The 57,671-nt window shown below is 38.7% G+C and carries 50 protein-coding genes and 1 pseudogene (2 of these 51 running past the window's edge); 28 read left to right on the forward strand and 23 right to left on the reverse strand.

The genetic code is table 11. From position 1 onward, the window contains the following. Positions 1 to 905, reverse strand: the 5' portion of a protein-coding gene (locus F580_RS0101585; protein ID WP_019025942.1) for a GGDEF domain-containing protein. The gene continues 703 nt to the left of window position 1, outside the view; the window shows 905 of its 1,608 coding nt (coding positions 1-905); it begins with the start codon at positions 903 to 905; the stop codon falls past the left edge of the window. Between the two features lie 273 nt (positions 906 to 1,178). Here F580_RS0101585 and F580_RS0101590 point away from each other — a divergent pair, with 273 nt between their 5' ends. Next, a complete protein-coding gene (locus F580_RS0101590; RefSeq protein ID WP_019025943.1) occupies positions 1,179 to 2,999 on the forward strand; it encodes a M61 family metallopeptidase in 1,821 nt (606 codons plus the stop codon). A 94-nt stretch (positions 3,000 to 3,093) separates the two neighbouring features. Here the strand turns inward: F580_RS0101590 and queF are convergent, their stop codons facing one another. Then, positions 3,094 to 3,954: an NADPH-dependent 7-cyano-7-deazaguanine reductase QueF gene (queF, locus tag F580_RS0101595; RefSeq protein WP_019025944.1), complete on the reverse strand. Its 861-nt coding sequence runs from the start codon at positions 3,952 to 3,954 to the stop codon at positions 3,094 to 3,096. Between the two features lie 54 nt (positions 3,955 to 4,008). Here queF and syd point away from each other — a divergent pair, with 54 nt between their 5' ends. Then, positions 4,009 to 4,608 carry a SecY-interacting protein gene (gene syd / locus F580_RS0101600; protein WP_019025945.1) on the forward strand — a complete coding sequence of 200 codons (600 nt, stop codon included), beginning with the start codon at positions 4,009 to 4,011 and terminating at the stop codon, positions 4,606 to 4,608. Positions 4,609 to 4,633: 25 nt separating this feature from the next. Here syd and F580_RS0101605 read toward each other — a convergent pair whose 3' ends face one another. After that, entirely contained in the window at positions 4,634 to 5,005 is a 372-nt protein-coding gene (locus F580_RS0101605; protein WP_019025946.1) for a hypothetical protein, read from the reverse strand. A 188-nt stretch (positions 5,006 to 5,193) separates the two neighbouring features. On the opposite strand from F580_RS0101605, the gene F580_RS0101610 reads away from it, so the two are divergent. The 3 genes from F580_RS0101610 (at position 5,194) to F580_RS0101620 (ending at position 8,552) form a co-directional block, all read left to right on the forward strand. Then, positions 5,194 to 5,586: a DUF3192 domain-containing protein gene (locus F580_RS0101610; RefSeq protein ID WP_019025947.1), complete on the forward strand. Its 393-nt coding sequence runs from the start codon at positions 5,194 to 5,196 to the stop codon at positions 5,584 to 5,586. A gap of 221 nt (positions 5,587 to 5,807) precedes the next feature. Beyond that, positions 5,808 to 6,479, forward strand: a complete 672-nt coding sequence (locus F580_RS0101615; protein ID WP_019025948.1) for a GNAT family N-acetyltransferase — start codon at positions 5,808 to 5,810, stop codon at positions 6,477 to 6,479. Positions 6,480 to 8,195: 1,716 nt separating this feature from the next. After that, positions 8,196 to 8,552, forward strand: a complete 357-nt coding sequence (locus F580_RS0101620; RefSeq protein WP_019025949.1) for a hypothetical protein — start codon at positions 8,196 to 8,198, stop codon at positions 8,550 to 8,552. A gap of 96 nt (positions 8,553 to 8,648) precedes the next feature. Here F580_RS0101620 and trpA read toward each other — a convergent pair whose 3' ends face one another. From trpA to F580_RS23725, 6 genes and pseudogenes are all read right to left on the reverse strand, one after another. Continuing rightward, a complete protein-coding gene (gene trpA, locus F580_RS0101625; protein ID WP_019025950.1) occupies positions 8,649 to 9,512 on the reverse strand; it encodes a tryptophan synthase subunit alpha in 864 nt (287 codons plus the stop codon). After that, positions 9,512 to 10,771 carry a tryptophan synthase subunit beta gene (gene trpB, locus F580_RS0101630; RefSeq protein WP_019025951.1) on the reverse strand — a complete coding sequence of 420 codons (1,260 nt, stop codon included), beginning with the start codon at positions 10,769 to 10,771 and terminating at the stop codon, positions 9,512 to 9,514. The genes trpA and trpB overlap by 1 nt, the downstream gene beginning before the upstream one ends. A gap of 1 nt (position 10,772) precedes the next feature. Next, positions 10,773 to 12,215, reverse strand: coding sequence for a bifunctional indole-3-glycerol-phosphate synthase TrpC/phosphoribosylanthranilate isomerase TrpF (gene trpCF / locus F580_RS0101635; RefSeq protein WP_019025952.1), 1,443 nt, complete (start codon positions 12,213 to 12,215; stop codon positions 10,773 to 10,775). A 1-nt stretch (position 12,216) separates the two neighbouring features. After that, complete coding sequence (gene trpD, locus F580_RS0101640) at positions 12,217 to 13,395, reverse strand: anthranilate phosphoribosyltransferase (protein WP_019025953.1); 1,179 nt, start codon at positions 13,393 to 13,395, stop codon at positions 12,217 to 12,219. Between the two features lies 1 nt (position 13,396). Continuing rightward, positions 13,397 to 14,026, reverse strand: a complete 630-nt coding sequence (locus F580_RS0101645; RefSeq protein ID WP_019025954.1) for an aminodeoxychorismate/anthranilate synthase component II — start codon at positions 14,024 to 14,026, stop codon at positions 13,397 to 13,399. Beyond that, a pseudogene (locus F580_RS23725) lies at positions 14,019 to 15,700 on the reverse strand (anthranilate synthase component 1). Before F580_RS23725 ends, F580_RS0101645 begins: the two are co-directional and overlap by 8 nt. A gap of 418 nt (positions 15,701 to 16,118) precedes the next feature. Between F580_RS23725 and F580_RS0101655 the strand changes: the two are divergent. The 8 genes from F580_RS0101655 to F580_RS0101690 all read left to right on the forward strand — a co-directional run bounded on the left by F580_RS0101655 (position 16,119) and on the right by F580_RS0101690 (position 23,025). After that, complete coding sequence (locus F580_RS0101655; RefSeq protein WP_019025956.1) at positions 16,119 to 17,024, forward strand: PHP domain-containing protein; 906 nt, start codon at positions 16,119 to 16,121, stop codon at positions 17,022 to 17,024. A 98-nt stretch (positions 17,025 to 17,122) separates the two neighbouring features. Then, positions 17,123 to 17,743, forward strand: coding sequence for an L-threonylcarbamoyladenylate synthase (locus F580_RS0101660; RefSeq protein ID WP_019025957.1), 621 nt, complete (start codon positions 17,123 to 17,125; stop codon positions 17,741 to 17,743). 111 nt (positions 17,744 to 17,854) lie between these two features. Further along, on the forward strand, positions 17,855 to 18,922 hold the full coding sequence (gene rluB / locus F580_RS0101665) for a 23S rRNA pseudouridine(2605) synthase RluB (RefSeq protein WP_019025958.1): 1,068 nt from the start codon (positions 17,855 to 17,857) through the stop codon (positions 18,920 to 18,922). Positions 18,923 to 18,949: 27 nt separating this feature from the next. Continuing rightward, on the forward strand, positions 18,950 to 20,089 hold the full coding sequence (gene rnd / locus F580_RS0101670; protein ID WP_019025959.1) for a ribonuclease D: 1,140 nt from the start codon (positions 18,950 to 18,952) through the stop codon (positions 20,087 to 20,089). A gap of 111 nt (positions 20,090 to 20,200) precedes the next feature. Continuing rightward, positions 20,201 to 20,494: a YcgL domain-containing protein gene (locus F580_RS0101675; protein ID WP_019025960.1), complete on the forward strand. Its 294-nt coding sequence runs from the start codon at positions 20,201 to 20,203 to the stop codon at positions 20,492 to 20,494. Further along, on the forward strand, positions 20,494 to 21,537 hold the full coding sequence (locus F580_RS0101680; RefSeq protein ID WP_019025961.1) for a lytic murein transglycosylase: 1,044 nt from the start codon (positions 20,494 to 20,496) through the stop codon (positions 21,535 to 21,537). The genes F580_RS0101675 and F580_RS0101680 overlap by 1 nt, the downstream gene beginning before the upstream one ends. A 51-nt stretch (positions 21,538 to 21,588) precedes the next feature. Continuing rightward, positions 21,589 to 22,110 (forward strand): YcgN family cysteine cluster protein, encoded by a 522-nt coding sequence (locus tag F580_RS0101685; protein ID WP_019025962.1) that lies wholly within the window; start codon positions 21,589 to 21,591, stop codon positions 22,108 to 22,110. A 24-nt stretch (positions 22,111 to 22,134) separates the two neighbouring features. Next, complete coding sequence (locus F580_RS0101690) at positions 22,135 to 23,025, forward strand: DMT family transporter (protein ID WP_019025963.1); 891 nt, start codon at positions 22,135 to 22,137, stop codon at positions 23,023 to 23,025. Positions 23,026 to 23,467: 442 nt separating this feature from the next. Here F580_RS0101690 and dsbB read toward each other — a convergent pair whose 3' ends face one another. Both dsbB and nhaD read right to left on the reverse strand, forming a co-directional pair. Beyond that, on the reverse strand, positions 23,468 to 23,986 hold the full coding sequence (gene dsbB, locus F580_RS0101695) for a disulfide bond formation protein DsbB (RefSeq protein ID WP_019025964.1): 519 nt from the start codon (positions 23,984 to 23,986) through the stop codon (positions 23,468 to 23,470). A gap of 167 nt (positions 23,987 to 24,153) precedes the next feature. After that, positions 24,154 to 25,557, reverse strand: coding sequence for a sodium:proton antiporter NhaD (nhaD, locus tag F580_RS0101700; RefSeq protein ID WP_019025965.1), 1,404 nt, complete (start codon positions 25,555 to 25,557; stop codon positions 24,154 to 24,156). A 270-nt stretch (positions 25,558 to 25,827) separates the two neighbouring features. On the opposite strand from nhaD, the gene fadR reads away from it, so the two are divergent. Continuing rightward, a complete protein-coding gene (gene fadR, locus F580_RS0101705) occupies positions 25,828 to 26,541 on the forward strand; it encodes a fatty acid metabolism transcriptional regulator FadR (RefSeq protein ID WP_019025966.1) in 714 nt (237 codons plus the stop codon). Positions 26,542 to 26,580: 39 nt separating this feature from the next. Here fadR and F580_RS0101710 read toward each other — a convergent pair whose 3' ends face one another. The 3 genes from F580_RS0101710 to F580_RS0101720 are packed head-to-tail and all read right to left on the reverse strand — an operon-like array spanning position 26,581 to position 31,405. Next, positions 26,581 to 28,119, reverse strand: coding sequence for a SpoVR family protein (locus tag F580_RS0101710; protein ID WP_019025967.1), 1,539 nt, complete (start codon positions 28,117 to 28,119; stop codon positions 26,581 to 26,583). 19 nt (positions 28,120 to 28,138) lie between these two features. Next, positions 28,139 to 29,416, reverse strand: a complete 1,278-nt coding sequence (locus F580_RS0101715) for a YeaH/YhbH family protein (protein ID WP_019025968.1) — start codon at positions 29,414 to 29,416, stop codon at positions 28,139 to 28,141. A gap of 54 nt (positions 29,417 to 29,470) precedes the next feature. After that, the gene (locus tag F580_RS0101720; protein ID WP_019025969.1) at positions 29,471 to 31,405 is read right to left on the reverse strand and encodes a PrkA family serine protein kinase; all 1,935 of its coding nucleotides are present in this window, start codon (positions 31,403 to 31,405) and stop codon (positions 29,471 to 29,473) included. A 519-nt stretch (positions 31,406 to 31,924) separates the two neighbouring features. Here F580_RS0101720 and hppD point away from each other — a divergent pair. Further along, positions 31,925 to 32,980, forward strand: coding sequence for a 4-hydroxyphenylpyruvate dioxygenase (gene hppD / locus F580_RS0101725; protein WP_019025970.1), 1,056 nt, complete (start codon positions 31,925 to 31,927; stop codon positions 32,978 to 32,980). Positions 32,981 to 33,108: 128 nt separating this feature from the next. Here the strand turns inward: hppD and can are convergent, their stop codons facing one another. Continuing rightward, the gene (can, locus tag F580_RS0101730; protein ID WP_019025971.1) at positions 33,109 to 33,723 is read right to left on the reverse strand and encodes a carbonate dehydratase; all 615 of its coding nucleotides are present in this window, start codon (positions 33,721 to 33,723) and stop codon (positions 33,109 to 33,111) included. A gap of 133 nt (positions 33,724 to 33,856) precedes the next feature. Here can and F580_RS0101735 point away from each other — a divergent pair, with 133 nt between their 5' ends. After that, positions 33,857 to 34,135 carry a peptidylprolyl isomerase gene (locus F580_RS0101735; protein ID WP_019025972.1) on the forward strand — a complete coding sequence of 93 codons (279 nt, stop codon included), beginning with the start codon at positions 33,857 to 33,859 and terminating at the stop codon, positions 34,133 to 34,135. A 20-nt stretch (positions 34,136 to 34,155) separates the two neighbouring features. Here F580_RS0101735 and F580_RS25830 read toward each other — a convergent pair whose 3' ends face one another. Together F580_RS25830 and F580_RS0101745 are read right to left on the reverse strand one after the other, a co-directional pair. After that, the gene (locus F580_RS25830) at positions 34,156 to 34,323 is read right to left on the reverse strand and encodes a DUF2897 family protein (protein ID WP_019025973.1); all 168 of its coding nucleotides are present in this window, start codon (positions 34,321 to 34,323) and stop codon (positions 34,156 to 34,158) included. A 217-nt stretch (positions 34,324 to 34,540) separates the two neighbouring features. Then, a complete protein-coding gene (locus F580_RS0101745; RefSeq protein WP_026301183.1) occupies positions 34,541 to 35,140 on the reverse strand; it encodes a PilZ domain-containing protein in 600 nt (199 codons plus the stop codon). Between the two features lie 453 nt (positions 35,141 to 35,593). On the opposite strand from F580_RS0101745, the gene F580_RS0101750 reads away from it, so the two are divergent. The 3 genes from F580_RS0101750 (at position 35,594) to lolE (ending at position 39,069) form a co-directional block, all read left to right on the forward strand. Beyond that, positions 35,594 to 36,874 carry a lipoprotein-releasing ABC transporter permease subunit gene (locus F580_RS0101750; protein WP_019025975.1) on the forward strand — a complete coding sequence of 427 codons (1,281 nt, stop codon included), beginning with the start codon at positions 35,594 to 35,596 and terminating at the stop codon, positions 36,872 to 36,874. 172 nt (positions 36,875 to 37,046) lie between these two features. After that, positions 37,047 to 37,808: a lipoprotein-releasing ABC transporter ATP-binding protein LolD gene (gene lolD, locus F580_RS0101755; RefSeq protein WP_019025976.1), complete on the forward strand. Its 762-nt coding sequence runs from the start codon at positions 37,047 to 37,049 to the stop codon at positions 37,806 to 37,808. Continuing rightward, positions 37,801 to 39,069 (forward strand): lipoprotein-releasing ABC transporter permease subunit LolE, encoded by a 1,269-nt coding sequence (lolE, locus tag F580_RS0101760; RefSeq protein ID WP_019025977.1) that lies wholly within the window; start codon positions 37,801 to 37,803, stop codon positions 39,067 to 39,069. The genes lolD and lolE overlap by 8 nt, the downstream gene beginning before the upstream one ends. A 929-nt stretch (positions 39,070 to 39,998) precedes the next feature. On the opposite strand, the gene F580_RS0101765 is transcribed toward lolE, so the two are convergent. Next, a complete protein-coding gene (locus tag F580_RS0101765) occupies positions 39,999 to 40,580 on the reverse strand; it encodes a Fe-Mn family superoxide dismutase (protein WP_019025978.1) in 582 nt (193 codons plus the stop codon). Between the two features lie 297 nt (positions 40,581 to 40,877). Between F580_RS0101765 and grxD the strand changes: the two genes are divergently transcribed. Both grxD and F580_RS0101775 read left to right on the forward strand, forming a co-directional pair. Continuing rightward, positions 40,878 to 41,243 carry a Grx4 family monothiol glutaredoxin gene (grxD, locus tag F580_RS0101770; protein ID WP_019025979.1) on the forward strand — a complete coding sequence of 122 codons (366 nt, stop codon included), beginning with the start codon at positions 40,878 to 40,880 and terminating at the stop codon, positions 41,241 to 41,243. A gap of 87 nt (positions 41,244 to 41,330) precedes the next feature. Beyond that, complete coding sequence (locus tag F580_RS0101775; protein ID WP_019025980.1) at positions 41,331 to 41,936, forward strand: peroxiredoxin; 606 nt, start codon at positions 41,331 to 41,333, stop codon at positions 41,934 to 41,936. Between the two features lie 107 nt (positions 41,937 to 42,043). On the opposite strand, the gene rnt is transcribed toward F580_RS0101775, so the two are convergent. After that, positions 42,044 to 42,754: a ribonuclease T gene (gene rnt, locus F580_RS0101780; protein ID WP_019025981.1), complete on the reverse strand. Its 711-nt coding sequence runs from the start codon at positions 42,752 to 42,754 to the stop codon at positions 42,044 to 42,046. 230 nt (positions 42,755 to 42,984) lie between these two features. Here rnt and F580_RS0101785 point away from each other — a divergent pair, with 230 nt between their 5' ends. Both F580_RS0101785 and F580_RS0101790 read left to right on the forward strand, forming a co-directional pair. Then, on the forward strand, positions 42,985 to 43,881 hold the full coding sequence (locus F580_RS0101785) for a flagellar protein MotY (protein ID WP_019025982.1): 897 nt from the start codon (positions 42,985 to 42,987) through the stop codon (positions 43,879 to 43,881). 176 nt (positions 43,882 to 44,057) lie between these two features. Continuing rightward, positions 44,058 to 45,947, forward strand: a complete 1,890-nt coding sequence (locus tag F580_RS0101790) for a M1 family metallopeptidase (RefSeq protein ID WP_019025983.1) — start codon at positions 44,058 to 44,060, stop codon at positions 45,945 to 45,947. A gap of 126 nt (positions 45,948 to 46,073) precedes the next feature. Here the strand turns inward: F580_RS0101790 and F580_RS0101795 are convergent, their stop codons facing one another. Continuing rightward, positions 46,074 to 46,538, reverse strand: coding sequence for a hypothetical protein (locus F580_RS0101795; protein ID WP_019025984.1), 465 nt, complete (start codon positions 46,536 to 46,538; stop codon positions 46,074 to 46,076). 257 nt (positions 46,539 to 46,795) lie between these two features. Then, on the reverse strand, positions 46,796 to 47,545 hold the full coding sequence (gene cysZ / locus F580_RS0101800) for a sulfate transporter CysZ (protein WP_019025985.1): 750 nt from the start codon (positions 47,543 to 47,545) through the stop codon (positions 46,796 to 46,798). 644 nt (positions 47,546 to 48,189) lie between these two features. Between cysZ and zipA the strand changes: the two genes are divergently transcribed. Further along, complete coding sequence (zipA, locus tag F580_RS0101805; RefSeq protein ID WP_019025986.1) at positions 48,190 to 49,359, forward strand: cell division protein ZipA; 1,170 nt, start codon at positions 48,190 to 48,192, stop codon at positions 49,357 to 49,359. 178 nt (positions 49,360 to 49,537) lie between these two features. Beyond that, positions 49,538 to 51,607: an NAD-dependent DNA ligase LigA gene (ligA, locus tag F580_RS0101810; protein WP_019025987.1), complete on the forward strand. Its 2,070-nt coding sequence runs from the start codon at positions 49,538 to 49,540 to the stop codon at positions 51,605 to 51,607. A 264-nt stretch (positions 51,608 to 51,871) separates the two neighbouring features. Here ligA and F580_RS0101815 read toward each other — a convergent pair whose 3' ends face one another. Next, positions 51,872 to 53,203, reverse strand: a complete 1,332-nt coding sequence (locus tag F580_RS0101815; RefSeq protein ID WP_019025988.1) for a Na+/H+ antiporter NhaC family protein — start codon at positions 53,201 to 53,203, stop codon at positions 51,872 to 51,874. 190 nt (positions 53,204 to 53,393) lie between these two features. Beyond that, positions 53,394 to 54,614, reverse strand: a complete 1,221-nt coding sequence (locus F580_RS0101820; protein WP_019025989.1) for an EAL and HDOD domain-containing protein — start codon at positions 54,612 to 54,614, stop codon at positions 53,394 to 53,396. Positions 54,615 to 54,874: 260 nt separating this feature from the next. Between F580_RS0101820 and putP the strand changes: the two genes are divergently transcribed. From putP to F580_RS0101835, 3 genes are all read left to right on the forward strand, one after another. Then, positions 54,875 to 56,362, forward strand: a complete 1,488-nt coding sequence (gene putP / locus F580_RS0101825; protein WP_019025990.1) for a sodium/proline symporter PutP — start codon at positions 54,875 to 54,877, stop codon at positions 56,360 to 56,362. Between the two features lie 421 nt (positions 56,363 to 56,783). Further along, positions 56,784 to 57,395: a BamJ family beta-barrel-assembly machinery protein gene (gene bamJ, locus F580_RS0101830; protein ID WP_019025991.1), complete on the forward strand. Its 612-nt coding sequence runs from the start codon at positions 56,784 to 56,786 to the stop codon at positions 57,393 to 57,395. A gap of 226 nt (positions 57,396 to 57,621) precedes the next feature. Beyond that, positions 57,622 to 57,671: the start of a hypothetical protein gene (locus F580_RS0101835; RefSeq protein ID WP_019025992.1), read on the forward strand. The gene runs 370 nt beyond the window's last position; 50 of the gene's 420 nt are visible here — the first part of the coding sequence; its start codon is at positions 57,622 to 57,624; its stop codon lies beyond the right edge, outside the window.

The following is a 57,671-nucleotide window of genomic DNA, read 5'->3' on the forward strand; positions in this document are numbered from 1 at the left end:
TCTGTCATCTCAATAAGCTGGACTTGTAGCTTTTTATTGATCTTGTCATTGGTATTCTGATTGTCTCTTTGTATGACAATAGTTTCTTTAACGGCACTTTGTACGGTTGATAAGGTGGCACTTAAGCGAGTTAAAAAATTCTTGGCGCTATTTTGTTCATCTTTAAAGTCGGCAACAATGACATCAAAAATATCTATAACATGCTGAAGTACTTCCCCCTGAGAACTATCAACCAAGAGTTTTTTCTTTATGGCTAATAAATCACTCATATGTGAGTTAGAAAGGGGTAAATCGCTTAATGATAAGGATATTTTTTCAAGGATAGCGCTACTAATTATTTGCTCATTTTCACTGTACTGCTTACTTGAAGCAGAAGTAACCGTGGTTGTCTGCAATAGGCCTTGTTTAGGTATACCATTCTTAGCTTTTAGTGCATGGTGATAAAAAGTTAATAGTTGACTTAATAAAGGGATATATTGAATTAAGGCATCTTTACTTTCTTTAGTCTCTTTTAATAGCGAACGTAAATCTCTTCGTAAATCATCAGGTAGACCATTAATTTTTTGTAAGATCAAGCCTGCTTGATTAAACTGCTCATGTATATGGAGAATGTTCTTTTCATTGGTAAGACTATGGTATTGCAATAATTTAGTAATGACATTGATTTTAGTTTCAATATCACTGATAGGAGCTGATTTGTTAAATAAGGTTCTGAGTTGCGCTAAACGATTGTCTAACTCAAGATCAATTCCCTTAGAAATAAGGGATAATTTAGCAATAAATTGAATGAACAGGCTTGATTGCTGATTGAAATCTTCTTGGAGTGAACTACGAGACTCAATTGCGCTATCAAGCTTTCTTTTTAGTGCCACAAGCTGCTTTTTGGCAATCGTACTGTCATTCATAAAACAGATTTATCCTAAATGTAGGGGAGATGTTTAGTGTGTTTGCTTTCAATATTAAAGTAAAGCTAATGACTTTTAATTACTTCGTCAGAAATATAGTACTTAGTATAAGATAATTTATACATAAAAGTGTTATTTATCAATCTGAAATTCAAATAATTAACTTTTGTTATGGCTGACTAATTTTTTATAGCATTTCGTATTTCATCGTTGTTAAAATAGCAGTATCTAAGCATCACAACATTGTATCCCTATAATGAGGACGTCACCCAAGTGTTTAACTATAAAATTAAATTAATAATAGCAATATCTTTATTTTTTGTACAACTAATATCCGCTCATGCCAGTGTGAAAGTCAATATCAGCATAGTTCAGCCGGAGCATCACCTGGCTACAGTAGAGCTGAAATTTGATCGCGTAAAAACAGAACGTATTGATTTTTATCTACCTACTTGGCGAACTGGACGCTATGAAACTTTAAACTTAGCTAATGGTATACGTGAATTTAGCGCACAAGACAGTCAAGGAAATAAACTTAACTGGCGTAAAATTGACAAGCATACTTGGCAGGTTAGCGGTGTTAAAGCGAAAGAAATTCACCTAAGCTATCAGGTATATGCCAATCAACTGGCGAAAAGAACTCGTCACATTGATGACAGTCACGCTTTTTTAGATAGCTCTGCTATCGTGATGTATAGTGCCGAAAGTCGTGCTTTAAAGCACATAGTTCAGTTAGACGTTCCCAAATTATGGCGTAGCTTTTCAGGACTTAATTCCGGTGAAAATAGCCATCAATTTATCGCTAGTAATTATGACCAGTTAATCGACTCGCCAATTGAAACGGGCATTAACGAGCATCATCAATTTAATGTCGATAATCGAAAGTATGAATTAGTTATCTGGGGTGAAGGTAATTTTGATAGTGCGAAGATGGTAAAAGATCTGAAGGTATTGGTAAGACAAAGCAAGCATATTTGGCAAGGCTACCCGTTTGAACGTTATGTCTTTATGGTACATGCAACAAGTGGTGCTCGCGGGGCCACAGAGCATGTGAACTCGACTATTATTCAGCGCTCACGTTATAGCTTTTCAACGCGTAAAGATTATATTAGCTTTATTGCTGTTGCCGCACATGAGTTCGTTCATACTTGGAATGTCAAGCAGTACCGTCCTGAAGGAATAGTCCCTTATGACTACCAACAAGAAAACTATTCCAACTTACTTTGGCTAGTTGAGGGTTCAACCAGTTATTTGCAATATCAATTGCTCTTACGTAGCGGTTTAATAACGGTAGATGAATTCCTGACCATACTGGCTAAACGTATAACGGCTCATTTACATAAACCCGGTCAAGCAAGTCAAAGTGTGGCGCAGGCAAGCTTTGATGCGTGGATAAGTGAAGGTGGGGATTACGGTAATAATCATAGTGTAAATATCTATGCGGAAGGCTTTTTAGCTTCTTGGTTACTTGATACTGATATTTTGACTAAAACATCGTTGGCGAAAAGCTACCGTAATATTCATAACGAGCTCTATCAGCAATATCGCTTACCTAAAAGCTATAATGAAACTGATGTTATAACACTATTAAAACAAATCACCGGCGGCGACTATAAAGCTTGGTGGCAAAAAAATATTCACGGCACACTTGAAATTGATTTTACTACCTTACTTGCTAGTGCTGGTTTAGAGATGAGCTACGCTAAAAAGACAAATGATAACTCAGCTGAAGAAACTAAAGTGTGGACTGGCATTAAAACTGAGCAAAGTAATAACGGGCTAGTCATTTCATCGGTCGAGAAAAACAGCCCCGCATGGCATGCAGGGTTAACTACCCAAGATGTGATTGTTGCCGTTGATGGTTTACGCATAAATGATAAAGACTTGTTAACTCGTTTAAAAGACTTTAAACCAGAGCAAACGATTGATATCACTTATTTTCGACGAGATAAATTAGCGACTAGCCAGGTAAAACTAGCGGCTATAGCTAAAAACAAGCTAAAGGTGGTTCCTATAGTTAAAGCAAGTAAAGCACAAAAAGCCTTTTTCAAGGCATGGATCGGTGTTGATTTTCCAGAAAAAAATAATAGCTAAAGCCGAAGAATAATAAAACGGTACTTGAATAGCTTCATAGGCATTCAAGTACCTTTTTATTACGGCTATAACACATAGGTCTAAAGGCTGATATTTATTGGCGCAATGTTCTCGCGAAAGGGGCATGTTCAATATGACTGCTTCTAAATGGGTTGATGTCCAACCCTCCACGTCTGGTATAACGAGCGAATACGGTTAACTCTTCTAGTTGGCAGAATGTTTGTAAATCACAAAAAATTCTTTCCACACACTGTTCATGAAATTCATTATGCTGGCGAAAGGAGATTAAGTACTGTAGCAAAGCCGCGTGGTTTATTGCCTTACCGCGGTAATGAATATAAATACTAGCCCAGTCAGGCTGATTGGTAATTAAGCAATTAGACTTTAATAAATGACTAACTAAATGCTCCTCAACGTGTTCGCTCTCTTTTTTGTCTTGTGCTTTAGTGAGTAGCTTTGCATCATACTGGTAGTTATCGACACTAATGTCTTCACCATCGATACAATAGCTGTTATCCGCACTTTTAACTATGTTGAGACCCGGGCAGTGTTCTACGCCGAATAAACTGACTTTAGCGGGTGAGCCGGCTATTTTTGATAGATCTTTGATTAATATCTGCTCAACATCTTTGATACTGGCAAAGCGAGTTTGATTAAAACTATTTAAATACAGCTTAAATGATTTTGACTCAACAATATTTTCACTGGTGCAAGCAAACCGAAATTCAGCAACCGCGACGACCGGTTTTCCTTTTGCATTAAGCCATGACAATTCATAGCCATACCAGACATCTTCACCAACGAAAGGTAAATTGCCTTTATTTAGTGCTAAGTCGTCCCTATTTAAACTTCTAGGTACTCCTTGCAGTAAATCTGCGGTATATTCGCTGCAATATTGCGTACTTTTCCCCAGTTTTAACTTGCTTAGTTCAATTGCATTTTGATAATTGGCCATAAATTTTTCAGTAGTGAGCTAGTATCTTGCTATTTTAAAGGATCTTCTCTTTATATGACATCTACAAATATAACTTTAGCGCGATCGCTTTTAAACTTTGGTAAAAACTACAGTCAACATTATCTCGAAATTGTTGGTCATTTACCGATAAGGGAGCATGATGAACTTTGGCCGTCGCCTTGCGAATTGGGACCTCATGATGACAGTCACCATTATTGGCAAGCTGTTGCCGTGAATAATGATGATAACTCAGTTGAAAATCCGATAGCGCTATCTTTTGCTAATGTTGAGTCGGCCTTAGAAATTGAATTACATCAGGATATTAAAACGTACTTTACCACCATGTTTAGTGGTGATATTGACGCCCAGTGCAGTGAAGGGCAGTTATCGCTGTTGTTTGCTTGGAATACAGCAGACTTTGATCGATTACAAGAAAATATTATTGGTCACATCATGATGAAACAGAGATTAAAGCAAGCCGAAACTGTTTTCTTTGCGGTTACCGATGAAGCAGACATGATCATCTCCATTGATAACGAAAATGGAGAAGTATGGGTTGAACGTGTTGGTTGTAAGCCACATAAAAAGCTGAGCGACTCACTAGGTAGTTTTATCGGTCAACTAACGCCAAGCCCTTTAACTGCAGATAAATAACGGCAAGGCAAAAGTAAAGGCCAAGCTACTTGCGTTGATTAAGTTGGTCTGATAAATTCTTAATGAGTAACTTCATTTCTGACAATTCACTTTTCATTATCGTTAGCTCTTCTTTCAAGGACTGTTTAATTACCTTTTTTACCGCGCCACTTTCAAGTAAAGATTCTATCAGTTCAGCGGTATTGTTTTTTGGTAGCTCTTGGCTAACTTGTTCGTCATTAGGGGGATTTATTGCCGTAATAAAATCAGGCTGGTGTTGCCAGTTTTTTAATGCCGAGATTAACTGGGGTAAAGGTACTCGTTGGCTAAGCTTCGCTTTTACTAGCGCTACAGTTGGCTTTTTCCCTGCATTGGCAAGTTGATTTGCACAGATTAAAATTTCATTGGTAAGGTTCATATTATTTACTGATTAATAGCTAATTAATTTAACTATATTTTAGCCAATATAACTAATAATGTCTTCTATTTATTAACTTGTTTTTAAAAACAGTATGAATTTCAATTACTTAATTAGTTGGCTTGTTATTTGCTAATTGGAGAGGGAGAATAATTATAAATATTAAAATGCACATTAGGAATATCAACATGAAAAAATCATTAATCGCTTTACTTATCGCAGCCCCACTAGCTATGACAATATCTGGTTGTGTTATCAAAATAAATGACGATGGTATCGATCACGGCTTTATTAGTGATAGTGAAGATCGTACTTATAATAACCGTAAAAAAATTGCCAAAGTTCAGTTAGGGTCTTCTTTTATGGATATGCAGGAGAAGTTAGGGGTAGCTGATTTTTCTGAGACTTATACCGAAGGTGAGGACACCGTACGTGTTTTATATTATCGAACCCAGCGTAAACATAAAGACGGCTTAACAACGAAAGATGAATGTACTTTTTTACAGTTCATTAATGGTCAATTAGTTCAGACCGGCAATGGTGGCGACTATTTAAAAAATGGCAAGGTAAAAGCCAACTAAATCATTCATGGCTCTATATCCAAACTGCATGAAGATACAGGTTTCAGCTTCAAGTAGCTTGGGTATATATTCTAAAATACCTCGCTTTGCGGGGTATTTTTTTGCCCGTTAGTTCAAAGGTAAAAGTCCTTGCGAGGTTAATTAAATTTGACCTATTTGAAAATATACTGTTATGGTGAGATGTTCTATTAAATAATCCACCGTCAGAGTAGGAGAATATAATGAGTGAAACGGTTTCGGTAGAAAATAATATTGAAGGCAATCAAAGTCATGGTGTTGATATTCGCGCGAATTATTTAAGTGCCCATGAGCTAAAATTAGCCGCGTCACTTTTATATCAAGCTTACCACGATGATCCTGTGTTTCTAGAGATATTTAATAGCGATAAAGAAGATTATGAACAACGACTGCGTGGCGCGATAAGGGAGGAACTCAATGCCTTCTGGCAAGCTAAGCAGCCTATGGTTGGTTTGTACTTAGGTGAGACCATGGTTGGTGTTGCGTGTATTAATAGCCCTGATGATACTTTAACAAGTGAGCGGTTTTGGCATTGGCGACTGAAGATGTTATTAAACGCGGGTTATTTTAGTACTAAGCAGATGATGCAAAAAGAACAAGATGTATTAGCTGCAGTACCCCTAAAAGTATTTCATTTCCTATCCTTTATAGCCGTGCACCCTTTACACCAACAGCATGGCTTTGGTCATTATTTAATGGCTGCGGTTAACACTGTGCTAGATGAGCACCCCGATAGTGAAGGTGTAGCTGTTTATGCCACATCAGGAAAATTCAAAGAATTTTTTAAGCATGTTGATTATCATACAGTGAAAGAAGTTACTGTCGGCAATGTCTGTGGCGCTGTGATGGTTCATCATAGAGCAAAAGTAGAATAACCCTCAATACGGGGTCATTTTAACACCAGATTTCGATTTATCCCCCTCATTACTTGAGCACAAAAAAAATAGCACCGACAAAGTGCTATTTTTTTTGTAAGACATGTCTTACATCACTGTAAGATATATTGGCAATGCTTGCTAAAATACAGAAGTGAAATCATCCAACCAACTGATTTATAACCACTTAGTTGCATCGCCTGTGTTTACAGTCTTTTTACATTTTAATATGGCTTCCTTAATCAGCCTTGTTACGGCAGTTTTAGGTGTACTATTAATCAGGTCAGGAAGACAAGGAGCAGGGGGCTTCAGCATTACTTGTAATGCAATTACGGAAGATGAATGTTGCTAAGATGGAATCAAGGCAACTTAAGGAATTACTAAGGACAGTAATATAACTTATGGATGAGTAAATGGATGCAACGGATGCAGTTCATGGAAGATGTTTGTAAGGATGCTCGCAAGCAGTAAAAGAAAACCTAAAGCAGGATGCTTCAATTCTAAATTATACATTGTGTGATTTGGGATAGGGTTTACAAGGAGGCTTTAAGGATGAAGCCTAGTGGAAGGATGCCACTATGATGGATATTAACTAAGGATAGTTTATCGATAAATTGGAGCCAGGGAGGCGCTGATTAATGATAAAGAGATCAAGGATGTGGCTATTGGAATGGATAACCAAGGCCAAGAAGACAGTAATTATGGACGATTACTAAAAAGGTGTGGCAAAGGAGTGTTGCATAGGGACTAGGTTGTCAGGAAGACACTAATTAAGGATGATTAATGGGAAGGTATTAACTTCCTATCATGGATATGAGTGGACTCATAAAGGATATACTAAGGAAGGTTTTTCAAGGAAGAGGTGAGATCATTAAATATGTGTGCAGGATGCACCATATAAGCTAGTATAGAAATGCGACTTAATGAGTCGCATTTTTTATGCGCGTTTAGAAATATTTTTTAGTTGAAGTGTTTAGCTAAATTATCTAACTGAAATTTTTTAGGTATTGGTTCGCTGTATTGCTTTGATTAACCACTTGCTGTTAAGTGCTTTATTTTCATTACTCACTATAAGCAGCTCATTGTTAAATACTCCCAACCGGGTATCGCAGGTTGAGATAATAGCTTATCCTTGGATGTTGGTATTAGTTAACCTCCACTCTGGATAAGCAAAGTTACTCAAAAAGCTATTTCATACCAATTCCAATAAGTTTCTTCGCACTCAGCGAGAGTTAAAAGGTTTAGAGGCAAGGCATTGATTGTAGATAATGGTTATTCAGGAGAATAAGCTCCTGCATTCTCTAATAAGCTGCATCCATGCAGCGTCCTTATCAAAATCAATAACGCAGCATATAAGTCTTTTAAACTCGCCCTTTGGGAGCTCACCAGCAATTCGATAACCACACAGAATTTCTTTCATATAGAGTGACTATATGCAAAAAAATTCTATTTGTTCTCAAACCGCTGGCAAGCTCTGAGTTGGAACTAACTTAATGGATTTGGTATTGGGCGATATCAGCGTTGGTATTCCTACCAATAACCAGTTATTGGGTACGTAATACCGCCTTGTTTTCACCAAAACTATCAATGTTGAGACGAATAAATAAAATTATAGCATAGGTGTTTATGCTATGTTATTGATAATAAATAAGTACTTACAAAAATTAACATTCATTATCCAGAGTTGAGGTTAGTTAACTGAATAGGGGGCAATTAATGTTAGAATTTTTAGAACACATTGCTACAAAACTACAGCCGTTTCGTAAATTGAGTTATCTAGTGGCAGTATTTCTTGGTGGTGTAATCGCCAATCAACTATTGCAAACATCCTCACCAACCCAGGCGAGTAACACCCTCGCTATATTAAGTTTTGTTGGTTGTCTTTGGTTGCTGCTCTTTAATGTCTTACTATCAACTTTTCATAATATCCCGAGTAAAAGCAATAGCAGCCACAATCTGTTTGTCCGCCTTAAAGCTAAATTACAGCGAGCCCCATATTATGTGTTAGCACTGCTGTTCATTGCTTTAACACTGGTTATTGCATTTTTGTCCATTCGAATGCTCAGGGTTTAGCCTGACAAATAAATTTATCTAATAAAAAAGGAGCTATATCATTGCTCCTTTTTTATTATCATTTTACCTCTAAAAAGTTATTTATTAACATAAAACTTAATTAGCTGTCCACTCTCTAGTAGCCGCTTTCATATCACTAACAAAGTTACTTAGCTCAGCGATCATTTTACTATTATCAGTTAAATTATCTTCAATGATCTTGACCACAGCAGAGCCACTAATTGCACCAAGGGCACCTGCTTGAAGCGCTGCTTTAACTTGTTGAGGTGTTGATATTCCAAAACCTAAAACCGGTGGTGCAGCATGATACTTAACTAAACTTTCGATTAATTTATGGGCCGTGCTAGTGACAGAGTTTTTGGGACTTTCAGCATTATCTACGCCAGTGACACCGGCGCGACTTAATACATAAGTGTAACCTCTAGAGTATGATGATACTGCACGTAAAGTATCATCGCTGGCGTTAGGCGGCGCGATAAAAATAGGGGCAACACCATGTTTTAATGCCGCTTCTCTAAACGGTTCACTCTCACGAATAGGTACATCGGCTATGAGGACTGAATCTACTCCAGCATCGCTCATATCACGATAAAAGCTATCAATACCACGGGCAAAAACTAAATTACCGTACAGTAACAAGCCAATAGGTATTTGCGGGGCATATGCTCGAACTTGTTTTAATAGTTCAATGCAGATGTCGGTGTTAATGCCAGCACCTAGAGCGCGAAGGGCCGCTCTTTGAATTGTTATACCATCGGCACTTGGATCAGAGAAAGGAATACCTAACTCTAATGCATCGGCTCCGGCATCGATTAAACTTTTAATAACCGCAAAAGATTGCTCAGCATTCGGATCGCCAATCATAACAAAAGGGATAAAAGCTCGTTCATTTTTTTCTTTTAAGTTAGCGAACGCTGTTTGGTAACGAGCACCGGCTTGCTGAATATTTGACTGTGACATTATGCCTCTCCTCTATGCTTCACTTTTGTTACTGATGCAGCTTTGTCAGGTGAAATAATAGCCTGTACATGAGCCAAATCCTTATCACCACGACCTGATAGATTAACGAGATAAATAGTTTCTGTCGTGGCTGCTTCTGCCATTTTTAAAGCTTGCGCAAGGGCATGAGCTGATTCAAGTGCAGGTATAATGCCCTCTTTTTTGGCTAATTCTTGAAATGCAGCTAACGCTTCATCATCATTAATGGCGACATATTGTGCTCGACCGGTATCTTTCAAGAAGGCATGTTGTGGGCCTACCGCAGGGTAGTCAAGACCAGCAGATACAGAGTAAGACTCTTGAATTTGGCCATGCTTATCTTGCATTATATAGGTGTAGTTTCCATGCAACATCCCCTTCGTACCGGCTACAAGCGTTGCACCATGCTGATCGGTTTCAATACCCTTACCACCGGCTTCAACGCCGATAAGTTTGACACCTTCTTCATGAATAAAGTCGTGGAACATACCAATGGCATTGGAGCCACCACCGACCGCGGCAATAACATAATCAGGTAAACGACCTTCTTCCTCATAAAATTGTGCTTTTGCCTCTTCACCAATCATTTTTTGAAATTCCCTAACTATGGTCGGGAATGGATGTGGGCCAGCGGCAGTGCCTAATAAGTAGTGAGCGTTTTCATAATTTGCCGACCAATCTCTAAGTGCTTCATTTACCGCATCTTTTAACGTGCCTGAGCCAGCCGTTACCGGAATAACTTCTGCGCCCATTAATTCCATACGAAAAACATTGGGTTGTTGTCGCGCACAATCCACTGCGCCCATATACACTCTACATTTTAAGCCAAGCAATGAACAAGCAATTGCGGTGGCAACACCGTGTTGCCCCGCGCCTGTTTCAGCAATTATTTCAGTTTTACCCATGCGTTTAGCTAACAGGGCCTGACCTAACACTTGGTTGGTTTTATGGGCGCCGCCGTGTAATAGATCCTCACGTTTTAAATAAATTTTAGCGAGTGGATTTTTTACAATATTTCGACAACAAGTTAATGGTGTAGGTCGCCCGGCATATTTGGTTAATAAATTATTGAACTCAGTTAAAAAGGCTTCATCGGTTTGCGACTCAATAAAAGCTTGCTCTAACTGCTCTAATGCGGGGACTAATAATTCACCGACATACATGCCACCAAATTGACCAAAATAGGCGGGTAAGGTTTCTTTTTTTGATGATTTCTCACCAGTTTTAATATTATTTAGCATCTTAATAATTCCTAATTTGCGAAAATACTTGGCTAAGTTTTTCGCTTGATTTGATACCAGGGCTATCTTCTACACCTGAATTTAGGTCTAGGCCGAATAAATCTACCTGGGTTAATTGCTCAAGGGCTTGACTAATATTGTCATTATTAAGCCCTCCCGCTAAAAAGCTATTTGATAAGTTTTGTTCACTTAAGGCTAATACTTGCCAATCGAATGACTCACCACTACCAGGACTTTGGCCATCAAGTATGTGATGACTCACACTCTCATTAAGCAGAGGTACGCTTTGTGCTACTGGAGTTGCCTGCCATACTTGACAAAAACTACAACCACTTTGTGCAAGCTCAGTAATTAAAGCTGCGATATAATGATTATCTTCACTACCATGCAGTTGCACGGCACTTAACTGTAATGTTTTCACTAAGTCGATAATTTCAGTACGTTCTTCATTGACGAAAACGCCGACATATTCTAATTTTGGCGCTGCTTGAATAATACTTTGAGCTTGTGCTTTAGTCACATAACGAGGTGACTTCTCTGCAAAGATGAGGCCGCCAAATCGTGCTCCAGCATCAGCAGCTGCGCTCGCGTACTTAGCGTCAGTTAAGCCACAAACTTTATTGTTACCGTAAATGAGCTTTCGACAGGCTAAGTCAATATCTTGATAAGCATTGTTTTTAGGATCCATCAGAGAACTACCCACTAAAAAACCGTCAACAGCAGGCGCTAATTCTCTTACTTGCGCATTATTGTAGATACCGGACTCAGAAATGATAATTCTATCGTCTGGCAAGGTTGGGGCAAAATCAAAGGTACGCGCTATATCGGTACTTAAATCCCGTAAATCTCGATTATTGATGCCGATCATTCTGGCATTAAGTTTTATCGCTCTATCGCGTTCATCTTCGGTCGAAATTTCCGTTAGCACCGCTAAGTTATATCGCTCTGCAACTTTTGATAACTCAAGGTATTCTTCATCGGACAAGACACTGAGCATTAATAATATAGCGTCTGCGCCGTAATATCTTGCCAAGTACACTTGATAACTATCGATGAAAAAGTCTTTGTTAAGTACTGGGCACTTTACCGATTGAGTCACTGTTTTTAGGTAGTCAAAAGTACCTTGAAAGTACTTTTCATCGGTTAACACCGAGATAGCAGCAGCGTATTTATCATAAACTTGGCAAATGGCCTTTACATCAAAGTCTTGGCGAATAAGTCCTTTTGAAGGTGAGGCTTTCTTACATTCCAGAATAAAACCTGCGTAGGGTTTCTCTGCTGTTCTGGTTAATGCGGCGTACATATCTTTAGTCGTCGGCACTAATTCATCAATGAAAGTGGCTAAAGGTTTACTCAATTTCAATGCTGCGATTTCAATGCGCTTATTATCGACTATTTGCTCGAGAATGTTTTTTTCTGCTGAGGCATTATTACTGGTATTCATGTTATTTTTCAGCCTTTTTTGCACTAGAATTTGAGGAGGAATCTTGATTAATTTCTTGATTCGGCGCTTGATTCGGCTCTTGATTCGGCTCTTTATTAGATAAGTCAACTAAGGCTGTCAAGGTAACTAAGCCTTTACCTGAGGCAAGTACTTCACTGGCAAGTTGCGCAGCTTGCTTGAGAGAGTCAGCTTTGTTATGTAAATACAATAACGCTGCACAGTTTATGATTACCGCGGCATTGTGGGCATCCTGTCCTTGACCCGATAAAATAGCTTTAATGATATCGGCATTTTCTTGTGGAGTACCACCTTCAATCTCTGCAAGGGCGTAATTATTTAAACCAAAGTCTTGTGGCGTAAAAGTACGTTCAATCAATTCACCCTGGTTAATTTCAATAACCTGAGTATCGCCATGCAAAGCAATTTCATCTAGTCCACTACCATGTACAACAAAAGCACGTTGCACACCGGTAAGTTGTAGCGCTTGTGCCATGGGCATTAATAACTCGGGGGTATAAACGCCAAGTAACATAATGTTTGGATGAGCGGGATTGACTAGCGGTCCTAAGATATTAAATATAGTGCGAATACCCATAGCTTTTCTCACGGGACCTGCATGCTTGAAACCAGAGTGATAGGCAGGTGCGTACAAAAAACATAGGTTCGTTTGCGCTAAACAATGAGCAGCTGTTGCCGGTGACATGGATAAATTAACACCAAAGGCTTCCAGTAAATCAGCAGAGCCAGACATACTAGAGACACTTCGATTACCATGTTTTGCCATCTTTAAGCCACATGCTGCGGCTAGAATTGCTGCCGTGGTAGAAATATTAATAGTATTAGCACCATCGCCGCCAGTGCCAACACAATCAGCAACAATCTCGTCATTAGTGCGCGCAGGAAATGTGGTCGCAGCAGAGCGTATAGCAATGGCTGCACCTGCTATTTCTTGCGGTGTTTCACCTTTTATCTTCAGTGCAGTTAAGACACTTGCCATTAATGCTGGCGTTATATTACCTTGTAGAACTTGCTGAAAAAAATCATGACTTTGCGCTTGGCTTAAATCACGGTTATCAACTAAGGTAGGTAATATTATTTTGATATCTGATAATCCGCTATTTTTGCAACTAGTCTCTTTGGAGCCAGTACTTGTTGAATATATATTTTGTGAACCATTCATCTTATGCTCCCGTTACTTTGTTGCTGAGCGATGGCGCTAGCTCAAGTAAATATTGAATGCTTTGTGCTAATAAAGTAGCACCAAAGGTTGTTAATATTGACTCAGGGTGAAATTGAAACGCTAAAATTGCATCTTCTTCACGGCTAATAGCCATACACATGCCATTGTAGTCGGCGATAACATCTAGGGTTTGCGGGATATCTTTACCTACCAATGAGTGATAACGGGCAACCGGTAGTGGGTTAGGTATGTTTAAAAAAGGGCCATTACCCGAGTGGCTGATATTGGAGGCTTTACCATGGACAATTTCATCAGCTCTGTCGACACGGCCGCCATAATGTTCGATTAATGCTTGATGACCTAAACAAATTCCCATCATAGGGATACGGCCAGCGCACTTTTTAATCAGTGCCATTAAGCAACCGGCTTTATTTGGCGCCCCAGGACCTGGAGAGAGTATTAATAATACCGGCTCAGACGTTTTTTTAGTGTGCTCGAGCATTTTGTCAAAAATAAAGTCAGCACTGAGGGTATTGCGATAAACACTGGGTTCAAAACCTAAACATTGAAATTCGTCTACAAGGTTATAGGTAAAGGAATCCAAGTTATCGAGCATAAATAATTTAGTCATGGGCTTGCTCCTTTGCTAAAGCATTGGCAGTGGCAATAGCATTAATAACGGCTTGCGCTTTTTGTTTGGTTTCATTGGCTTCACTAATGGGGTCTGAGTCGTAAACAACACCAGCACCGGCTTGAACTTGGGCAATATTGTCTTTAACAAAGGCTGAGCGGATTACAATGCAGGTATCCATTTCACCGGTGCCAGTTAAATAACCTACCGCACCGCCATAACTACCACGTCTTTTACCTTCTACTTCTCGAATCAGTGACGTCGCTTTGACTTTTGGTGCACCTGAAAGTGTGCCCATATTCATGCAAGCTTGATACGCGTGCAACGCATCAAGATCTGTTTGTAATGTACCGCAGACCCGAGAAACTAAGTGCATCACATGAGAATATCGATCCACTTTCAGTAAATCAGCAACATAACGAGTACCCGGTTGGGAAACTCTAGCAATATCATTGCGCGCTAAATCAACCAGCATAATATGTTCGGCAGACTCTTTTTTATCTTGCCTAAGCTCAAGTTCAATACGACTATCTAGGTCTAATGAAATATTACCTTGCTTATCAAAACCGCGTGGTCGCGTTCCAGCTATCGGGTAAATTTCTACGTGTCTATTGCTGGCTTGATATTTTAATGCAGATTCAGGCGAGGCGCCAAAAATACAAAAGTCACTGTCTTTTAAATAAAACATGTACGGACTTGGGTTACTAACTTTTAGTGCTTTATAAGCGGCAATTGAGTCGTAACAGGGTAAGGTAAATGTGCGTGATGGCACCACTTGAAAAATATCACCCCTCTGATGTTTTCTTTTAATTGCTCAACTATCTGACAATAACGTTCGTCACTAATATCTACTTGTAATTCTTCATTTAATTTTACTTGTTCATCAATATCGGAAAATGAAGGACTGAATTTTGATACTTGCTTGGCATCTACTGAGCTGGCAAGTATCTCCTTAATTTGTGCAACACGCTTATCTATAGCTAATTGACTTTGTATCGCTTTCTTTTCGTCTTTAAAGCTAAAAGTATTACCAATGATTTCGGTGCTTTGTAATTCATGGTCAATAATGACCAAGGTTTCTGCTAAATAATAAACAAAATCAGGGCAAGTATTATCACCGTTGGCTACGTCAGGTAAGTCTTCGGCTATTGCCATAAGGTCAAAGGCAAAAACGCCCCCTAAAAACACTGAGAAAGGGTGACTTTTTTCATCGGTAAATTGATTGAATATCCGTAAACTGTGTAAGGGGTTTATTGCACTTAAGCGCGCCTTTTCATCAAGGTCACGAGCGACTTGGGCAAATGTTGCTTGAAAGGATTTTCCATCATCAGCGATGGCTACTTGAGCATGTTCTGCTAATTGCTCTGCCGCGAAGTTGACCGCTGCTTCACCATTTAATGATAAGGCAGAAAAAGTAACGGTATTGCCATTACAGACAATCTTTACTGCTGCGTCAGTGAGTAATAAGCTTTTTAATAAATGCTTTTTATCAATTTCGGCAGATTCTAATAAAATATTATGTTGCTGTTGGTGGCATAATAATTGGTAAACACTTAACGGATCATTCTGGTAGCCGCTACTTTCTAATACGGTGTTAACCCCTATCAGGGATGCATCATTGTTACTAGGTAAATTAGTACTAGGTAAATTAGTACTGGATAAATTTTGTGTCATGTTAAATTCTTCTATAAGTTTATTTAAATAAAAAGTTGTCAGCCTGCGTAAATAGGTAACAGCCACCAAATAAACCATGTTTTTGTTTTATTCATTTTAAAACCCTTTGTTAATTCTTTAATTCTCTAACGCTTTAACGCAAAAAACCCGCTAACAGGAGCGGGTCTTTTTGAAATTTGTTTAATCTTTTTTAAGATGTACGCAATTATCACAACCCAATTATGTCGAGTTATGCCACCACCAAATTAATGTTATGTTGTTAATTGCTGTGTTCATTATAAAGCGCCTTTAGCGGTACTACTTTATTGACTTTAAGCTTATCTAATTTCGATTAATAATAAAGGAAAGAGTATCATTATTTACTCGTTATCAGTAAACTTATCTTAATACTAAGATTACCCCTATAGAAGACCTTATTATGGCTTTGCTGTCAACCACTGATTTCCCTCATGAGATAGTAAAAACCGAAGGTTTTGCCCATAAGCGTATCGACCTACACAGTCATACAACATACTCTGATGGTACCTTATCGCCGCAAAGCTTGATCGATAGAGCGAGTAACTTCCAAATTGATGTTTTAGCTATCACAGATCACGATACTGTCGCCGGTCTTGATATAGCGCAAAAGCATATAGAAGATAAAAAAATTCCACTTAAGTTGATCGCGGGCATCGAAATATCTACTGCATGGCAAGGCTTTGAAATTCATATTGTCGGTCTAAATATTGATAAGACTAATAGTGACTTACAAACATTGATAGTAAGGCAACAACAAGCACGAGAACAACGCGCTATTTCAATGGGTGAAAAACTAGCGATATGTGGTTTTCCTACTATTTACCACGATGCCAAAGAATTGGCCGGGCAAGGCTCTATTACCCGGGCTCATTTTGCTAAGATCCTTCATCGGGATGGGCATGTCAGTACAATGCAGCAAGCCTTCGATAAATACATTGGTAAGAAAGGTTCTAAAGGGCAACGGGCCTATGTAAAGCCTAACTGGTGTAGTATTGAAGAAGCGGTTAAAGCGATTCATCAAGCAGGCGGCAGTGCCGTTATGGCGCACCCTATCAGATATGACTTGTCAGCTAAGTGGTTACGACGGTTAATTATTCATTTTAGCGAAGTTGCGGGTGATGGTTTAGAAGTGGTATTGCCGCAGATGAACCCAGAACAAAGAGCTAAAATGTTGGCTTACTGTCAAGAGTACAATTTATTGGCTTCCATGGGATCTGATTTTCATTATCCTAATAAGTGGAGCGACTTAGGGCGAAACCTCACTATGCCAGTAGGTGCAAAACCTGTTTGGGCGCAGTGGCAATAAGACTAGTGAGTAAAATTCTGCTGTAGTTGCAAGGAATCATTGCTACGGGTAAACAATACCAATGTAGCGATCAATTTTTTAAGGTAAAGGAAAGTTTCATGAGTCAGTTTTTTTATGTACACCCAGATAACCCTCAGGGTCGTTTGATGAAACAAGCGGCAGAAATTATAAGAAATGGCGGCGTGATTGTCTATCCAACAGATTCAGGTTATGCCTTAGGCTGTCATTTAGGTGATAAAAAAGCCTTGGAGCGTATCTGTAATATCAGAGAGATAAGTAAGGACCATAACTTTACGCTAGTGTGTCAAGATTTATCACAATTATCAGAATACACCCGAGTAGATAATACTGCCTATCGCTTACTAAAAAATAACACCCCAGGTGCCTATACTTTTATTTTTAAAGGCAGTAAAGAAGTGCCTAAGCGCTTGTTAAACCCTAAGAAGAAAACAATAGGTATTAGAGTACCTGATAATACTATTGCACAAGCCTTGTTGACTGAACTGGCAGAGCCTATAATGTCCACCAGTTTGATCATGCCTGGCCAAGAAATGGCAGAGTACGATCCTGAGCACATTCGAGATTTATTAGAGCATCAAGTTGACCTAATCGTCAACGGTGGCTATTTAGGGGAACACCCCACCACTGTCATTGATTTTTCTAATGACAGTATTGAAATATTACGAGTAGGAGAGGGCGATCCTTCTCCATTTCAGTAACTTAGCGTTGAGTGAAAATTAATAATTGCACTTAACTAAGTAATTGAACCTGAACAATGAGCCAGAAGTTAGCTACTTGGGAGCTGCTACTGACGTAACAGAGTAAAAATAATGACGGTTGACAAGAAAAAGAAAGCAAGAAAAGATGAAGCCATTGATAAAAAATATGGTACCCGAGGCACTGAGAAAAAAGGCAGTGCCAAGAAAGGTCTGACTAAGCCAGGTGCTGTGAAGAAAGGTTTAGCTAAAAAAGGCCAGCATAAAAAAGACCCTGAAAAAGTAGAGAAAGTTAACTTTCAAAAAGCGACTCATGAAGACTCAGAGAAAGTACAAAAAGTTCTCGCTCGCGCTGGTAAAGGCTCTCGCCGTGAAATGGAAACTATGATCAGTGAAGGCCGTGTCAGTATTGATGGAAAAGTTGCCTTTTTAGGGGATAGAATTACCGGTTCTGAGCAAATCAGACTCGATGGTCACCACGTTAAACTCACTGCGAAAGACGAAGATATTTGTCGCGTACTTGTCTATAACAAGCCTGAAGGTGAAATGTGTACCCGTAAGGATCCAGAAGGTCGCCCGACAGTATTTGATCGTCTTCCGCCACTTGAAACAGGGCGTTGGGTTGCTGTGGGCCGTTTAGATATTAACACTTCAGGTATGTTGTTATTTACTACAGATGGTGAACTAGCAAACCGTTTGATGCATCCATCACAAAAAATCGAACGTGAGTACGCGGTACGTGTATTCGGTGAAATTAATGAAGCAATGTTACAAAGGTTACGTGCGGGCGTTAAGTTAGAAGATGGTCCTGCGCGCTTTCAAAAAATCACTTACCGTGGTGGTGAAGGCAGAAACCATTGGTTCCATGTGGTGTTATCAGAAGGACGTAACCGTGAAGTACGTCGTTTATGGGAAAGCCAAGACGTACAGGTAAGCCGTCTTATCAGAGTACGTTACGGTGATATGGAAATGCAGCGTCAGTTACCTATGGGGGGATGGCGTGAGTTGGCTTTGAAAGAAGTGAACTATTATCGTCAACTCGTTAAATTAACGCCTGAAACTGACAGTAAAGTTAAAATTGATGAAAAAACCATGGATAATGCCAAAAGCCGCCGTATCCGTCGCTCAGTTAAAAAACATCAACAACGTCATCAACAAAGCACTCGCCGCCGTCATAAGTAGGCGTTAGCAGCAGTAGAAGTAAAGATTATGCATTATCAATTAATTGAAGATCAGCTCAGTTTAACTCGCTTATGTGAACAGCTATCAAAAGCTAAAGTATTAGCTATAGATACTGAATTTGTCCGTACACGTACCTTATATGCCAAGCTAGGTTTACTTCAAGTTTGTGATGGTGAGCAATTAGCTCTTATCGATCCCCTTGCCATTGAGGATTTAACGCCTTTTTGGCAATTACTCACTAATGCAAATATTACCAAGGTGCTGCATGCTTGCTCAGAAGATTTAGAAGTTTTCTTGACCGCTGGAAATTGCAAACCGGTAAATTTAATTGATAGTCAAATCATGATGTCATTTTTAGGACATGGTTTGTCTTTGGGTTATGCAGCCATGGTGAAACACTTTACCGGTATTGAAGTAGACAAATCCGAGTCTCGAACCGATTGGACCAAAAGACCCTTAACGGACAAGCAATTAGCCTATGCTAGTGCCGATGTTGATCATTTGTTTTTTCTTTACCCTAAGTTATTAGCGCAATTAACCGAAACAGGTTTTTTAGGCTACGCACAACTAGAAACGCAAGCCATGATTGATAAAAAATTCACCCCGCTAAATGAAGGTGAAATGTATCTTAATATTAAGATGTGCTGGCGCTTAAATCCTAAGCAATTAAACGCGTTAAAGTACTTAGCTACTTGGCGCTTTCAACAAGCCCAAAAACGTGATTTGCCTATTGGCTTTGTAGCTAAAGATCATACCTTAATGGCATTAGCACAAAGTAACCCGTTGACTGTCAATGCTATGCTGAGTCTTGAAGGGGCGGAAGCGCTCGATATTCGCCATAAAGGTAAAGCTATGTTAGCTGTATTAGCAAAAGCAGATAAAGCTGAAGTAAGTGATTACCCAGATAAAATTGACCGACTTGATGATTATCCTGGCTACAAACAAATATTTAAAAAAGTAAAAACATTCTTAATCGCTGCCAGTGAACGTAATGCGTTAACCATTGAAAATGTTGCTTCGAAAAAGCAGGTAAACCAATTTTTAACTTGGCAGTTTGATTTAAACGGTGCTCGTACTGGCACAGCGAAGGTTGATTTACTCTCAAGTTGGCGTAATGATTTGTTTGGTCGAGACTTATTAGAACTTGCGAAGCAGGGCTATAAGTAAATTAGCCTATATTTTTACATTTTTGTTAATATTATTTTATTGAGTCATTCATGGCTCATGATATATTGAATACTCAATATTATCTTTCTCAATTATCTATAGGTCTCCATTATGCTATGTGCTATTTATAAAAGTACCAGAAAAGCCCAAACGTACCTCTTTGTTAAAACCCGTGATGATTTTTCGACAGTACCTGACGGACTCATGAAAACCTTTGGTACACCCGCACTGGTAACGTTAATTAATTTAGCGACTAAAACTAAACTCGCTATGGCTGACTTAGACAAAGTTAAAATTAATTTAATTGAAAAAGGTTTTTATCTGCAATTGCCACCACCACCAGAAGATTTATTAAAAGAACATAAAGCAACGATGGACGCTTTGAAAGAGCAAGGAGAGCTGTAATGAATTTCCTTATAAAAGCTGTTGGACTTTCAGCTGTTATATCACTGGTTATGATCAATCAATCAATGGCGGCTAAAGCTGAGCTAACAGCAGAGGGGTTTGCTGATTATGTGATAACGCTTAAAGCCCAGGCTTTGCAGCAAGGATTTAGCCAAGTTTTAATTGATGAAAGTTTTGCCAAGGTAGAGTTTCATAAACGCGCAGTTAAAGCGGATAGAAGCCAACCTGAAAATATTGAAACACTAGATACCTATTTACCTAAACGCGTACCAAAGTGGAAGGTAGAAAAAGCTAGAGCTTTATACAAAGAGCACCAAGTCTTATTAAGTCAAGTAGGTGAAAAGTACCAAGTTCAGCCGCGTTTTCTTGTCGCTTTATGGGGACTTGAAACGAATTTTGGTAAGTTTACCGGTGGTTATAATGTCATCTCTGCTTTATCTACACTAGCCTATGAGGGCAGACGTGAAGTATTCTTTAAAAAACAATTGATGGCAGCACTGACTATTCTTGATGAAGGCCATATTGGTATTGAGGATATGAAAGGCTCTTGGGCTGGCGCTATGGGACAAAATCAGTTTATGCCAACCTCTTTCTTAGCTTATGCGGTTGATGGTGATGGTGACGGTAAAAAAGATATTTGGACAAACCAAGCGGATGTCTTTTCATCTATGGCCAATTATTTAAAAAAAGAAGGTTGGAGTGATGAATTGACTTGGGGGCGTCAGGTGATGTTACCCAAAGGTTTTGACTACTCTCTCGCCATACCTAAAAATACCGGCAGTCGTAAGAACTGGCTAAAAGCATGGTCTGAAACTGAAAGGACTTTGGCTCAGTGGCAAGCACTTGGTGTAAGACGTACTGATGGTACCAGTTTACCCAGTGTTGATATTAAAGCCGCGTTAGTTTTTCCCGATGATAAAAATGGTCGTGTATATCTTGCTTATGATAACTATAAGAGTTTAATGCACTGGAACTTATCTTATTATTTTGTCAGTTCAGTGGGGCATTTATCAGATCGTATTAAGTTTCCACCGATAAAATAAAAGCATTAGTAACATTAATAGTAAGTTAATTGGTAAATTAAGTAGTAGTAAATGAACGATAAAAAAACACCCGAACAGCCATTTTGGCAAACTAAATCCTTAGCAGAAATGACTCGCCCAGAGTGGGAGTCATTATGCGATGGCTGTGCTAAATGTTGCCTAAATAAGTTTATCGATGATGAGGATACTGATGAGTCGTCGGAACTTTTACCGACCGATCATATCAAGGAAGGTGAGCATATTTTTTATTCCAATATTGCTTGCCACTTGCTCAATGAAAAGTCGTGTCAATGTTCTAAGTATGAGCAACGCACCACATTAGTTCCTGATTGCGTGCGATTAACTCAAGAAAACATTGATGCTGTGTTTTTTATGCCACCTAGTTGTACTTATCGCCGCTTACAAGAAGGCCGCGGCATGCCTTCATGGCATCCTTTGCTACATAACGGAAAAAAATCAGCGATGCATAAAGCCGGTATGTCCGTTAGAGGCAAAATAGTTAAAGATAATGAGGTTAGTCTTGATAAATTTGAAGATCATATTGTTATTTGGCCGCTAAATGATATTGACTAATTAGCCACATTATTGGTTTTCACCATGAACAACAATGACCCAAAAGCCTCAGCACTCAGTGCTGAGCAACAAAGCTTACTTTATTTACATATCGCCATTTTTCTTTTTGGCGGCACCGCACTCTTTTCTAAACTCGTCGGTTTGCCGGCTCTTGATATAACGGTTTACCGAACCGGTATCGCCGCCGCAGCGCTGTTACTTTTACTAACGTTACAAAAAAAACAGATAACCTTAGCGAGTGCCAAAGATTATGGTATTGCCATCTTATTAGGCGTTGTCGTCGGCATCCATTGGGTTACATATTTTACTAGTATGCAAATGTCCGGGGTAACTGTTGGCCTCATTGCCTTTTTTACTTATCCCGTTATTACCGTTTTCATTGAGCCGTTATTTAATAAAACATCGCCTAAACGCAAAGATATTTTCATTGCCTTAGTTGTCGTCATGGGCATAGTGCTGTTGATACCTGAAGTTAGCTTTGGTAACCAAGTCACCATGGGGATTTTACTCGGTATCTTCTCGGCAACCTGCTTTGCTCTGAGAAATATTTTACATAAAAACTATTTTTCTCATTACTCTGGCCCTCATACCATGTTGTACCAAACGCTAGTGGCCTGTTTAATGTTGTGCCTTTTTATTGAGGTACCACCAACACAAGTATCACCAATAGATTGGGCATTACTTTTATTAGTAGGTGTGGTCTTTACGGCTACGCCTCATGCTTTATTTGCGTCGAGTTTACGACATTTATCGGCAACGACTGCTGGATTGATTTCTTGTTTACAGCCATTGTACGGCAGCGTGTTAGCCTTTTTACTACTGCATGAAAGGCCAGGCTTATTAACTGTAATTGGCGGCTTATTGGTGATTAGCGCGGCTGTTTTTGAAACCTGGTCAGTGAGTAAGAGCAAGTAATACTGTTTTTAAAGCATCACTCAGGGCAAAGTAAACTGATTGTTTACCTTGGTGCTTACTTGGGCTTAAACTAAGCTACCAAAAACAAGCCACTAAAGATAAGTGGGATAACAGCTAAGTGAATAACGAGTAACACCATACTCATTTTTCGATACACACCTCCGTTAATACCCCTCTCAGGTAATACTCAGATACTACTTAAGCTGAACTCTGGATAATGAGTGCTTGATGTTGAAGTAAAAACAACAACTTACAGTTGTTAAGAATACAATTTACAAGATTAAGTAGCGATATACTCCATCAATGTTTCAATTTATTCGATTATCAAGGCAAAACGTTTATAAATAACGGGTTATTTATCGACATTTTAACGCTGAGAATCGGATAAAGGGGAATATTGAGCAAGTGCTGCTTATCCATAGTTCAGGTTACTAGGTAATGCTTAGGTTTTTTTCGCACACACTAGACGGTTTATCAGTACTACCACGAAAGTTATTGCATAGAGTGCATAAACAACAAGCAGCCACTGCGGCATGCTATAACCGAAAAATTGCCAACTAATCATCCCGCAATCACCGGTTGCCTCAAACAGAAAGGGTAACCATTCATGTAGCGGTGCCCAAACAGGGAAGTTAGGTATATATTCGCAGCTGTAGAATATTGAGCCATAATTTTCCTGCATTTCAATATGCTCAAAGGCAATGATTAGCCCCCAGATTGAGCTTAATCCCCACAATGCATAGGCAGATGTTCTCGCAAAAATGTTTTTATAACCAACGGTGCCAATAATACCGGCTGTGAATATCGCTAGAATAGCGAGTCGTTGATAAACACACATAATGCAAGGCTTTAAATCCATAGCATACTGGAAAAACAACGCTGTTAGCTCTAATCCTAATGCTGAAATGGCAAGCAGTAACCAGGGTTTTTGGCTCGTAGTGATATTGCTAAGGTAATTCACAAAAGTTCCTTAAAAAATTCAATAAAAAAAGCTCCTACAATGTAGAAGCTTTTTAAGGGTACCATGAAGAAATTACCGATTGTGTATTTCTTTAAGGTAAAGGTGATTTATACCCATCACACCTCAAGATGCAGCTTGAAGTGTACTGGGTATATATATGTAAGTAGTTATGAATTAATCAATAAGTGTACATAAATGCTGGCTGCGTAACCTAAGGCAATTACTGGCGTCCACTTTAAATGACTAAAGAAAGTATAATAACCACGAGCTTGCCCCATTAACGCAACGCCTGCAGCAGAGCCAACTGATAATAAGCTACCACCAACACCCGCTGTCAATGTCACTAGCAACCACTGAGTTTGATTCATATCAGGGTTCATCGTTAGCACGGCAAACATAACCGGGATGTTATCAACGATAGCCGATAAAAGTCCCACTAAAATGTTGGCGTTGGTAGCACCTAATTCACCATACATAAACTCTGATGCCATACCAAGGTAACCAAGGAAGCCTAAACCACCAACCGCTAGAATAACACCGTAGAAGAAGAACAAGGTGTCCCACTCGGCTTTAGCAATTTTGTCAAAGATATCAAAATCATCTGTCCTTGTACGACCTGCAGGAACGTCTGAGGTGGTAAGTTTACCTTGACCTGATTTCTTAATGTAATAACCAAAGAATTTCAGATAAGCTAAACCTAACATCATGCCAAATACTGGCGGTAAGTGCAGGAAGTTATGAAAGGAAACAGCGGTCAGGATGGTTAGCATAAATAAGCCAACAATCACTAAACCACCTGTTTTAATGGGGGTGATTTTATTTGAGCTTGATGTAGGACTTCCTTTAGGGATGAAGAATTGCATGATAAATGCAGGAATAACAAAGTTAACAACAGCAGGTAAAAACAAAGAAAAGAATTCAGTGAACTCGAGAATACCTTTCTGCCAAACCATTAAGGTGGTGATATCACCAAAGGGACTGAATGCACCACCAGCGTTAGCACCAACAACAATGTTTACACAGCTCATGGCAACAAACTTAGGCTCGTCTTTACCAACTGCTAATACCACAGCACACATAATAAGTGCTGTTGTTAAGTTATCGGCAATGGGTGAGATAAAGAAAGCTAAAATACCCGTGATCCAAAATAAGGTTTTATAGTTATAGCCTTTTTGTATTAATACATCACGAAGGGCATCAAATACATTGCGCTCTAAAAGTGCATTGATATAGGTCATCGCCACTAGTAAGAAGAAGAATAGTTCGGCGTATTCAAGGAAGTTATGACGAATGGCGACTTCTGCAGCATGAGGCATGCCGTTTGCATTATAATAAGCGGCAATTAAAATCCAAATAAGTCCCGCAGCAAGTAAAACCGGCTTTGATTTTCGTAAATGTAATTGTTCTTCTAAAATCACCAGTGAATAGGCAAGAACAAAAATAGCGATAGCAGTATAGCCAATCCAGTGATTGGTTAAGTCAACGCTCTGGTGAGCCGCTTCTGAGGCAACAACTAGGCTTGGGAAAAGCACAGCTGTTAACGCCAGTAAAACGTATACAAGTGGTTTCATGTTATTCTCTAAGTGGACTGTAAAGTTATTTGCTAAATTAGCGACTATTATTCGGCGGGGATTCTAACAAACTTTTAACAGATTGACACAAAAATGGTATTGAAATTAATCAACAAAATTGATATTAGTTAGTTGATTGATTTATAACAAGCTATGGCCACCTATTCATTTCAACAGCTTGTATCTCTGTCGCGCTTGTGCATAAATTAACTTCTGGTACAATCATTTGATAAGTATATCCCTTTTCACATTATCAGGTAATTATAGTCAATGGTCATAAAAGCAAAAAGCCCAGCAGGATTTGCCGAACAATATATCGTTGAATCTATTTGGAATGGTGGATTTCCTCCTGGCTCTATACTACCAGCAGAGCGTGAGCTCTCGGAACTAATTGGGGTGACACGAACCACGCTTCGAGAAGTTTTACAACGCTTGGCTCGAGATGGTTGGTTGAAGATACAACATGGTAAGCCGACCAAGGTTAATAATTTTTGGGAAACATCAAGCTTAAATATTCTGGAAACTTTAGCGCAATTAGACCAAGAAGGCATCCCAGATCTCGTTGATAACTTGTTGTCGGCTCGTACCAATATAAGTGCTATCTATGTTCGTGGCGCGATTAAAAATAACCCTGAAAAAACAATCGAAACTTTGCAAGCGTATAGGGATATTGAAGATACCGGCGAGGCTTTTGCACAGTTTGATTACCAACTAAATAAAGACTTAGTGGTCGCTTCTGGCAACTCAATCTACTTATTAATACTCAATGGTTTGGGTGGTTTGTATTCTCGAATTGGTAACTTGTATTTTGCTCACCCGAAAGGGCGTGAAATTTCTAGAACATATTATCAAGCGCTTATAGAACTGGCCCAAGCGAATCAATATAATGAATCAATCTCAGCCGTTAGAAAGTACGGTGTTGATTCAGGTGCACTTTGGAGCGAGCTTAAAGAAGACGTTTTAAAAGAGTTATCCAACGACTAATCGCTTAAAAGTAATTATCCCGGGTAAAATAAAGACGATTTAATCGTCTTTATTTTTTTGTGGGCAACGGGCAATAATCTTATCTTCACCAGATTGACTCTCTTGAATTATTTTTACATCGAAATGCCATAGATAGTGCAGGTGTTTCAATACCTCATCCTTAGATTTCCCTAACTCCACACCATTATGTGGGGTGTACCTCAGCGTTAACGCGCGATCACCATCAATATTAGCATCAACTATTTGTATGTTTACCTCAATATTACTAAGGTTATATTGGTTTGCTAGATTTTGACGGACTTTTTTATAGCCTTGTTCGTTATGAATAGCACCAATTTCAACATAATTATTATCACTGTTATCGTGGATATGAAACAATTTAAAGTCTCGTATAAGTTTTGGTGACAGATATTGGCTAATAAAACTTTCGTCTTTAAAGTTCTCCATGGCAAAATGTAGAGTATCTAGCCAGTTACTTCCCGCTATTTCAGGAAAGTATTCTTTGTCCTCTTCAGTAGGGTGTTCACAAATACGCCTAATATCAATAAACATTTTAAAGCCTAACGCATAGGGATTTATACCCGAATAGGACTTACTATTATAGTCTGGCTGGGCAACCACATCGGTATGGCTGTGTAAAAACTCCAACATAAACTTATCGGTTACTAAGCCCTCATCATATAGGTGATTTAAAATTGTATAATGCCAAAAGCATGCCCAACCTTCATTCATTACCTGGGTTTGTTTTTGAGGATAAAAATATTGTGATATTTTTCTGACAATCCGGACAATTTCTCTTTGCCAAGGCTCGAGTAGCGGGGCATTTTTTTCTATAAAATATAAAATATTTTCTTGAGGCTCTTTAGGGAATTTATATTTATGCTCGTTTGCTGGTTGCTTTTTTTTTGGCACAGTACGCCACAACGCATTTACTTGTGATTGTAGGTATTCAGCACGTTCAGTTTGTCTTTTCAGTTCTTCATCTAAGGATATTTTTTGTGGCCTTTTATATCTATCGACACCATGACTCATTAGCGCATGGCAAGCATCTAGCGTGGCTTCGACGTCACTAATGCCGTATTTTTGCTCACATTGGGAAATATAATTTTTAGCAAATAATAAATAATCGATAATAGAGCTAGCGTCAGTCCAAGATTTGAATAGATAGTTACCTTTAAAAAAAGAGTTATGGCCATAACAAGCATGCGCCATAACGAGTGCTTGCATAGTGAGGGTGTTTTCTTCCATTAAATATGAGATGCACGGACTCGAGTTAATAACTATCTCATAGGCTAGTCCCATCTGACCACGTTGATAATTCTGCTCTGTTTGGATAAATTTTTTACCAAAAGTCCAGTGACTATAGCCAATGGGCATACCCACACTGGCATAGGCGTCCATCATCTGCTCTGCGGTAATAACTTCTATTTGATTGCTATAAGTATCTAAGCGATAAAAGTCAGCAACTCGGGCTATTTCTTGCTGATACTGGCCAAGTAACTCAAAAGTCCAATCAGGCGTATCGTCTAGCGGGGTTGTTGTGATTTTTTGTATTGCTTCATTATCGTTATTCGTCATTAATCACCCCTTTGGTTTGTTAAGCGACAGTGCGAGTACTCTTTTTAAAAAGCTCTCTAAAGACAGGATAAATATCTGCTACTGATTTTATATGCTGCATGGCAAAATTAGTGTGAGATGCCTCAACCTGCAAGTAATGCTTCCATAGTGTTTGATGGGCTCTTTGGGTTATTTCTATATAACTAAAATAACGACTTTTGGGCAATATCTTTTGCTCTAATAGCGCTTGGCAGCGGGGGGAATCGTCGGCCCAGTTGTCTCCATCAGATGCTTGGGCGCCATAAATGTTCCATTGACTATCGCTATAGCGCTCACAAATAATATCATTCATCAATTCGATGGCACTTGATGCAATGGTTCCGCCTGTTTCTTGTGAATAGAAAAATTCATGTTCATCTACTTCTTTTGCCTGAGTGTGATGTCTGATATAAACCACATCAATATTCTTATAAGTACGGCTAAGAAATAAGTAAAGTAAGATATAAAAACGTTTAGCCATTTCTTTAGTGGCCTGATCCATTGAACCTGATACATCCATTAAACAAAACATCACCGCTTTTGAGGTGGGAACGGCTTGCTTAGCGAAATTACGAAATCGTAAATCAAAAGTGTCAATAAAAGGGATTTTGGCGATTTTAGCTTTTAACGTCTTGATTTCACTGGTTAATTCACGTTCTTGTTGGATATGGTCATGTTTGTCGTTGTTTAAAAGCAGTAGTTCTTGCTCAAGCTTTTTCAACTTCTTACGTTTTGAAGAGCTCATCGCGATACGTCGAGCGATAGACCCTTGTAACGATTTGACAATATCAATATTTGAAGGCATGCCTTGAGCACAAAAACCACTGCGAACTGTTTTATACTCAATTAACTTATCTAATTGGTTTTTCTCTAGGTTAGGCAGCTCTAAGTCTTCAAAAAGCAGGTTTAAGTACTCTTCTTTAGAAATTGAGAAGGTAAATTCGTCTTCACCCTCACCACTATCACTCGCGTCACCTGGACCTCCACCTTGGCCTTGTTGCTTGGGTGGACGAGGGATTTGATCACCTGTGGTAAATTGGTCATTACCTGGGTGCACTCTATCTTTAATACCGCCATCACCTTGATGGAAAAAAGGCTCAGATAAATCTCGCTTAGGGATCACTATATTTTCACCCGAGTCTATATCTGTCACGCCCCGTTGATTTATGGCATCAGCAACCGATTTCTTAATTTGGTTTTTATAACGTCTTAAAAAGCGTTGTCGATTTACGGTACTTTTATTTTTACTATTTAGACGTCGATCAATAAAGTTGGCCATGTATTCTCCTTATCTCTTTTGCTGCGTGTATTCAAATTGCCAAAGAGATACCACTTAAGAAGACTTTCTTACTCGTAAATACCACTCAGATAATAAGCGTACTTGTTTTTGAGTGTAGCCTTTTGTCATCATTCGTTGTACAAAGTCATCATGCTTTTGTTGATCATCAGTAGATGTTTTAGCGTTAAAGGAAATAACAGGTAATAAATCCTCAGTATTGGAAAACATTTTTTTCTCAATAACGGTACGTAGTTTTTCATAGCTAGTCCAAAGCGGATTTTGACCATTATTATTTGCTTTGGCTCGTAAGACAAAATTGACAATTTCATTTCTGAAATCCTTCGGGTTACTAATTCCTGCAGGTTTTTCAATTTTTTCTAACTCTTCATTAAGGGATTGGCGATCAAATAATTGACCGGTTTCAGCATCTCTATACTCTTGGTCTTGAATCCAAAAATCAGCATAAGTCACATATCGGTCAAAAATATTTTGTCCGTATTCTGAGTAAGACTCTAAGTAAGCTGTTTGAATTTCTTTACCAATGAACTCTATATATTGGGGGGTCAGATAGCCTTTGATAAACTCCATATAGCGCTCAGTGATTTCTTTGGGAAGTTGCTCTCGTTCAACTTGCTGTTCTAAAACATAGAACAGGTGAACGGGGTTTGCAGCAACTTCAACACTATCGAAATTAAAGACTCGGGATAAAATTTTAAAAGCAAAGCGGGTCGACAGGCCCGACATACCCTCATTCATACCGGCATAATCACGGTATTCTTGAAAAGATTTAGCTTTAGGGTCAGTATCTTTTAACGTCTCACCATCATAGACTCTCATTTTCGAATAAATACTGGAGTTATCAGGATCCTTTAAACGTGATAATACCGAGAATTGCGCAAGGATGTCTAAAGTGTCTGGGGCGCATTGTGCCGTTTTTAATTCGCTGTTCTCAAGTAGTTTTTTATAAATATTAACTTCTTCAGAAACACGCATACAGTAAGGCACTTTAACGATATAGACACGGTCTAAAAATGCTTCGTTATTTTTGTTATTTCTAAATTTTTGCCATTCAGATTCATTGGAGTGGGCAAGTAAAATCCCGTTAAAAGGTAGCGCTGAAAGTCCCTCTGTGGGGTTGTAGTTACCTTCTTGGGTTGCCGTCAGTAATGGATGTAGCACTTTAATAGGTGCTTTAAACATCTCAACAAATTCCATCAACCCTTGATTAGCACGACACAAAGAACCTGAGTAGCTGTAAGCATCGGCATCATTTTGAGCAAAATGTTCAAGTTGCCTAATATCTACTTTACCAACGAGGGCGGAAATATCTTGATTATTATCATCCCCAGGCTCTGTTTTCGCTATAGCAATCTGATCTAAAATAGAGGGGTACACTTTGACGACTTTAAATTGAGCAATATCACCTTTAAATTCATGTAAACGTTTTGCAGCCCATGGAGAAATGATATTGTTTAAATACCTTTCTGGGATGTTGTATTCATCTTTGAGAATTTTACCGTCTGCATTAGCATCAAACAGACAAAAAGGGTGATCATTTACCGGACTACGTACGCCATTTGCACTTAACACATAAATAGGTTTTTTTTGCATTAGGGCTTTTAATTTTTCCGCTAATGAGGACTTACCACCACCGACAGGCCCTAATAAATAGAGAATTTGTTTATGCTCTTCTAATCCCTGTGAGGCGTGTTTTAGATAAGAGACTATCTGCTCAATTGCTTCCTCCATACCGTAAAAATTCTTAAATGCAGGGTAGCGTTTAATTACCCGGTTAGAAAACAACCTACTGAGTCTAGGGTCTTTGGCTGTATCTACCATCTCTGGTTCACCAATGGCAGCTAATAAGCGTTCCGATGCACTTGCGTAGGCTAGCTTATCCTCTTTACAAAGAGTTAAAAACTCTTGTAAGCCAAACTCTTCTTCTTGAGCCTGTTCATAACGGGTTTGGTAATGTTGAAAAATACTCATAACTTCCTCCAAAAATTCACAATGCTATCCATTAAGATAATTAGTAACAGCCAGAACCTAACCGCTTGTAAAGGAAAAGTAAAAAGCACTTGCTATATTTTAAGGTTAGTTGTTCCTGCTGATATTGCTAAGAAATTTCCGTAATTAAATTGTAATCCTAAGAAAGAAATCAAGCTGATTTTACAGAGGATTTATATTTAAGGGGTAAAGTTAGGCCATGGATACTGACTATGACCTTATTTTCCGGCAAGTTAGCTTAGCCTGGTATTAGCCTGGTTTAGTTAAACCGAGAGATATAGTAACCATTTCAGCTGTTAACACATCACCTGTAATTTATTGTTTACACTGTGCTGATAGCGCCTATATAGCCTTGTTAGCCGTAAGCTGGTTTTTTCAATGAAACCTCGTACAACTTTTGTTACAAGCGCTTTAATTCCCTCTACAGGCCAGGGGTTTCGCTTAGCTCGTTTGCCCTTGATAATAGAATTAATATTGAAATAGATTACAAGAGAAATAATAATGACTGACAGCAAGAATCCATTAAAACTATGTGGTATTGAGTTTACTGAATATGCCACACCTGACTCTGACTTTATGGAAAAAGCTTTCTATGGCTTTGGTTTTTCAAAAACTAAAAAAATGAAAGGGCGAGATATTGAGTACTTTAATCAAAATGATATTCACTTTTTATTAAATAAAGAAAAATCGGGCTTTTCTAAGGAATTTGCTAAAAGTCATGGTCCTGCTATCTGTTCTATGGGTTGGCGTGTTGAAGATGCGGATTTCGCTTTTAATGAAGCCGTAAAACGTGGTGCTAAATCAGCTGCCAATGAAGCCAATAAATTACCTTACCCAGCAATTTTTGGTATTGGTGACAGCCTTATCTACTTTATCGAGAACTTCGCGACAAAAGGTAAGAATAAAGGTTTGATTTATGAAACTGACTTTGAAGCGCTTGCTGAGCCCGTTATCGTTGAGGATAAAGGATTTTTAGCCGTTGATCATATGACTAACAATGTTCGTCAAGGCACCATGCATAAATGGGCTGATTTTTATAAAGAAGTGTTTGGCTTTACTGAAGTACGTTATTTTGACATCAAAGGTGTTAAAACAGCCTTGATATCTTATGCGTTACAGTCACCTTGCGGTAAATTCTGTATACCAATTAATGAAGGTAAAGGCAGTACCAACAATCAAATTGATGAGTATTTAAAAGAATATAATGGCCCTGGCGTCCAGCATTTAGCGTTTATTACCGATGACTTAGTGGGTTCATTAGACAAACTTGATAGTTCGATTATTGATACGCTCAATATTGTGCCTGAGTATTATGATGAAATATTTGACCGCGTACCTTGGGTAAAAGAAGATAAAGATAAGATTAAAGAGCATCAAATTTTGGTTGATAGCCAAGGTGAAAATACTTACTTATTGCAAATATTTACTAAAAACTTATTTGGTCCAATTTTTATTGAAATGATCCAGCGAGTTAATGATCAAGGTTTTGGTGAGGGTAATTTTTCAACCTTGTTTAAATCAATTGAGTTAAACCAAATGGAACGTGGCGTTTTATAAGCTGAATTCAAGTAATAAAGCTCGTATATTTTTGATAAAAAAACCAGCAAGCTGAATAAGTTTGCTGGTTTTTTTGTGGTTGTTTATTCTTTATTATTCTAAAGGTAAATAGCTCGTGTAGTAAATGGTTACTTACTGGACTTGGTATTACTATTGGCAGATACTTTTAAATCTTTTAAAATACCATCGTGTAAGTTGTAGACAACGCCATGTACGGTAATATCTTGATTTTTCCCCCACGCGCCTACGAGTGTCGTGGTATTACATATATTGGCTACTTGCTCGATAACATTGAGCTCACACAATAAGTTAATACGCTCTTTCCCATCAGTAAGCTGGTCCATTTCTTCTTTATGGAAACGATAAACATCTTCTATATGGCGTAACCAGTTGTCTATTAAACCATGACTTTTATTATCAAGTGCGGCGCTAATACCCCCACAACCATAATGACCACAAACAATAATATGCTGCACTTTCAATACATCAACAGCATATTGAATAACCGATAAACAGTTTAGGTCAGTATGAATAACTTGGTTGGCAATATTACGATGTACAAAAACTTCACCAGGCTGCATGCCCAATAGATCATTGGCAGGTACGCGTGAATCAGAGCATCCTATCCATAAATATTTTGGTGATTGCTGTTCAGATAAGCCTTGAAAAAATTCTGGATCTTCTTTGGTGATTTTTTCTGCCCATTGTTTATTATTATCAAACAGGTGTTGTATTGTTTTCATAAGTATAAATCACGCCGAGTAGTTAAATTGCATGACATTTTATGTCATGAAAAAGGTAAGTTAAAGTAATTATTTGTAACCAAGTTGTCTTTGTATAATAGCGACAATCCTAAATTATTAAGGTGGAATTCATATGGCTAGTGCATGTGCAGTACATATTTTAGTTAAAACTCAACAACAAGCAATGGAAATAAAGGCACTACTTGACAAGGGAGGGGACTTTGCTGCCCTTGCTAAAAAATACTCACTTTGCCCATCAAAGAAAAAAGGTGGTAACTTAGGGGAGTTTCGCCGCGGCCAGATGGTCAAAGCTTTTGATGATGTCGTCTTTAAAAGACCCATTTTAAAAGTACATGGACCAATAAAAACAAAATTTGGTTATCATTTAATTAAAACACTGTACCGAAGTTAATAATACAAGGAGGCATTAGCTTACTTTCGTTGCTGATCTTCTTTATCTTGTGCTTCATTTCGCTTCTTAATCTTTGTTAGTTGCTCGGCTGTTAAATTGAAGTTACCCGATGATTTTTTTAATACTAAAATACCACCGACGATAATTCCCAAGGCTAGCGCGATAATTATTATTGCTGTTATAGACATATATTCTACCCCCGTAATTGATTACTTTAATGGAAAATTGTAGCAAATATAATGCTATACAGGTAATTTATCCTATTATATAAAATGTTTACTATGTAAGTTCATTCAAAAATAATAGAGTGAAACCCCTGCTCAACATCAAAATATTGAAGCCCTTAATTAAGCGTCAACACAGACCAATAATTTAGCCAATACTTTTACCAGTCAAACTTAGTCGCTACTCACTGCCTTGATTACGTAATTTAGCCAACTTTTGTAATTGCTTAGACTGCTCATGTAAGCTAGTGCGAACTAATATTTCTCGGTCTTCCTCACGAATAAAGTGGAAAGTTATTTTATGGGAAAACTGTTTATCAGTTAATTCAACGTCGATGACTTCACCATAACAATAGACGGCACAATTATTTTCCAATAAAAACACTTTTAACTCCAGTAACTGGCCAACATTAAAAGCGTTAGGGGCTGTTATTTTTATACCGCCACCACCAAACTTAGTGCCAGTATACCTATGTTGAACATCATCTTGCTGACTTAAGATGTAGCCAATGAGTAAATCAATTTTTTGTGATTGTTGATTAAGGAAGCCTACGAGTTGCGAAGCACTATTGCCTAAATTCTGTAAAGATCTTAGCGCTGATTGATCTATGGTATTCATCTCGGTCGCTAATTTAAATGTCATAGGAATATTAGCGGTAAATTGCTCAAAACTGCAGGCATCTTTTTCAGTAATGTTGATGATGTTAACGGAGAACTCATGGTCAATGGCAAAAAACTCGTGATACTGTGTTAGTTTTTGTTCAAGGGTTAGAGTATTCATGATAAGTAGTTCCATTTGAAAAGCAGTGGTTTTATACCCGTTATCAATCAAGATGCAGGTTTCAGAGTGCTTGAGCAGTTTCAATTCAAGGCGCTGTGATGAAATAATGGTTATTCCCTTTAAGTCACAGCAACGATGAAGTGATATTGCTCAAGCACTTCTACGATGGGTTTAAAATGACTTTAGACTGCGTTAAATAATCAAACCATAGAGTGACTATGATGAAATTATTTACCTTGCCTAAAGTTATTTTAATTCCCACTGAAATCCTGCACTTTGAATGGTAATGGGTATATATTTATAAAAGTTTATGAAAAATAAAGCAGTAGCAGAACTTATAGCAGAAATTAACCACTATAAATATCCCCATGGCTATTTATCTCAGACAATTTTAGCGACTGTGTTATGCTACAATTACCTTAAATAAGCAGCAATTAAAATAATAATATCTCAATGTTTCAACCTATTAGTATCTTCATCGGACTACGCTATAGTCGCAGTAAAAGCCACACCGGCTTTGTTTCTTTTATTACTTTTTTTTCTACTGTCGGTATTCTACTAGGAGTCGCGGCTCTTATTACCGTTGTTTCTGTGATGAATGGTTTTGAAGGTGAACTTAAAAAACGTATATTAGGCATAATTCCCCATGTCATTGTCAGTGATTTTTCTGATAACAAAACACTATCACAGCAAAGTCCACACTGGGCTGCCTTAAGAAATGAGCTACTGGCCCAGCCCCATGTTTTACACGTTAGCCCTTTTCTTGAGAGTGAAGCTTTGATCCAGTCAGCAAAAGCATTACAAGGTGTTTTGATACAGGGTATTGTACCAAGTTTTGAGAAAGAAAATATTGTTAATACTCATATGGTTGCTGGCAGTATGGCAAGCTTAAGTAAACAAAGTTACTCATTGGTCATTGGGCAATCATTAGCTAATAAGCTTCAGGTAAGTCTTGGCGATGAAGTACGCTTAGTGCTACCTAATAAAAGCGTATTTACTCCGATGGGTCGTATGCCGGTGCAGCGAGTTTTTAGTATTGTTGGGATTTTCCATATTGGCTCACAAGTGGATGATGCAATGGTTTATGTTGATAGCCGTTATGGCGCTAAACTGCTGAGGCGAACGGGTGATGGTATAGACAAATTACGTCTGTATTTAGATGATGCTTTTAATGCCAAGAAAGTAGTGGCAGCGCTAGAACGTCAACAAGACTCTGAACGTTTCACCAAGCAAGGAAGTAAAACGCTTTCGGCTGTTAATTTCAGTACTTGGGATGAGAGCCAAGGAGCGCTTTTCGCTGCAGTTAAAATGGAAAAGAATATGATGTGGCTAATGCTGAGTTTAATTGTCGCCGTTGCCGCTTTTAATATTGTGTCGGCGCTGGTCATGGTTGTTGTCGAAAAACAGGCAGAGATTGGTATATTACAAACGCTTGGCTTAGCACGGGTAGATATAATCAAAATTTTCATTACCCAGGGAATGGTGAATGGCTTATGGGGCGTTAGTTTAGGCGGAGTTCTTGGTATAGTGCTGGCATTAAACTTAAACGATATTATGTTAGTGATAGGGGTCAACCTCTTTGGTTTTGGCATGCAAGATTTACCAGTAAGCCTTCAATGGTTTGATGTGCTAAGCATTATACTTTCAGCATTGGTGATGAGCTTCCTTGCCACGCTTTACCCAGCATATCAAGCTTCTACAACTCTACCTGCCCAGGTATTACGCAATGAATAATACCAGTTTCATTAAGTTTGTAATCTTGTTGTGCACAGGAAAAATAAATCAAAGCAAGGCGCTCGATTGAGTAATAGCTGGCTATTGGGATTGAGAGCAACGCCGCCTTGGCGTATTTTACCCCGCACAAGTGGGTAATAATTTAATGAAATTGGTATAAGGTTATAAAATAATGAGTAAAGTATTACAGTGTTGTCAGTTATCAAAATCTTATAAGCAAGGTGACATTGAGACTACCGTATTAACTAATTTAGAGTTAAGTGTTGAGAAAGGTGAACTACTGGCAGTCGTTGGCAGTTCAGGTTGTGGTAAAAGTACTTTTTTACATCTTGCCGGCGCTTTAGATACGCCAAGTTCAGGGCAAGTACTTATCAATGGTATTGATATTCATCAATTATCGGATAAAGAAAGAGCCAAATTTAGAAATCAACATATTGGTTTTATTTATCAATTTCACCATTTGATGATGGAGTTCAGTGCGCTAGAAAATGTTGCTATGCCATTAATGATCCGAGGTGAAAAACCCAAACAAGCACTGTTAGCCGCTAAGAACATGCTTGAACAGGTTAGCTTAAGCCACAGAATTGATTACCGACCTTCACAATTATCTGGCGGCGAACGTCAACGTGTAGCGATTGCTCGCGCATTGGTTACTAAACCATCGTTAGTGTTAGCTGATGAACCAACGGGGAATTTAGATAGCGATACCGCAGAACAAATTTATCAACTGATTCGTAGCTTGAATAAATCCGCTCAGACCAGTTTTGTTATCGTAACTCATGACTTAGTACTAGCGAGCCGTATGGACAGGCAAGTAAAGTTAGTCCAAGGGAAATTATTAGCTATGGCAGAGCCAAACGAGGTAACGAGCAGTCTCAAAAAATCGAGTAGCCATGAAGATAACGATACACAGGTAAAAGAACGCCATGTTTAAACCATTAAGTCTATTTTTGGGATGGCGTTATGTTCGCAGCCGACACGGTAACGGGTTTTCTGCTTTTATCTCTGCTTCATCTATTATTGGCATTGCGTTAGGGGTAACGGTACTTATCGTGGTACTTAGTGCTATGAATGGCTTTGAGAGAGAGTTATCGCAAAAGCTGCTTTCGATAGTACCACACGTTGAATTAGTGAGCGTTAATGAGCCGATAAGAGATTGGCAGAAAAGCATTGAAAAAGTAGTGAGAAATTCTGAAGTCGAGGCCGCTGCCCCCGTTATTAATATGACGGGTATGTTACAAAATGGTCTGAAACTAAAAGCCGTAGAAGTAAGAGGTGTTGATGCGGTACTTGAAATGCAAGTATCGAGTATTGACCAATATATCATCGCAGGTAAGTGGCAGAGCTTAACAACGACAGAGCAAAATAAAAATACCATTATTATTGGTAGTGGTGTGGCAAAAAAACTGTCGGTAGAGTTTGGTGACAAAATACAATTATTGTTACCGCCACCAGAAGGGGCAGGGGATGTTAAACAATTGTTCTCTTCACCGATTAGCCAGCAAGTAGAAGTGGTTGGTATATTTAAGTTTGGCGGTACCATAGATGATACCTTAGCTTATATTCCCCTTGCGCAGGCAAGCGATGTCATGGGATATAAGCCCAATGAAACACAGAGCATACGTTTAAAAGTTACCGATGTTTTTAGGGCGCCAAAAATAGCTCGTAAAGTTGCCTATGATTTTGATCACTATGTCTATATTCATAATTGGACTCGCACTCAGGGGCATCTATTTAATGATATTCAATTAGTTCGAATGGTGATGTTTATTGTTTTAGTCTTAGTCATTGGCGTCGCAAGCTTTAATATTGTTTCAACGTTAATTATGGCGGTTAATGAGAAACAAGGTGATATCGCTATATTGAAAACCATGGGTGCTAGTTCAGCAACGATTATGCTGGCTTTTATTACTCAAGGTTTGGTTAATGGTGTGCTTGGTAGCCTATTAGGGGCCGTTTGTGGTGTCTATTTAGCATTAAACTTAACGGCAATTATTAGTGCCTTAGAACAATTGATAGGGACAACCTTTCTATCGGGTGATGTATATTTTATTAATTATTTGCCGAGTGTCTTACATGCTAGCGATGTTTATGCCACGGTTATCACCGCACTTATTATGAGTTTGTTGGCAACGTTATACCCCGCTTGGCGAGCGACCAAAGTCGAGCCTGCTCAAGTGTTAGGTCAACAGTAGCCCCTTCCACACTCAGCCCATTGTGTTCGGGCTAAAAAAAAAGACAAAAAAAAGCCCGCAACTTAGTGCGGGCCAACTCAAATATCAAGTTGATATAAGGAAGTTAAATTCCAAAAACATGTCAGAGAGAAAAGATAGTCACTATCATTTCAAGTAATCCGGTTAATAATAACTCTTTGGGAGAAGAGATATTATTGCGCTAACTCAGAAAACAAAGCCATTATAAGAAGCGTCAACTCATCCGACAAGCTAAAAAAATTCAAATTTCACATTAGAAAAACTAATACATAAGTTTGCTTTGTTAGTTTAGTGTGATTTAGTGACTAATTATTCATATTTATTGCTGCACCCGTAGTGTATGGGTATAAAGCTGAATGGTTATGCGTTTTCACTATTTTATGGATGACCTTCCTCTCTCGATTGAGTGGTTATTCATTATATTATTTATGGGTGTTTTATAAGTTAATTATGAATTTTTGTGAAGTATTTGGTGTTGTTACACCGTGACGGTAGTTAAGGGGCGTTATTTGAAGGCTCACATGACGGCTAACATTGCTTATAAAAAACGAGCAAGCATACTGATACCAATCCATCTAAAGAAGTGACCACTTAGAACGACATGGGCGAAATGAGAAAAAGCAAAATATGTTTAGGTATTATTCTACATCAAACAAATTTTGTGCCTTTATCATGATGCCCATGCGTTCCCGAAGGGCGAGTTTTAAAGGCTTATATGCTGCGTTATTAATTTTAACAATAGAATAACTATTCTTTGCAATCAATGCCTTGCCTCTAAACCTTTAAATTCTCGCTAAGCGATCACTTTCTTAGATGGAATGGTATAACTAAGCGCTTTAATTTATTGATAAAAAAAACCTAACAACGCCTAGGGCATGTTAGGTTTTTTGTCTTTCATCTAGGTTTTACGCTTAGCTAAAGTTAGCTTGAGCGAAATCCCAGTTAGCTAATGCCCAAAAACCCTTAAGGTATTCAGGTCTTACGTTGCGGTAATCAATGTAGTAAGCATGTTCCCATAAATCTACAGTGATCAATGGAGTCACACCATCATCAGTCAATGGTGTTGCTGCATTTGAAGTGTTTACAATCGCTAAACTGCCGTCAGCATTCTTCACTAACCAAGTCCAGCTTGAACCAAAGTTATTGATAGCGCTATCAGTGAATTTTGCTTTAAATTCAGCAAAAGAACCGAAGTTACTAATGATTGCAGCTAATAAATCACCTGTTGGCTCACCGCCACCATTTGGGCTTAAGCTGTTCCAATAAAAAGTATGGTTCCATATTTGTGCTGAATTGTTGAAAATACCAGCTGAAGAGCTTTTAACAATTTCTTCTAAGCTTTTATTTTCAAACTCAGTGCCGCCAATTAAACCATTAAGCTTAACAACATAAGTATTGTGATGCTTACCATAATGAAATGATAAAGTTTCTGCTGAAATATGTGGCTCTAATGCATTTTGCTCATAAGGTAATGCAGGTAGTTCGATGGCCATTTTACTCTCCTAGTTATAATTCTAATTTTCCACCAAAAATAGGTGTGTTTTCATATAAACTTGAGTAAAATACTCAAGTATTATTTATTCAGGTCATAGACATATATAGGGATTGTTCGAGTAATTTTCAAGCCTATATATCTTAAAATCAACAGCTAAGCCAATTTTGAGGCTAGTATTTATTCTATTCACTTGTATTGAAAGCGTTAAAAATAGTTGAAAACTTATTTTTTAACACCATATGTAAGGTAACTCAATGCAACTGAATAGAATAAGCATTAATTAATAGAGGGTATTATGGATACAATTGAGCGCATTAAAGAACAAATTAGCGAAAATACAATTTTGCTATATATGAAAGGGTCTCCTAAATTACCAAACTGTGGCTTTTCATCACAAGCATCACAAGCATTAATCTCTTGTGATGAAAAATTTGCTTATGTTGATATTTTACAGAATCCAGATATTCGTGCAGAATTACCTAAGTATGCTGATTGGCCAACCTTCCCACAATTATGGGTTGAAGGCGAGTTAGTGGGTGGTTGTGATATTATTATGGAAATGTTTCAACAAGGTGAATTACAAACCTTAGTGAAAGCAGCCGCGGCAAGAAATGCCTCAGCAGAAGACAGTTCAGCAGGCAATAGTCCAGCAGAAGCATAATCTTAACTGATTGATATTTAACTATCTGCGACAATGTTTGTCGGCAGGTAATTAAACTTTTTAACACAAATAAAAACGGAGCATAAAATGAGCGTATTAGTTGGTCGTCAAGCACCAGACTTCACTGCAGCGGCAGTCCTAGGTAATGGCGAGATTGTAGATAGCTTTACATTAAGCGAAGTAATTAAAGGTAAAAAAGCAGTAGTGTTTTTCTATCCATTAGATTTTACTTTTGTTTGTCCATCTGAGCTTTTAGCTTTTGATCACCGCATGGAAGAGTTTAAAAAGCGTGGCGTAGAAGTGATTGGTGTTTCAATTGATTCACAATTCTCTCATAACGCATGGCGTAACACACCAGTAAATGAAGGTGGTATTGGTCCAGTACAATACACTTTAGTTGCTGATACTAAACATGAAATCTGTAAAGCGTACGATGTTGAACATCCTGAAGCCGGTGTTGCATTTCGTGGTTCTTTCTTAATTGATGAAGAAGGCAATGTACGTCATCAAGTAATCAACGACTTACCACTAGGCCGTGATGTAGATGAAATGTTACGTATGGTTGACGCTCTACAATTCCACCAAGACCATGGCGAAGTTTGTCCTGCAGGTTGGAAGAAAGGCGATAAAGGTATGACAGCGTCTACTGAAGGCGTAGCTGCTTACCTTACTGATAATGCTGATAAATTATAATTTTTGCTAATATTTGGATTAGTTATTTAAACTAATTCTCTTTATTGCAAAAACAAAAAAAACCGCGTAAGCGGTTTTTTTTTGCCTAAATTTTGTCAAGGTAGTTTCTACTGTACGTTAGTTTCAGTGTCAGCAGCAGTATCGGCTAGCGGCCAACCACCTAAAGCGCGCCATTTATTGACAATATGGCAAAAAAGCTCAGCAGTCTTTTCGGTATCGTATAGTGCGCTATGTGCTTCATCATTATTAAAATCAATATTGGCTGCTATGCATGCTTTGGCTAATACGGTTTGCCCTAAAGCAAGACCGGCAAGCGTTGTGGTATCAAAACTGACAAAACTATGGAAAGGACTGCGTTTTATTTTGCAGCGCTCGGTCGCAGCATTTAAAAAGCCTAAATCGAAGGCGGCGTTGTGAGCAACAATGATTGCGCGCTGACAACCCGCAGCTTTCATTTTTTTACGTACCATTTTAAAGAGTGTTTTAAGTGCCTCGCCTTCATCAACTGCGCCACGGAGTGGGTTAGTTGGGTCTATACCGGTAAATTCTAGCGCTTTGGGCTCAAGGTTAGCGCCTTCAAAAGGCTCTATGTTGAACTGTATTGTTTCATCAATAGAGAAATCACCACTGCTTTCATCTAGATGCAGCACTGATGCGGCAAGTTCAAGCAATGCATCTGTTTGGGCATTAAATCCGGCAGTTTCAACATCAATAACAACAGGGAAGTAGCCTCTGAATCGTTGAGCAAAGGCACTCTTGCTCTGTTCTTTATTGGCGGTGTTTTTTTTCTGGGTTTCTATAGATCTTGGTTCAGACATTGGTCACTATGTAATAAAGATAGATAATTTATGGGAGGGATTATCGCAGAAAGTTAATTTAAAAACGACAACGAAAGTCGTTTCTTCATCAATCAGGCACTTTTATCTCATTAAAATCGACATTTCCTGACAAAATGCTAAAGTTATTTAAGTTTAAGGCGATAGCTTTATATATCTAATACAGGCTAAAGTACTGTTGTCTGTTCTCACTCTCAACATTGTGCAACATCATGAAAAAAATAGTCGCATTAATAAATTTTATAGTTCTTGTTCTAGTCAGTTTAACGGCTAGTTTACTTGTTAGTGAAGCCCATGCGGGTATTCGTCAGTATAGTGCTGATATTCATAACTCAAAATGGCAATTATCTGACGATTCGCGCTTACAATGCACCTTAACTCATCAAATCCCTCGTTATGGCGAAGCACGTTTTTCTGCGAAAGCCAGCCGTAAACTTAATATGGAATTTGAGCTAGATATGATGTTGTTGCCGGATAATTATTCTTTAGCGGAAGTGCGCAGTGTTGCGCCCAATTGGCAACCCGGCATTGGCTCACGTATTTTAGCAAATATGCAATTGCACAAACAATTTAACCCGAGTCTACCGAAAAAAGTGGCTTGGACTATGCTCAGTGAACTTGAGCAAGGCATGAGCCCAACTTTTTATTATAATGATTGGTATAGTGAGCAAGACAAAATATCGGTTGGCTTATCAACCGCGCGCTTTAAAAATGCTTATAAAGACTTTGTTGGTTGTGTCGGTAAGCTACTCAATTATAGTTTTGATGATATTGCCTACACCGTACTTAATTACCAATCGAGTAGTGATAAATTTACTAAAGCTTCGCAACGACGTATCGATATGATCCGCGAATATTTGACTCTAGACCCAGAATTAGAATTAGTGTTAATTGACGCTTACTCAGATAGTTATGGTGGCCGTTGGTCAAACTTGAAATTATCAGAACGTCGAGCGATAAAAATAAGAGACTACTTTGTCGACAACGGCATTGACGTTAGTCGCATTGAAGCGAAAGGTTACGGCGAAAAACGCCATATAGCCTCAAATGCTACTACTTTAGGCCGAGGGAAAAACCGCCGAGTTGTTATTCAAATGCAGAAGCCGTAGCCATTTAGCTACTTTGCCGAAGCACTGTAAATAAAACTTGCTATAAAATGCATAGCTAACTATAAAAAAAATAATATAAAGTATTGAACAGGCCTGTAGATTCAAAGTAATCTACAGGCCTGTTTTGTCTGTGCTTTATTTAGGTACGGCTTTCTATTCTTAAGGTATAAAATGTAATGAAACATTTTTCAAAAATATGCTTGTTACTCAGCTCTTTTGCTGTGTCTGCAGCGCCAGTTACTTGGGCAAATGAAGGGGTAACTCATCAACATGCTAAGGTATCTCAATTAACGGATGCATATACTTATGCTAATTATGATCAAGTCAAAGCGACGCATGTCTATTTAGATCTTAATGTTGATTTTGATAAAAAATCATTGTCTGGTTTTGCTGAGCTCTCACTGGCTTGGACTACTGATAAAAAAGCACCATTAATTTTAGATACTCGTGACCTGGTTATCCATTCAATATCAGCAAAAAACACCCAAGGCCAGTGGGTAAAAGTAAGCTATGATTTAGCCAAACGTGATGATGTCTTAGGTAGTAAGCTAACCATCGATACGCCACTTAATGCGGAAAAAGTACGTATTTATTATAACTCTACTGAAAAAGCCTCAGGTTTACAGTGGTTATCAGCAGAGCAAACTGCCGGTAAAGACAAACCCTTTTTATTCAGTCAAAACCAAGCTATTCATGCTCGTTCATGGATCCCTATCCAAGACACACCAAGTGTTCGGGTAACTTATACCGCACGTATAACTACCGATAAAGATTTATTAGCGGTGATGAGCGCTAATAATGAACCGGGTACTGAGCGTGATGGTGATTATTTCTTCTCTATGCCGCAAGCAATCCCCCCCTATTTAATTGCAATTGCTGTGGGTGATCTTCAGTTTAAAGCGATGAGTCACCAAACCGGTATTTATGCTGAGTCTTATATTTTAGATGCTGCTGTTGCAGAATTTGATGATACCCAAGCGATGATTGATAAAGCGGAACAAATGTATGGAAAATACCGTTGGGGTCGTTACGATTTATTGATGTTACCACCAAGTTTTCCTTTTGGCGGCATGGAGAATCCACGACTTTCATTTATTACCCCAACCGTTGTTGCTGGTGATAAAAGCTTAGTAAACTTAATTGCTCATGAACTAGCTCACTCTTGGTCAGGAAACTTAGTGACTAACGAAAGTTGGCGTGATTTATGGTTAAACGAAGGTTTTACCAGTTATGTTGAAAACCGTATTATGGAAGCCGTTTTTGGTAAAGAGCGTGCGGTAATGGAACAAGCACTTGGTGCGCAAGACCTAAATGCGGAACTTCTCGAGCTTGATGCTGGTGATACCCAGTTATATATTGATTTAAAAGGCCGAGATCCTGATGATGCTTTTTCGGGTGTGCCTTATGTAAAAGGTCAGTTGTTTTTAATGTATCTTGAAGATAAGTTTGGTCGTGAGCGTTTTGATGCTTTTGTTTTAGAGTATTTTGAAAGTCATGCCTTCCAAAGTATTGGCACCGCAAGTTTTATTAAATACTTAAAAGCTAACTTAACCGATAAATATCCAAATATTGTTAGCGATAACGAAATTAACGAGTGGATTTTTAAAGCAGGTTTACCTAGCTATGCACCACAACCTACGTCTAATGCGTTTACCGTTATTGATAAGCAAATCACCCAACTGGTTGCGGATGAATTAACTTTAGCGCAACTACCTACTTCGCAGTGGACTTTGCATGAATGGTTGCACTTTATTAATAACCTACCTTTAGATACTGCCCATGAGCGTATGGTGAGTATAGATAAGGCGTTTGATTTAACTAATAGCACTAATGCTGAAATTACTCATGCTTGGTACTTATTATCAATACGTACTGGTTACAATGAAGTTTACCCGGCAATGGCTGAGTACTTAAAAAGCATTGGCCGTCGTAAACTCATTGTTCCTTTGTACAAAGAGTTAGCGAAGAAGCCAGAAAGTAAAAAATGGGCTCTGGAAGTTTATCAACAAGCTCGTCCAGGTTACCATGGCCTAGCACAAGGCAGCGTTGACGATGCTTTGAAATAACTTTGCAGTGATGTTGAAGTAGTAGGGTAATTTTTTATCCTAAAATAAAAAGGCTCAATGTGAAAAACATTGAGCCTTTTTTATTATTTCTTCAAATTAAGTTTCTTCAAATTTATTCTCTTTAAATTAATTTTTACTTTCAATAATTACATCAACTTGGCGTTTGTTATCCTGCTGGGAAATAGCAACACGCATGGTTTGTTCACCTTGTTGGTATTTTAAGGTTAACCGGCCATATTTACGAACTTCAGAGTAAGCCTCGCCAAACGCTTGTTGGTAAAAGTCGATAACTTGCGCTTCAGTTGACTTGGTAAAATAGTTAATTACCGCAGGTAATGAATCGGTAAATTCAGCAAAAACTTGCGCATCGGCTAAAACCGGAATATCAATAACACCATTATCAATGACAGTGCTAGAGACTTCTTCATACTCTTCAATGACTTCAATGACTTCCTCTTCCATCACTGGCTCTACAATAACCGCCTTTTGAACCGGCTGCTCTTCAATCTCTGGTGTTGAAGAGCATGCACTAACGGCCACTGCAATTATACTCAGTAAGGTAAAATGCTTAACAGCTTGTTTTACTTTCATTTAAGGCACTTCCGTTTAAGTTTGATTTTATAGTTTTAAATATATACGATTTTTGTCACGAATACCAAATCCATTAAGTTATTATCCACTCAGAGCTTGCTAGCGACTTGAGAATAAATAGAATTCATTGGAATTGGTATATCACGATAAATGCAGAAAAAAGTGCACAAAGGCTAATACTCCACTTTGATCTGTATACTTTTTGATAACTCCAATGTAGTCAGCTTTGTATCGTCTTGCGCAACGTTGTTATGGCGTTACGATACTTTATCTTGGTAGTAATCTACCCATAAAGCAGTGGCGCCACATATTGCCACCGGCATGACGATGAGGTTTACAATGGGGATCATGGAAAAGACAGCGACGGTAATACCAAAGCTATAACTGAGCCCCTTGTTCTGTTTTAGTATTTGTTTCATTTGAGCAAAAGGTATTTTGTGATTATCAAAGGGATAATCTTTGTATTGTATTGCCATCATCCAAGCAATAAATAAAAACCATATTATTTGGCCAAAAACGGGTAAAACCCATAAAATAATAAAAAAGCCAATAGCACGGGGCAAATAATAGCTAAGCTTTTGCCATTCCCTCTTTAAGGTTCTTGGAATATCCTTGACGATATCGAACATATTGCCTTTAGGTGTCGGCTGACCCAGCAAAATAGCTTCCATTTTTTCAGAGAGTAAGCCATTAAAGGGTGCCGCTAGCCAGTTAGCCACGGTACTAAAAATAAATGAGAATATGATTAACACTGTCAGCACGGCCAAGGGCCAAAGGATAACACTGAGCCAATCAAGCCAGTTTGGTAGCCATGCCATAATGCTTTGCATGGTGTTACTTAATTCTAAATAGACAAAGTAAAAAGCAATACCAAAAAGTAGCACGTTAATGGTTAAAGGGATAAATACAAAGCGACGTACGCCTTTTTGCCTGATCAGGCTAAAGCCTTTAAAAAAATAGCTCGCGCCACTGTGTTCAAAAGGCGCAGGTTTTGATGAATGCGGCATAGGGTAAAAGTATTCCTAAGTAACTGATAATTTTGGTGTGAGTATATACCCATTACCATCCAAAATGCAGGGTTTTAGTGTGAGTTTAACTGACTTTAGGCAAGAGAAATAACGTAGGCATAGTCATGCTATGGTTTGATCATTTAACGCTGGATAAAATGATTTTAAACCCATCGAAGAAGTGCTTGAGCAACATCACGTCATCGTTGCTTTGATTTATCATCTTGCTCTATGGATATTGACTATTAGATAATACCGACGGTACAGGAAGTATCTTATTAGATAATGCAGACGTCACATGGATGTGATTTATTAGATAATGCAGACGTCACATGGATGTGATTTATTAGATAATGCAGACGTCACATGGATGTGATTTATTAGATAATGCAGGAGCACATTATCCTGAGCACATTATCCTGAACATGTTCGTCTGAAAAACCATTATTTCAGCACCGCGCCTTGAATTGAAATGGTTCAAGTACAGTGAACATGCAGCTTGATTGGTCCGGCTATAATAGCTTATTTGATGATTTTACAACATTAACTTGTTACAAAGTCCGGTAACTTCTGGTAAAGTTTCCTGTTAATATATCGCGAGAATATTCGCATGAAAAACAGTAAGAGAGTAAGTAGGCTCGAAAATGGAAGATAACTTCAGAAACGTCTTAATTATACTTAGTGCCATTGTCATTACCGCAATATTTGTTCATGGCTTATGGACAATAAGAAAACAGAAAAACCCTTACAAGCTAAAAACGTCACAAGGTAGAATTGATCCGATAACACGAGATTTTGACCAAAAAGGTTTCGATCAGGATGGTGTAGGGCATGTAAAGGTAAAGTTCAGCGAATCAAGTGACCAGGAAAACCTTGACCAAGAGCTTGTTGCTGAGCCAATTTCTACCACGGGTGTGCAAAAAACCGATGCGATTTCTCCTCATCAAACAGTAATGAAAGATGATGCTTTAAGCGATCTTACTGAGCAGCGAGCGGAAGTCAAACCTGAAAAAGATGACAATAATTCAGCTCAGCCGTTAGATAGTGGCATTGAAAGTGACTGGTTCAAAGACGACACCAGAGAAAGTAACCAAGCTCAATTTACTAAAGGTGAATTAGGTGATGAGTTAACCGCTTCAAATAGAGCGGTTCAACAGACTAAAAAGTCTACTGAGCCTAAAGTTCCCGTTCATATAGAGCCTTTATATGAACAACCGGTTACCCAAGCTAAACCTGCGCGTACCCCAATCAGTAGAGTCAATAAAACATCCTCGAAAACGTCGTTAAAGCGTGACCAAATGGAGATTGACTTTGAGCATCAGCAAACTAAGCAAGCTACTGTTCAAGCCACAGAGCCAAAGAAAGTACCAGGTAAAATAGAGACCCAGGTCATCATCTTATCTGTGGTTATGCCGGTTAATCAACAAATGTTTGGCGCGGCGTTATTGCCGAGTTTACTGACTTTAGGGCTAAAATATGGCGAAATGAATATATTTCACCGCCATGAGGACAATGCCGGTAATGGTAAAGTAACCTTCAGTTTAGCGAACATCATGAACCCAGGTTCATTTGATTTAGATACCATGGAGAGTTTTGCTACTCGCGGGGTAAGCTTATTTATGACCTTGCCAAATGCAGGCGACTCTTTTTATGTCTTTGAACAAATGCTGAATGCGGCCAAGCAACTGGCTCAAGAGTTTAATGCGCAAGTTCTTGATGATAAACGTAACGTTATGACCAAACAAACCGAACAACACTACTTAAATAAGATAAGAGAGTTTGATCGTATGAACCGGATTTCTCTGGTGGAGTAACCGCTTACTTTGCTTGGTTACCATCATAATTTTTACATATTATAACGGGCTTTTGCCCGTTTTTATTTTCTTTATAACTCGTTTTATACGGTATATCCCCCCTTTATCTGTGTCGCTTCTTAAGTGACAACCTAAAGGTAAGACTCAACGAATACTATCAACCTTAGTGAATTACTTTATGTCAAATGCACAAGAGAAAATTAGCCAACTACAACAGCAAATCAATCAATATAATCATGAATACTATGTCTTAGACCAACCGAGTGTCCCCGATGCAGAATATGATCGATTGATGACCGCATTAATCGACTTAGAAACAGCGAATCCAACGCTTAAAACTATAGATTCACCAAGCCAAAAAGTGGGAGGCCAGGCATTAAAGTCATTTACTCAAGTCACTCATCAGTTGCCAATGCTTTCACTTGATAATGTATTTTCCCTTGAAGATTTTCACAGTTTTGTAAAGCGAGTTAAAGATAGGTTGAACAGCAATGAACCCATAGTATTTTGTGCTGAGCCTAAGCTCGACGGGTTAGCGGTAAGCTTACGTTACGAACAAGGTCAGTTAGTCCAAGCGGCAACGCGCGGCGATGGTAGTGTGGGAGAGAACATAACAACCAATATTCGTACCATAAAATCGATTCCGCTTAAGCTAATGGGGACTCCTGGCAAAGACTTCCCTGAGATCGTGGAGGTACGTGGTGAAGTATTTATGCCTAAAGCCAGTTTTGATGCCTTAAATGTACTCGCTAAAAAGCGCGGTGAAAAAGGTTTTGCCAACCCTCGAAATGCCGCGGCGGGAAGTTTACGACAACTTGACTCTAAAATTACCGCTAAGCGTAACTTGGCTTTTTATGCTTATAGCTTGGGTTTTGTTGGTGAGTCAGCTAGCCAAGGCGCTGAAAGCACTGACTTAACCCATGAGTTTTTTGCTAACTCTCATCATGAAAGGCTTTGCCAGCTTAAAAACCTGGGCTTACCTATGTGTCCAGAAGTACGTTTACTCGAAAATGAAGGTGCAGGTGATGCCTTCTATCAAGGTATTTTGGATAAGCGCAGCGCTTTGAGTTATGAAATTGATGGCACAGTGTTTAAAGTGGATAATATTGTACTGCAAAAACGTTTGGGCTTTGTCGCACGCGCTCCTCGTTGGGCAATCGCTTATAAATTCCCCGCAGAAGAAGAGTTAACTTGCGTAGAAGACGTTGAGTTTCAAGTTGGACGTACCGGTGCGATTACTCCTGTGGCACGATTAAAGCCAATTTTTGTTGGTGGTGTAACGGTTTCTAATGCCACTTTGCACAACCAAGATGAAATTAATCGTTTAGGACTGATGGTGAATGACACCGTAGTTATACGCCGCGCAGGAGATGTGATCCCACAAATTGTCAGCGTAGTTGTTGGTAAACGTCCTGATAACGCTCGAGATATTATCTTTCCAACCACTTGTCCGGTCTGTGACTCTGCGGTTGTTAAACTTGAAGGTGAAGCGATACTTAGATGTACCGCAGGGCTGTTTTGTGCCGCGCAGCGAAAAGAGGCGATTAAACATTTTTCTTCACGAAAAGCGCACGACGTAGACGGTTTAGGCGATAAGCTTGTTGAGCAACTCGTCGATGAAGAATTGATTAATACGCCTGTGGACTTGTTCAAGCTAACCGAAATTCAGGTCAGTATGATGGAACGTATGGGTAAGAAGTCGGCGACCAATTTAATTGCTGGCCTTGAAGCAGCTAAAACAACCACCTTGGCTAAATTTATTTATGGTTTAGGTATACGTGAAGTAGGTGAAGCAACCGCGGCTAACTTAGCGAATCACTTTTATACTTTGGCGGCTATTGAAAGTGCATCACTTGAAGCATTAAAAAATGTTTCTGATGTAGGAGAAATTGTCGCGAAAAACATTGTCAATTTTTTCAAGGAAGAGCATAACCTAACCGTTGTTTCCGGTTTAAGTGCGGTAATGAATTGGCCGACTATTGAAATAAAATCAGCCGAAGACTTACCCCTTGCTGAACAGATCTTTGTTTTAACAGGCACATTAACTCAAATGGGTAGAGCTGAAGCGAAAACTGCGCTGCAATCTTTGGGGGCAAAAGTGGCAGGTAGTGTTTCGAAGAATACAGATTTTGTCGTGGCCGGAGATAAAGCCGGTTCTAAACTTACTAAAGCACAGGATTTAGGTATATCAGTGCTTACAGAAGACGGTTTAGTGGCTTTACTTGCCGAACATGGCGTAACTATCTAATAAAAAACTAATACCAGTTTCATTAAGTTTGTGATCTTGTTGTGTATAGGAAAAATAAATCAGGGCAAGGCGCTCGATTGACCAATAGCTGGCTATTGGGATTAAGAGTAACGCGGACATGGCGTATTTTAACCAGCACAAGTGAGCATTAATTTAATGAAATTGGTATAAGCATCATCAGTGCTTACTGAATTGCAGATAAAATAAAGGCGTTAATGGCTTAGTTCATTAACGCCTTTTTATTTGTCTTAATGAGCAAAGCGGTTATTTAGTTTTGCTGGTTAAGCGCCAAAAAGCAAAACCGGCGACAAAAAATAGCACCATAGGGTAAAAAGCATGACTTGCTACGGCCAGTGGCGATATTTGTAACGTTGCGCCAAGTAATAACGCCTGAGCGCCATAGGGTAATATACCTTGGTTAATACAGGCAAAAACATCGAGCAAGCTGGCAGACTCAGCAGGGGATAGGCCACCATCGGTAGCAAGATTTTTAGCTGTATCGCCGGTCACTATAATGGATACTGTGTTGTTAGCAGTGAAGAAGTTACAGACAAAGGCAAGTCCAGCGATACCAAAGCCGGCAGCACGCCTATTGTTATTTGGACTGATTTTTCTGGCCAGGTTTTCGATCACTCGTGTTAAGGCTGATAAACCACCTTGTTGACGAACCAACTCACTTAAGCCACCAATAAACAACGATAATATAAAGATATCTTGCATGCTAGAAAAGCCAGCTGTGATATCTTTTAGCCAAGCAGATAATTGATAGCCATTACTTAACATACCAATGGCAGCCGCTAGCACTATGCCTAATGTTAGTACCACAAAAACATTCACGCCCATCAAGGCTAAAACAAGTATCACCACGTAAGGTATCAAGCCTACTACCGCAGAATCACTGGTTATTTGGTGGCTAACCTCTGAGCCTAATAGGGTGAATATCACTAGACAAATAAGGGCGGCGGGCACAGCAAACTTAAAGTTAACGCGAAATTTATCTTTCATGTGTGCGCCTTGACTGCGCGTTGAGGCGATAGTGGTGTCTGAGATAATTGACAAGTTATCACCAAAAATGGCACCAGAAACTAAACAACCCGCGACTAAAGCGGCATCTAAATTCGCTGATTCAACAAAGCCAAGCGCAACAGGTGCTATGGCGGCAATGGTGCCCATTGAGGTTCCCATTGCGGTAGATAAGAAAGCGGCGACTAGAAATAATCCTGGTAATAATAAGTAATCTGGAAATATGGCTAAGCCAAGTTGTACGCTAGCATCTACACTGCCGGTTGCTTTGGCCACTACAGCAAAGGCACCTGCGAGTAGGTAAATAATACACATGGTGGTTATATTCGAGTTGCCTGCCCCCGTTATAAATTGCGCTATCTGTTTTTCGACAGAACTTTTGGAGAGAAATTTCCCCAGGATTATTGAGGCAATAATAGCCGGGATAATAGCAATACTTGCGGGTAGTTGGTAAAAAGCAAAATCAACACCCTGAAGTGTTAAAATTATACCCGTACCAAGAAAAAGCCCTAAAAATATGGCAAAAGGCAGTAGGGCAAATAAGTTTTCTTGCGGGGCTGTTTTATCAGTCATCGTAGAGCTACATAAAATAAAAGGTATGCTGCATTATAAAAGCAAAAATCCCCTTGTCAATATAGATGTTTAGATGGCTAAATATCAGTAAGGTTAAACGGGCAATAAAAAAGGTCAACATTTTATAGTTGACCTTATTAGACTATGAAGTAGACAGAATTTTACTCGCTAAATATTGCTTGCGGTATTGTTAAGCAGTAGCTTGTGTTTGTTCATCTGCCCAGGCAACAGCCTGATTATAATGTTCAACCACTTTATCTTTATCAAGTTTTAATTTTTTCATTACCAAGGTGGTTTTATCCCAGTCAGCTTGTTCGATAAGTTCAACTAACTTAATCAAAGCAGCCATAACACCTTTTTTAGTGAGCAGGGGGTCTTTAATCTCTCGAGATAGCGGTAGCTTTTCTAAAATATTGGCCATACTTTCATCTAATATAGCGTCAATCATTGACAATAAACCGGTTAAAAAAGCTATTGACATATCAAGTTGCGAGGGAATATCTTTGGCGACTAATTCACAAAACTTAGCTCTAGTCATCGCTAGATTAATTAGTTCTGATGGTTTATCTGGGTTTGCTGTTATTGCAAACATCAAACCAATAAAGCGTTTTAATTCACCCGAGCCTAAGATTACCAAGGCTTGCTTAATAGTTGATATTTCATTGCGGCGCTTGAAAATAGCGGAGTTGGCATAACGTAGCAGTTTATAAGACAAGGAAACATCACGTTCAAATACACTAGTGATACTGTTTAAATCGAGTTCAGTTTTAGAGGTTTCATAAAGTAACTCTGCCATCACTAGTTGTGAAGGTGATAAGTTTCTAGTCTTTATCATCTCGGGCTTAGCAAAGAAGTAGCCTTGAAAGTAATCAAAGCCGAATTCCAGCATTTGATTGTATTCTTCATAAGTTTCGACTTTTTCAGCTAGCATTTTGATATGAGGGTAGTCTTTAATCGCGCTAAGGACTTCTTTAATCTCAGCAATACTACTTTTTTGAATATCGATCTTAATGATTTTAATAAAAGGATAAAAATGCGCCCAAACACTTTGATGTTCATAATCATCTAGGGCCAGGGTATAACCTTTGTGGTGTAAGTCTTTGCACAGAGATAATAACTTCTTACCTGGCTTCACCGTTTCAAGAATTTCAACGACCAACTCGTCGGGGGTGAGCATTTCGGGATAGCCCTTACTTAACGTTTCAAGAGTAAAATTGATAAAGGCTGGTTTGCTGCCAGTGAATTCACTGATACCCATATTAAATTGGCTAGCTTCAACCATTTTACTGGTAGCTTCATCGCCATCTATATCAGGAAAGACATTGTCTATGCTGTCACGAAAAAGTAATTCATAAGCAAAAAGTTTTTTACTTTTATCTAAAATAGGTTGTCTTGCAGCGTAAAAATTCATAGAGATAGTTAACTAGCTTAGTTTCCAAAGATTAATTACTATTAAATATATGGTATAGCGGTTTTTTTTGCATTGTTTTTTTGAATTTGTTTACTGTTTATCGGTTATTTGCATTGTTATTTATTTGTTAATAACCTCAGTGGTTTACATAAGTAATACTTTGGGGCTACATAGACTTACTTGGCTAAGGTTTATTTATCGCGCCATTTTTGCTAGTTTAGCGACTTATTGATTAACAATTTTATATACAGGTAATTACTTTGGCTTTAGGTACTTTAATTTCGTTAGCACTTTATTTTATCGTCATGCTCTTAATTGGGCTATACGCTTATAGAAAATCAACCAGTGATGTTGCTGGTTATATGTTAGGTGGTCGTAGTTTATCGCCTAGCGTTGCGGCACTCTCAGCGGGTGCCTCTGATATGAGTGGTTGGATGTTAATGGGCTTACCCGGCGCTATGTATATAAGTGGCATCAGTAGTATTTGGATTGCTATTGGCTTAGTTATCGGTGCCTTTCTTAATTACTTAGTGGTGGCGCCTCGCTTAAGAACTTATACCGAGATAGCGAATGACTCGATAACGCTACCTGATTTCTTTGAAAATAGATTTAATGATAAATCACGCTTATTAAGAATTGTGTCATCGCTAGTTATTGTGGTGTTTTTCACCTTATATACCTCAAGTGGTATAGTTGCCGGTGGTAAGTTATTTGAAAGTTCTTTTGGTTTGAATTATGAGATTGGTCTGTATGTTACTGCCGGTGTAGTGGTTGCTTATACCTTATTCGGCGGCTTTTTAGCGGTCAGCTTAACTGACTTCGTGCAGGGCTGTATTATGTTTATTGCTTTAGTCTTAGTGCCAATTGTTGCGATAAGTGAAGTAGGCGGCATCGCTGAAATGCAAACGACTATTGAAACAATAAACCCGGAATTATTAAATATCTTTAGCGGTGTTAGTGCTATAGGCATTATTTCAGCCATGGCTTGGGGACTAGGTTATTTTGGTCAACCCCATATTATTGTGCGTTTTATGGCAATTCGTGATGTTAAAGATATGCCAACCGCTCGCCGTATAGGAATGAGTTGGATGATAGTGTCAATTATTGGCGCTATGGCGACAGGTTTTGCAGGTATCGCTTACGTGGCTAAAACAGGCCTGAAGTTAGATGATGCCGAAACTATTTTTATCGTACTATCGCAATTACTGTTTAGCCCATTAATCGCCGGTTTTTTACTTGCTGCCATTTTAGCGGCAATCATGAGTACTATCTCTTCTCAATTATTGGTGACGTCTAGCTCGCTTACTGGCGACTTTTATCAAGCCTTTTTACACCGCGATGCGAGTGAAAAACGTTTAGTCTTAGTGGGCCGAATTTCAGTATTTCTGGTTGCCTTAGTCGCTATTTATTTAGCCTACGATCGTGATAGCAGTATTTTAAGCCTAGTCAGTAATGCTTGGGCAGGTTTTGGCGCTGCATTTGGACCAGTTGTTATTGGTTGCTTGTATTGGAAAGGTATGACGCGAAATGGCGCTTTAGCGGGTATCATAGGTGGTGCGGTTACTGTGCTTATCTGGATATATGCACCTATCACTATTAATGGCCAGTCTTTAAGTGCATGGATGTATGAGATAGTCCCTGGCTTTATTGTTTGTTCATTAGCTATTTATATCGTTAGTAAACTATCGCCTCCAGTTGAAGAGAGCATCTGTACTAAGTTTGATGAAATGTTAACCCATCATAAATAATCAATATTTGTTAAGCTAGTATTGAATGTTAGCAGCGAGTGACGTCAAGTTACTCGCTTTTTTTTGCAGTGCTTGGCAGCAGAGACGGTTTAGGTATTTATAAAAGCAAGCGCAATCAAATCCCTCACCTTCGGGTGTTTAATTCGAAGGGCTATGCTATTAAGTCATCTTGATTGCCAGCCAGAGCCGTCGGTAATGATGAATGACCATCATTTATTATAAACGCGAAAACATGAACTGCCATTATATTATTACTGCGGATTTACTGAGGTTTTGGCTAATTTCAAGTTGTTCGTATTAGAGCTTTTATGCTAGAATCGCGCTAATTTTAAACCTTCGATTAATTTGCTTTGCTTTACTTTAAGGTTAACCAAATATTAATCAATTAAAAGACTATGTATAGTCTGGAGTTTATATACCAATGAGTTTTGATACTACTGAACAACGTGTTAGCTATGGCGTAGGTCGTCAATTAGGTGACCAACTTCGCAACAACCCTTTTAAAGATTTTGATATCACTGCTGTACAAGCAGGTATCGCTGATGCATTAGCTGAAGCTGATAGTAAGGTTTCGGATGAAGATCTAAACGAAGCTTTTTCTGTAGTTTCTAAAAAAATACAAGAGCAAGAGCAAGCCGTTGCTAAAGAAGCTTCTGCTGAAGGCGAAAAATTCTTAGCTGATAACGCTAAGCGTGATGAAGTAACAGTTACTGAGTCTGGTTTACAATACGAAGTATTAGTAACAGGTGAAGGCGAAAAGCCATCAGCAGATAGCACAGTATCTGTTCACTATCATGGTACGTTTACTAACGGTGAAGTTTTTGATAGTTCTGTTGACCGTGGTCAACCGGCTGAGTTCCCGGTAAAAGGCGTTATTGCTGGTTGGACTGAAGCATTACAACTAATGACTGAAGGTTCAAAGTGGAAGTTAACTATCCCTTATGACCTAGCTTATGGAGAGCGTGGCTCTCAAGGTGCTATCCCAGCTTATGCTACGTTAGTATTTGAAGTTGAATTATTAAGCATCAAGTAATTAGCAAACAATAATGATTAAGCCCTCGATGAGGGCTTTTTTTTAAGCAAAAAATAATTATATTAACGTCATGGATGAGTCATATCATTCAGCATGAATAAATGCTCAATGTTTGCGTTGATAAAATTGACAAGCGCAAGGCGCTTGATTGAGTAATAGTTAACTATTGCGATTGAAAGCAACGCAGTTTTTGTTAATTTTAACCAGTAAGGGGGAGTAAGTTTTTATGCAGATTGATATCAGATTGCAACAGCTATTTAAACACTATCAAAATGC

This window comes from Colwellia piezophila ATCC BAA-637, assembly GCF_000378625.1.
GTDB lineage: Bacteria > Pseudomonadota > Gammaproteobacteria > Enterobacterales > Alteromonadaceae > Colwellia > Colwellia piezophila.

Bases quoted from the DNA above. Each gene is read 5' to 3' on its own strand.
- queF (WP_019025944.1), bottom strand. From the start codon at position 3,954: ATGGCCAATTATCAAAATGCAATTGAACTAAGCAAGTTAAAACTGGGG.
- syd (WP_019025945.1), top strand. From the start codon at position 4,009: ATGACATCTACAAATATAACTTTAGCGCGATCGCTTTTAAACTTTGGT.
- F580_RS0101605 (WP_019025946.1), bottom strand. From the start codon at position 5,005: ATGAACCTTACCAATGAAATTTTAATCTGTGCAAATCAACTTGCCAAT.
- F580_RS0101610 (WP_019025947.1), top strand. From the start codon at position 5,194: ATGAAAAAATCATTAATCGCTTTACTTATCGCAGCCCCACTAGCTATG.
- F580_RS0101615 (WP_019025948.1), top strand. From the start codon at position 5,808: ATGAGTGAAACGGTTTCGGTAGAAAATAATATTGAAGGCAATCAAAGT.
- F580_RS0101620 (WP_019025949.1), top strand. From the start codon at position 8,196: ATGTTAGAATTTTTAGAACACATTGCTACAAAACTACAGCCGTTTCGT.
- trpA (WP_019025950.1), bottom strand. From the start codon at position 9,512: ATGTCACAGTCAAATATTCAGCAAGCCGGTGCTCGTTACCAAACAGCG.
- trpB (WP_019025951.1), bottom strand. From the start codon at position 10,771: ATGCTAAATAATATTAAAACTGGTGAGAAATCATCAAAAAAAGAAACC.
- trpCF (WP_019025952.1), bottom strand. From the start codon at position 12,215: ATGAATACCAGTAATAATGCCTCAGCAGAAAAAAACATTCTCGAGCAA.
- trpD (WP_019025953.1), bottom strand. From the start codon at position 13,395: ATGAATGGTTCACAAAATATATATTCAACAAGTACTGGCTCCAAAGAG.
- F580_RS0101645 (WP_019025954.1), bottom strand. From the start codon at position 14,026: ATGACTAAATTATTTATGCTCGATAACTTGGATTCCTTTACCTATAAC.
- F580_RS0101655 (WP_019025956.1), top strand. From the start codon at position 16,119: ATGGCTTTGCTGTCAACCACTGATTTCCCTCATGAGATAGTAAAAACC.
- F580_RS0101660 (WP_019025957.1), top strand. From the start codon at position 17,123: ATGAGTCAGTTTTTTTATGTACACCCAGATAACCCTCAGGGTCGTTTG.
- rluB (WP_019025958.1), top strand. From the start codon at position 17,855: ATGACGGTTGACAAGAAAAAGAAAGCAAGAAAAGATGAAGCCATTGAT.
- rnd (WP_019025959.1), top strand. From the start codon at position 18,950: ATGCATTATCAATTAATTGAAGATCAGCTCAGTTTAACTCGCTTATGT.
- F580_RS0101675 (WP_019025960.1), top strand. From the start codon at position 20,201: ATGCTATGTGCTATTTATAAAAGTACCAGAAAAGCCCAAACGTACCTC.
- F580_RS0101680 (WP_019025961.1), top strand. From the start codon at position 20,494: ATGAATTTCCTTATAAAAGCTGTTGGACTTTCAGCTGTTATATCACTG.
- F580_RS0101685 (WP_019025962.1), top strand. From the start codon at position 21,589: ATGAACGATAAAAAAACACCCGAACAGCCATTTTGGCAAACTAAATCC.
- F580_RS0101690 (WP_019025963.1), top strand. From the start codon at position 22,135: ATGAACAACAATGACCCAAAAGCCTCAGCACTCAGTGCTGAGCAACAA.
- nhaD (WP_019025965.1), bottom strand. From the start codon at position 25,557: ATGAAACCACTTGTATACGTTTTACTGGCGTTAACAGCTGTGCTTTTC.
- fadR (WP_019025966.1), top strand. From the start codon at position 25,828: ATGGTCATAAAAGCAAAAAGCCCAGCAGGATTTGCCGAACAATATATC.
- F580_RS0101710 (WP_019025967.1), bottom strand. From the start codon at position 28,119: ATGACGAATAACGATAATGAAGCAATACAAAAAATCACAACAACCCCG.
- F580_RS0101715 (WP_019025968.1), bottom strand. From the start codon at position 29,416: ATGGCCAACTTTATTGATCGACGTCTAAATAGTAAAAATAAAAGTACC.
- F580_RS0101720 (WP_019025969.1), bottom strand. From the start codon at position 31,405: ATGAGTATTTTTCAACATTACCAAACCCGTTATGAACAGGCTCAAGAA.
- hppD (WP_019025970.1), top strand. From the start codon at position 31,925: ATGACTGACAGCAAGAATCCATTAAAACTATGTGGTATTGAGTTTACT.
- can (WP_019025971.1), bottom strand. From the start codon at position 33,723: ATGAAAACAATACAACACCTGTTTGATAATAATAAACAATGGGCAGAA.
- F580_RS0101735 (WP_019025972.1), top strand. From the start codon at position 33,857: ATGGCTAGTGCATGTGCAGTACATATTTTAGTTAAAACTCAACAACAA.
- F580_RS25830 (WP_019025973.1), bottom strand. From the start codon at position 34,323: ATGTCTATAACAGCAATAATAATTATCGCGCTAGCCTTGGGAATTATC.
- F580_RS0101745 (WP_026301183.1), bottom strand. From the start codon at position 35,140: ATGAATACTCTAACCCTTGAACAAAAACTAACACAGTATCACGAGTTT.
- F580_RS0101750 (WP_019025975.1), top strand. From the start codon at position 35,594: ATGTTTCAACCTATTAGTATCTTCATCGGACTACGCTATAGTCGCAGT.
- lolD (WP_019025976.1), top strand. From the start codon at position 37,047: ATGAGTAAAGTATTACAGTGTTGTCAGTTATCAAAATCTTATAAGCAA.
- lolE (WP_019025977.1), top strand. From the start codon at position 37,801: ATGTTTAAACCATTAAGTCTATTTTTGGGATGGCGTTATGTTCGCAGC.
- F580_RS0101765 (WP_019025978.1), bottom strand. From the start codon at position 40,580: ATGGCCATCGAACTACCTGCATTACCTTATGAGCAAAATGCATTAGAG.
- grxD (WP_019025979.1), top strand. From the start codon at position 40,878: ATGGATACAATTGAGCGCATTAAAGAACAAATTAGCGAAAATACAATT.
- F580_RS0101775 (WP_019025980.1), top strand. From the start codon at position 41,331: ATGAGCGTATTAGTTGGTCGTCAAGCACCAGACTTCACTGCAGCGGCA.
- rnt (WP_019025981.1), bottom strand. From the start codon at position 42,754: ATGTCTGAACCAAGATCTATAGAAACCCAGAAAAAAAACACCGCCAAT.
- F580_RS0101785 (WP_019025982.1), top strand. From the start codon at position 42,985: ATGAAAAAAATAGTCGCATTAATAAATTTTATAGTTCTTGTTCTAGTC.
- F580_RS0101790 (WP_019025983.1), top strand. From the start codon at position 44,058: ATGAAACATTTTTCAAAAATATGCTTGTTACTCAGCTCTTTTGCTGTG.
- F580_RS0101795 (WP_019025984.1), bottom strand. From the start codon at position 46,538: ATGAAAGTAAAACAAGCTGTTAAGCATTTTACCTTACTGAGTATAATT.
- cysZ (WP_019025985.1), bottom strand. From the start codon at position 47,545: ATGCCGCATTCATCAAAACCTGCGCCTTTTGAACACAGTGGCGCGAGC.
- zipA (WP_019025986.1), top strand. From the start codon at position 48,190: ATGGAAGATAACTTCAGAAACGTCTTAATTATACTTAGTGCCATTGTC.
- ligA (WP_019025987.1), top strand. From the start codon at position 49,538: ATGTCAAATGCACAAGAGAAAATTAGCCAACTACAACAGCAAATCAAT.
- F580_RS0101815 (WP_019025988.1), bottom strand. From the start codon at position 53,203: ATGACTGATAAAACAGCCCCGCAAGAAAACTTATTTGCCCTACTGCCT.
- F580_RS0101820 (WP_019025989.1), bottom strand. From the start codon at position 54,614: ATGAATTTTTACGCTGCAAGACAACCTATTTTAGATAAAAGTAAAAAA.
- bamJ (WP_019025991.1), top strand. From the start codon at position 56,784: ATGAGTTTTGATACTACTGAACAACGTGTTAGCTATGGCGTAGGTCGT.